General features: G+C 48.0%; 48 protein-coding genes and 4 pseudogenes (1 of these 52 running past the window's edge). 26 read left to right on the forward strand and 26 right to left on the reverse strand.

Annotated elements, in window-relative coordinates; translation table 11 throughout:
• Positions 1-49: 49 nt before the first annotated feature.
• The gene (gene rlmE / locus D791_RS10945; protein ID WP_036511556.1) at positions 50-670 is read right to left on the reverse strand and encodes a 23S rRNA (uridine(2552)-2'-O)-methyltransferase RlmE; all 621 of its coding nucleotides are present in this window, start codon (positions 668-670) and stop codon (positions 50-52) included.
• Positions 671-832: 162 nt separating this feature from the next.
• Here rlmE and D791_RS10950 point away from each other — a divergent pair, with 162 nt between their 5' ends.
• The 4 genes from D791_RS10950 (at position 833) to D791_RS22040 (ending at position 3,671) form a co-directional block, all read left to right on the forward strand.
• Positions 833-2,458: an NAD(P)/FAD-dependent oxidoreductase gene (locus D791_RS10950; protein ID WP_036511559.1), complete on the forward strand. Its 1,626-nt coding sequence runs from the start codon at positions 833-835 to the stop codon at positions 2,456-2,458.
• The gene (locus D791_RS10955; protein ID WP_036511561.1) at positions 2,455-3,183 is read left to right on the forward strand and encodes a TrmH family RNA methyltransferase; all 729 of its coding nucleotides are present in this window, start codon (positions 2,455-2,457) and stop codon (positions 3,181-3,183) included. Before D791_RS10950 ends, D791_RS10955 begins: the two co-directional genes overlap by 4 nt.
• Positions 3,184-3,267: 84 nt before the next feature.
• Positions 3,268-3,561: a metal-dependent hydrolase gene (locus D791_RS10960; RefSeq protein WP_036511564.1), complete on the forward strand. Its 294-nt coding sequence runs from the start codon at positions 3,268-3,270 to the stop codon at positions 3,559-3,561.
• A gap of 8 nt (positions 3,562-3,569) precedes the next feature.
• Positions 3,570-3,671, forward strand: coding sequence for a metal-dependent hydrolase (locus D791_RS22040; RefSeq protein ID WP_157682328.1), 102 nt, complete (start codon positions 3,570-3,572; stop codon positions 3,669-3,671).
• Positions 3,672-3,836: 165 nt separating this feature from the next.
• On the opposite strand, the gene D791_RS10970 is transcribed toward D791_RS22040, so the two are convergent.
• The 7 genes from D791_RS10970 to hydA form a co-directional block, all read right to left on the reverse strand.
• Positions 3,837-5,120 (reverse strand): ribonuclease J, encoded by a 1,284-nt coding sequence (locus D791_RS10970; RefSeq protein ID WP_081763833.1) that lies wholly within the window; start codon positions 5,118-5,120, stop codon positions 3,837-3,839.
• 192 nt (positions 5,121-5,312) lie between these two features.
• Positions 5,313-6,317: an ABC transporter substrate-binding protein gene (locus tag D791_RS10975; protein WP_036511571.1), complete on the reverse strand. Its 1,005-nt coding sequence runs from the start codon at positions 6,315-6,317 to the stop codon at positions 5,313-5,315.
• A 37-nt stretch (positions 6,318-6,354) separates the two neighbouring features.
• The gene (locus tag D791_RS20980; RefSeq protein WP_237748614.1) at positions 6,355-6,948 is read right to left on the reverse strand and encodes an ABC transporter permease; all 594 of its coding nucleotides are present in this window, start codon (positions 6,946-6,948) and stop codon (positions 6,355-6,357) included.
• Positions 6,945-7,310 (reverse strand): hypothetical protein, encoded by a 366-nt coding sequence (locus D791_RS20985; protein ID WP_237748616.1) that lies wholly within the window; start codon positions 7,308-7,310, stop codon positions 6,945-6,947. The genes D791_RS20980 and D791_RS20985 overlap by 4 nt, the downstream gene beginning before the upstream one ends.
• Positions 7,307-8,194 carry an ABC transporter permease gene (locus D791_RS10985; protein WP_036511574.1) on the reverse strand — a complete coding sequence of 296 codons (888 nt, stop codon included), beginning with the start codon at positions 8,192-8,194 and terminating at the stop codon, positions 7,307-7,309. The genes D791_RS20985 and D791_RS10985 overlap by 4 nt, the downstream gene beginning before the upstream one ends.
• A gap of 10 nt (positions 8,195-8,204) precedes the next feature.
• The gene (locus D791_RS10990) at positions 8,205-9,026 is read right to left on the reverse strand and encodes an ABC transporter ATP-binding protein (protein ID WP_202806861.1); all 822 of its coding nucleotides are present in this window, start codon (positions 9,024-9,026) and stop codon (positions 8,205-8,207) included.
• Positions 9,027-9,067: 41 nt separating this feature from the next.
• Entirely contained in the window at positions 9,068-10,507 is a 1,440-nt protein-coding gene (gene hydA / locus D791_RS10995) for a dihydropyrimidinase (RefSeq protein WP_036511577.1), read from the reverse strand.
• Positions 10,508-10,935: 428 nt separating this feature from the next.
• Between hydA and D791_RS11000 the strand changes: the two genes are divergently transcribed.
• Complete coding sequence (locus D791_RS11000; RefSeq protein WP_036511580.1) at positions 10,936-12,171, forward strand: Zn-dependent hydrolase; 1,236 nt, start codon at positions 10,936-10,938, stop codon at positions 12,169-12,171.
• Positions 12,172-12,196: 25 nt separating this feature from the next.
• Here D791_RS11000 and D791_RS11005 read toward each other — a convergent pair whose 3' ends face one another.
• A complete protein-coding gene (locus tag D791_RS11005; RefSeq protein ID WP_051514436.1) occupies positions 12,197-12,859 on the reverse strand; it encodes a TetR/AcrR family transcriptional regulator in 663 nt (220 codons plus the stop codon).
• A gap of 303 nt (positions 12,860-13,162) precedes the next feature.
• Here D791_RS11005 and D791_RS11010 point away from each other — a divergent pair, with 303 nt between their 5' ends.
• Together D791_RS11010 and preA are read left to right on the forward strand one after the other, a co-directional pair.
• Positions 13,163-14,515: an NAD(P)-dependent oxidoreductase gene (locus tag D791_RS11010; RefSeq protein ID WP_051514437.1), complete on the forward strand. Its 1,353-nt coding sequence runs from the start codon at positions 13,163-13,165 to the stop codon at positions 14,513-14,515.
• A gap of 17 nt (positions 14,516-14,532) precedes the next feature.
• A complete protein-coding gene (gene preA / locus D791_RS11015; RefSeq protein WP_036511583.1) occupies positions 14,533-15,810 on the forward strand; it encodes an NAD-dependent dihydropyrimidine dehydrogenase subunit PreA in 1,278 nt (425 codons plus the stop codon).
• 157 nt (positions 15,811-15,967) lie between these two features.
• Here preA and D791_RS11020 read toward each other — a convergent pair whose 3' ends face one another.
• Both D791_RS11020 and D791_RS11025 read right to left on the reverse strand, forming a co-directional pair.
• The gene (locus D791_RS11020; protein ID WP_036511587.1) at positions 15,968-16,822 is read right to left on the reverse strand and encodes a PA4780 family RIO1-like protein kinase; all 855 of its coding nucleotides are present in this window, start codon (positions 16,820-16,822) and stop codon (positions 15,968-15,970) included.
• 101 nt (positions 16,823-16,923) lie between these two features.
• Positions 16,924-17,960, reverse strand: a pseudogene (locus tag D791_RS11025) (NADP(H)-dependent aldo-keto reductase).
• 187 nt (positions 17,961-18,147) lie between these two features.
• On the opposite strand from D791_RS11025, the gene D791_RS11030 reads away from it, so the two are divergent.
• Positions 18,148-21,582 carry a mechanosensitive ion channel domain-containing protein gene (locus tag D791_RS11030; protein WP_051514438.1) on the forward strand — a complete coding sequence of 1,145 codons (3,435 nt, stop codon included), beginning with the start codon at positions 18,148-18,150 and terminating at the stop codon, positions 21,580-21,582.
• Between the two features lie 52 nt (positions 21,583-21,634).
• Here D791_RS11030 and D791_RS11035 read toward each other — a convergent pair whose 3' ends face one another.
• Positions 21,635-23,872: an NADP-dependent isocitrate dehydrogenase gene (locus tag D791_RS11035; RefSeq protein WP_036511590.1), complete on the reverse strand. Its 2,238-nt coding sequence runs from the start codon at positions 23,870-23,872 to the stop codon at positions 21,635-21,637.
• Positions 23,873-24,202: 330 nt separating this feature from the next.
• Here D791_RS11035 and D791_RS20395 point away from each other — a divergent pair, with 330 nt between their 5' ends.
• Genes D791_RS20395 through D791_RS19000 form a run of 4 tightly spaced genes read left to right on the forward strand, consistent with a single transcriptional unit; the run spans position 24,203 to position 26,634 of the window.
• Positions 24,203-25,000 carry a GAF domain-containing protein gene (locus D791_RS20395; RefSeq protein WP_202806862.1) on the forward strand — a complete coding sequence of 266 codons (798 nt, stop codon included), beginning with the start codon at positions 24,203-24,205 and terminating at the stop codon, positions 24,998-25,000.
• Positions 24,997-25,869, forward strand: a complete 873-nt coding sequence (locus D791_RS20400) for an HD-GYP domain-containing protein (RefSeq protein WP_202806863.1) — start codon at positions 24,997-24,999, stop codon at positions 25,867-25,869. Before D791_RS20395 ends, D791_RS20400 begins: the two co-directional genes overlap by 4 nt.
• Positions 25,866-26,237 (forward strand): MBL fold metallo-hydrolase, encoded by a 372-nt coding sequence (locus D791_RS18995; protein WP_051514439.1) that lies wholly within the window; start codon positions 25,866-25,868, stop codon positions 26,235-26,237. The genes D791_RS20400 and D791_RS18995 overlap by 4 nt, the downstream gene beginning before the upstream one ends.
• A complete protein-coding gene (locus tag D791_RS19000) occupies positions 26,227-26,634 on the forward strand; it encodes an MBL fold metallo-hydrolase (protein WP_051514440.1) in 408 nt (135 codons plus the stop codon). Before D791_RS18995 ends, D791_RS19000 begins: the two co-directional genes overlap by 11 nt.
• Here the strand turns inward: D791_RS19000 and D791_RS11050 are convergent.
• Positions 26,590-27,753: a DUF3095 family protein gene (locus D791_RS11050; protein ID WP_157682331.1), complete on the reverse strand. Its 1,164-nt coding sequence runs from the start codon at positions 27,751-27,753 to the stop codon at positions 26,590-26,592. The two genes, D791_RS19000 and D791_RS11050, sit on opposite strands and share 45 nt — an antisense overlap.
• Before the next feature lie 267 nt (positions 27,754-28,020).
• Between D791_RS11050 and D791_RS11055 the strand changes: the two genes are divergently transcribed.
• The 3 genes from D791_RS11055 to D791_RS11065 all read left to right on the forward strand — a co-directional run bounded on the left by D791_RS11055 (position 28,021) and on the right by D791_RS11065 (position 31,872).
• Positions 28,021-29,019, forward strand: coding sequence for an iron ABC transporter substrate-binding protein (locus tag D791_RS11055; protein ID WP_036511593.1), 999 nt, complete (start codon positions 28,021-28,023; stop codon positions 29,017-29,019).
• 151 nt (positions 29,020-29,170) lie between these two features.
• On the forward strand, positions 29,171-30,784 hold the full coding sequence (locus tag D791_RS11060) for an ABC transporter permease (protein WP_202806864.1): 1,614 nt from the start codon (positions 29,171-29,173) through the stop codon (positions 30,782-30,784).
• Complete coding sequence (locus D791_RS11065) at positions 30,781-31,872, forward strand: ABC transporter ATP-binding protein (RefSeq protein WP_081763835.1); 1,092 nt, start codon at positions 30,781-30,783, stop codon at positions 31,870-31,872. Before D791_RS11060 ends, D791_RS11065 begins: the two co-directional genes overlap by 4 nt.
• Positions 31,873-31,939: 67 nt before the next feature.
• Here D791_RS11065 and D791_RS11070 read toward each other — a convergent pair whose 3' ends face one another.
• The 3 genes and pseudogenes from D791_RS11070 to pilB all read right to left on the reverse strand — a co-directional run bounded on the left by D791_RS11070 (position 31,940) and on the right by pilB (position 35,721).
• On the reverse strand, positions 31,940-32,797 hold the full coding sequence (locus D791_RS11070) for a prepilin peptidase (protein WP_036511596.1): 858 nt from the start codon (positions 32,795-32,797) through the stop codon (positions 31,940-31,942).
• Between the two features lie 8 nt (positions 32,798-32,805).
• On the reverse strand, positions 32,806-34,035 hold the full coding sequence (locus D791_RS11075) for a type II secretion system F family protein (protein ID WP_036511599.1): 1,230 nt from the start codon (positions 34,033-34,035) through the stop codon (positions 32,806-32,808).
• A 17-nt stretch (positions 34,036-34,052) separates the two neighbouring features.
• Positions 34,053-35,721, reverse strand: a pseudogene (gene pilB, locus D791_RS11080) (type IV-A pilus assembly ATPase PilB).
• A gap of 185 nt (positions 35,722-35,906) precedes the next feature.
• Between pilB and D791_RS11085 the strand changes: the two are divergent.
• On the forward strand, positions 35,907-37,499 hold the full coding sequence (locus D791_RS11085) for a sensor histidine kinase (RefSeq protein ID WP_051514442.1): 1,593 nt from the start codon (positions 35,907-35,909) through the stop codon (positions 37,497-37,499).
• A 2-nt stretch (positions 37,500-37,501) separates the two neighbouring features.
• On the forward strand, positions 37,502-38,935 hold the full coding sequence (locus D791_RS11090) for a sigma-54-dependent transcriptional regulator (RefSeq protein ID WP_051514443.1): 1,434 nt from the start codon (positions 37,502-37,504) through the stop codon (positions 38,933-38,935).
• Positions 38,936-38,955: 20 nt separating this feature from the next.
• Here D791_RS11090 and ppsR read toward each other — a convergent pair whose 3' ends face one another.
• Entirely contained in the window at positions 38,956-39,777 is an 822-nt protein-coding gene (gene ppsR, locus D791_RS11095; RefSeq protein ID WP_036511602.1) for a posphoenolpyruvate synthetase regulatory kinase/phosphorylase PpsR, read from the reverse strand.
• 255 nt (positions 39,778-40,032) lie between these two features.
• Between ppsR and ppsA the strand changes: the two are divergent.
• From ppsA to D791_RS11110, 3 genes and pseudogenes are all read left to right on the forward strand, one after another.
• Positions 40,033-42,398, forward strand: a pseudogene (gene ppsA / locus D791_RS11100) (phosphoenolpyruvate synthase).
• Positions 42,399-42,505: 107 nt separating this feature from the next.
• A complete protein-coding gene (locus D791_RS11105; RefSeq protein WP_237748617.1) occupies positions 42,506-43,903 on the forward strand; it encodes an AmpG family muropeptide MFS transporter in 1,398 nt (465 codons plus the stop codon).
• Positions 43,893-45,215 (forward strand): flavohemoglobin expression-modulating QEGLA motif protein, encoded by a 1,323-nt coding sequence (locus D791_RS11110; RefSeq protein ID WP_036511605.1) that lies wholly within the window; start codon positions 43,893-43,895, stop codon positions 45,213-45,215. The genes D791_RS11105 and D791_RS11110 overlap by 11 nt, the downstream gene beginning before the upstream one ends.
• A gap of 88 nt (positions 45,216-45,303) precedes the next feature.
• Here the strand turns inward: D791_RS11110 and D791_RS11115 are convergent, their stop codons facing one another.
• The 9 genes from D791_RS11115 to D791_RS11155 all read right to left on the reverse strand — a co-directional run bounded on the left by D791_RS11115 (position 45,304) and on the right by D791_RS11155 (position 51,058).
• Positions 45,304-45,831, reverse strand: a complete 528-nt coding sequence (locus tag D791_RS11115) for a GNAT family N-acetyltransferase (protein ID WP_036511609.1) — start codon at positions 45,829-45,831, stop codon at positions 45,304-45,306.
• Complete coding sequence (locus D791_RS11120; RefSeq protein ID WP_036511613.1) at positions 45,828-46,106, reverse strand: type II toxin-antitoxin system TacA family antitoxin; 279 nt, start codon at positions 46,104-46,106, stop codon at positions 45,828-45,830. The genes D791_RS11115 and D791_RS11120 overlap by 4 nt, the downstream gene beginning before the upstream one ends.
• Positions 46,107-46,224: 118 nt before the next feature.
• The gene (locus tag D791_RS11125; RefSeq protein WP_036511616.1) at positions 46,225-46,917 is read right to left on the reverse strand and encodes an SDR family NAD(P)-dependent oxidoreductase; all 693 of its coding nucleotides are present in this window, start codon (positions 46,915-46,917) and stop codon (positions 46,225-46,227) included.
• Between the two features lie 175 nt (positions 46,918-47,092).
• Positions 47,093-47,497: a type II toxin-antitoxin system VapC family toxin gene (locus D791_RS11130; RefSeq protein ID WP_036511720.1), complete on the reverse strand. Its 405-nt coding sequence runs from the start codon at positions 47,495-47,497 to the stop codon at positions 47,093-47,095.
• 13 nt (positions 47,498-47,510) lie between these two features.
• Positions 47,511-47,744, reverse strand: a complete 234-nt coding sequence (gene vapB / locus D791_RS11135; RefSeq protein WP_036511619.1) for a type II toxin-antitoxin system VapB family antitoxin — start codon at positions 47,742-47,744, stop codon at positions 47,511-47,513.
• Positions 47,745-47,843: 99 nt separating this feature from the next.
• Positions 47,844-48,656: an ABC transporter permease gene (locus D791_RS11140; RefSeq protein WP_337588634.1), complete on the reverse strand. Its 813-nt coding sequence runs from the start codon at positions 48,654-48,656 to the stop codon at positions 47,844-47,846.
• Positions 48,653-49,330, reverse strand: coding sequence for an ABC transporter permease (locus D791_RS11145; protein WP_036511623.1), 678 nt, complete (start codon positions 49,328-49,330; stop codon positions 48,653-48,655). The genes D791_RS11140 and D791_RS11145 overlap by 4 nt, the downstream gene beginning before the upstream one ends.
• Positions 49,331-49,408: 78 nt before the next feature.
• Positions 49,409-50,170, reverse strand: coding sequence for an ABC transporter substrate-binding protein (locus D791_RS11150; RefSeq protein WP_036511626.1), 762 nt, complete (start codon positions 50,168-50,170; stop codon positions 49,409-49,411).
• 84 nt (positions 50,171-50,254) lie between these two features.
• Positions 50,255-51,058: an ABC transporter ATP-binding protein gene (locus tag D791_RS11155; protein WP_051514445.1), complete on the reverse strand. Its 804-nt coding sequence runs from the start codon at positions 51,056-51,058 to the stop codon at positions 50,255-50,257.
• 255 nt (positions 51,059-51,313) lie between these two features.
• On the opposite strand from D791_RS11155, the gene D791_RS11160 reads away from it, so the two are divergent.
• From D791_RS11160 to D791_RS20990, 6 genes and pseudogenes are all read left to right on the forward strand, one after another.
• Complete coding sequence (locus D791_RS11160; RefSeq protein WP_036511629.1) at positions 51,314-52,156, forward strand: CvfB family protein; 843 nt, start codon at positions 51,314-51,316, stop codon at positions 52,154-52,156.
• 205 nt (positions 52,157-52,361) lie between these two features.
• Positions 52,362-53,621, forward strand: a complete 1,260-nt coding sequence (locus D791_RS11165; RefSeq protein ID WP_051514446.1) for a capsule biosynthesis protein — start codon at positions 52,362-52,364, stop codon at positions 53,619-53,621.
• Positions 53,621-54,388 (forward strand): SDR family NAD(P)-dependent oxidoreductase, encoded by a 768-nt coding sequence (locus D791_RS11170; protein WP_036511632.1) that lies wholly within the window; start codon positions 53,621-53,623, stop codon positions 54,386-54,388. The genes D791_RS11165 and D791_RS11170 overlap by 1 nt, the downstream gene beginning before the upstream one ends.
• On the forward strand, positions 54,328-55,197 hold the full coding sequence (locus D791_RS20045; protein ID WP_157682333.1) for a hypothetical protein: 870 nt from the start codon (positions 54,328-54,330) through the stop codon (positions 55,195-55,197). The genes D791_RS11170 and D791_RS20045 overlap by 61 nt, the downstream gene beginning before the upstream one ends.
• A complete protein-coding gene (locus tag D791_RS11180; protein WP_157682335.1) occupies positions 55,116-55,988 on the forward strand; it encodes an LTA synthase family protein in 873 nt (290 codons plus the stop codon). The genes D791_RS20045 and D791_RS11180 overlap by 82 nt, the downstream gene beginning before the upstream one ends.
• Positions 55,989-56,056: 68 nt before the next feature.
• Positions 56,057-57,671, forward strand: a pseudogene (locus D791_RS20990) (type I polyketide synthase) (it continues 1,573 nt past the right edge of the window).

The raw sequence follows: 57,671 nt of genomic DNA on the forward strand, positions 1-57,671 counted from the left end.
AAGGACGCAGCTGCATGGATGCAAAAACACTCTCTATCAAATGTCTCTACTAAGATTTAAATCCCTTCGCAACAACAAATATCTCACGCGAGCGCGCTCTTGAAGCTTCTGGTTTTCGGACGACTACGCTTGTAAATGATTCACGTATGTCTTTGATGAATTCTTCATATCCTTCGCCTTGAAACACCTTGGCAACAAATGCGCCATTCTTCTTCAACACGCTTCGTGCCATATCTAAGGCCAACTCTACAAGATACATTGACGCAGCTTGGTCAGCGGATGCAACGCCACTAATATTGGGTGCCATGTCAGAAATGACGACATCAACAGGTTCTTCACCTATCGCATCCAGTATCTGTTGGAAAACGCTTTCCTCTGTGAAATCCCCTTGAATAAACTCTACGTCAGCTAGCGAATCCATTGGCAAGATGTCCGAGGCAATAACACGTCCGTTCGGTGCAACTAATTTAGATGCAACTTGAGACCAGCCACCAGGAGCAGACCCTAAGTCAACCACCAGCATTCCAGACTTTATGAGCTTATCTTTTTCGTTAATGCCGAGCAGTTTATAACTGGCCCTTGAGCGATACCCATCGACTTGAGCTTGCTTAACATAAGGATCATTGACATGCTCCATTAACCAACGACCACTGCTTTTAGAACGCGCCATAACCGAATAAAACCATCAAATTAAAAAGCGAATTGTACTCTGTCCATCCTTAATGAGCAAAAAGCTAAGGGTCTCGTCCATCGCACAGCCTGACTTTAGATAAAGGGACAGGTATAATCACGCACCTGTTTTGTTGACATTTTTACTTGCTGGAACCCCTTAATGATTCGTCTTATTGAGCTGTCGTTACCTCTTGATCATACTGATTTGGATTTGAAATCTGCCATTCTACGGCGCTTGAATATTTCCGAAGACAAGTTGGTTGATTACACGATTTTTAAACGCAGCTACGATGCACGAAAAAAGAATACAGAAATTCGCTTTGTCTACATTATTGATCTGACCACTGACGACGATGAACGTCTTCTGCAGGATTTTAAAGATGATGTTCATATTACCCGATCGCCCGATACTCACTATTATACTGTTGCGAATGCGCCTGCCAATTTAACGGAACGTCCTATAGTCGTCGGCTTGGGTCCTTGCGGTCTATTTGCAGCCTTATTGTTGGCGCAAATGGGGTTTAAGCCAATCGTTCTGGAGAGAGGTCGTGATGTTCGTCAGCGTACACAAGACACTTGGGCTTTATGGCGTAAAGGTGAACTGACTCCGGAGTCAAATGTTCAGTTTGGAGAAGGTGGGGCTGGGCTTTTTTCTGATGGAAAGCTCTATAGCCAAGTGAAAGATCCAAAGTTTTATGGTCGAAAGGTCATGTCTGAGTTTGTCAAAGCCGGGGCGCCAGACAATATTCTCTATGTTAACAAGCCACACATTGGCACCTTTCGCTTAACGGGTATAGTCGCAAAGATGCGGGAGGAAATCATCGCGCTCGGTGGTGAAATTCATTTCGAAGCGAAAGTAGCCGATGTTATGTTGGAAGACAATAGGGTGCAAGGCGTTCAACTGGCCGATGGTACTCAGTATTTCAGTCGTTATGTCGTATTGGCTTTGGGTCATAGCGCGCGTGATACCTTTCGCATGCTGTATGAAAAGCAAGTGTTTATTGAAGCCAAGCCCTTTGCCATTGGCTTTCGTATCGAGCATCCACAATCACTGATTGATCAGGCCCGCTTAGGTAAGTATGCCGGGCATCCAGAGCTTGGGGCCGCTGATTATAAACTGATTCATCATGCCAAAAATGGACGTGCTGTATACAGCTTTTGCATGTGCCCAGGCGGCACTGTGGTTGCAGCCACATCTGAGGTAGGTCGTGTAGTAACGAATGGCATGAGCCAATATTCTCGTAATGAGCGCAATGCGAACTCAGGTATTGTCGTGGGAATTAGCCCTGAACAGGATTTTCCAGGTCATCCACTTGCCGGTATTGAGTTGCAAGAGCGTTTAGAGTCTGTAGCCTACACTTTAGGTGGCAGTGATTATAAAGCGCCTGCCCAACTAGTGGGTGATTTTCTACAAGGGGTTCCGTCAACGTCGCTTGGCAGTGTAGAGCCATCCTATAAGCCAGGTGTTCATCTGTGTGATCTTGCTGCTGCCCTGCCAGAATACGTAATCGATGCCGTTCGCGAAGCCTTACCTGCTTTTGGCAAGAAGATTCGTGGCTTTGATCGCCATGACGCAGTGTTAACAGGCATTGAGTCTCGTACCTCATCTCCGATTCGAATCACTCGAGACGCAGAATCTTTTGAAAGTTTAAATACCCGTGGTTTATATCCAGCAGGTGAGGGTGCAGGCTATGCTGGTGGAATTCTTTCAGCCGGCATCGATGGCATTAAAGTGGCAGAAGCGGTTGCTTTAAAAATGTTACGAGACATGAGTGAATCTGCATGAAGCTGGACGATATCAAAAAACTCCATCAGAAGAAATATCGTTATGAATTCGGATATTGCCTTGTAGAAGGTGAGCATTTGATACAAGAGTTGCAGGCGGTTCATCAACAGCAGCCAACCTTGTCGTCGACTGAAATTTACGTAACCAGTGCCTACGAAAACTGGGACACGCCTTTTAAAAAGCATCTGATCACTTCAAAGCAAATGTTGGCAATATCCGATACTAAATCCCCACAAGGAATTGTGGCGGTTGTACCCATTTCAGCAATAGAACCGAAAGCTTCAAATGCTGATATCGGTATTTATCTGCACGAAGTGCAAGATCCTGGAAACTTAGGCACGATTTTACGAAGTTTAGCTTGGTTTGGCGGTTTTCGATGTCTATTGGCTCCGGGTAGCGTTGATCCATTTAACCCGAAAGTGATTCGTTCAAGTATGGGGGCTGTTTTTCACGTGCCGATCGAGCAAGACGTTTCAATTGCCGAACTAAGCCAACGTTATCAGACAATTGGTTGTTTAGATTTAAGTGGGAAAGGCTTGGACTCCAAGGAGTTTAAGGAGTGTGATTGTTACCTGTTTGGTAATGAAGCGCGCGGTATCCCAAAAGAAATAATCATGGATCTCAAAACCAACGTCTTCAGTATTCCAGGTAGCGGTATGATTGACTCCCTAAATCTCGCCAGTGCTGTCAATATTTGCATTTACGAACGGCAGCGTCGTTCGTAGGCTATCGTTCGTCAGTCCTGTTGACTGCCCTCCATTTTCTAGGTTATGCATTTAAACCTTCAGCCGTATTAAGGTTTGTTTTTTATGATGGGTTATTCTCACATCGTTGTTGGTGTTACCAGTTGGTGCGTGGTTGGGCATCTATTCTCTATTCCTGTTGATCTTCCAACATTAAGTATGGCGGTTCTGGGTAGCTTGTTGCCCGACATTGATCACCCCAAGAGTATGATCAGTCGTCATTTCAGACCCTTTAAATTAGTCGGTCGGCTGATTCCACATCGAGGTCCAACGCATTCTTTACTGTTTATGCTGGTCTTAACGATTGGTTTGGCGATGGCGTATGAACGCTACGATGCTATTATCAAAATTGGTGGATAGCAATATGGGTGGGGAGTGTTTCGCATCTTGTAGCGGATTGGATGACACGTGGTGGAGTACCGCTTTTTTGGCCGAAAAAACTCGGATCAGCATGCGCTTTGCTTTTTTAACGGGAAGCTGGCAGGAGCGATTGATCGTTGCGTGCTTGATGGCAGGGCTGTTTCTGTTTTATGCGGATGTTCTTCCTGAGCATTTGCTTAGCTCGTTTTAGAAAAAGCGCGTAAACCCTCAAGATGCCCCAAGGATTCTTCCATTGGGGCGTGGAGCTGATAGTCTTAAGCATCAAGCGCTATTCGGCCTGTTGCGACCACTTGCCGACGAATCCCCGGTTGCGGAGCGATTAGGTATAAATCGCCATTTAAGCCAGCCAATTGAATGGGAACACCGTAGCTTTTTGCGAGCTGAGCATGCTTTTTAATGTGTTCTGGTTCACCGTGGACGGGGATAGATATTTTGGGTTTTACCCAGGAATAAAGTGCTTTGAGCTCATCCTGACATGGATGCCCTGATGCATGAATGCAATACTCAGCACTTTCTGCTTGCAGGATTTTAATTCCCCTATGTTTAAACTCTTTTACCAGGCGCTCAATTAACAACTCATTGCCCGGAATAATAATGGAGCTAAAGATCACGGTATCATCGGGTTCAAGCAATAGATCTGGGTGATGTCCCGATGCAAGACGGCTTAAAATAGCTCTAGGTTCGCCTTGGCTTCCTGTCGCGACGGCTAAGACTTCTTCTTTCGGCAAATAGCCCAAATGGCTTGAGTCGATTAAGATCAAATCCTTCGGCCAGTGACCTGTGACTTTTGCTGCGCTCACCATGTTTTGCAATGAGCGTCCTAAAACGGCCATGTAGCGTCCCGTCTGCTGTGCAATCCGCGCTAAGGAAATTAACCTGGCGATATTACTACTGAAGCATCCCACCACCACGCGTCCCTTAGCTTGCTCAACGACTTTTAAAAGACCCTCTGCACACTCTGCTTCGGATGCTGAATGCCCTTCACGAAGAGCATTGGTTGAATCACACACCATCGCCGTAATATCTTGTTGTCCAAGCTCTTCAAATATTTGAGGTGCGAAGGCTTTACCCGTAACAGGCTGCGCATCAATTTTCCAATCTGCCGTGTGAAAAATACGGCCTGCCTGGGTTTTGATAAGCAAACCGTATGGCTCAGGTATTGAATGCGTAATGGCTTTCCATTCAACAGAAAAGACACCTATTTGTTGAGGAGTCTGAGGATTGACTTCAATAATGGGAACCTTGCCCGCAAGCCCTGTTTCGGCCAATTTACGTCGTAGAATCTCAGCCGTAAAACGTGTTGTGTAGACAGGGCATTTAAATCGACGCCATAAATAAGGCAGAGCACCTAAATGATCTTCATGTGCGTGTGTGATGACGATGCCCGCCAGCCGATTAATTTGTTGGGCAATAAACTGCGGGTCGGCACAGACTCGGTCATGTAAGGTTGGATCTGTCTCAGAGAGTGGTGCTTTAAAGGTAAGGCCGCAGTCTACCATTAGCCATTGATGGTCATGACCAAAGAGGTTCAGGTTCATACCAATTTCACCTGTACCACCCAACGGCAGAAACCAAAGATCAGAGGCGTTAGGGACTAAACTATTAATACATAATCTCCTTTTATCGTTTGGCTATATTCTAAACCTCCAGTCGTAATATTTCATCAGATGATTTAACGCACATTGAAAAGGCAAAGAAGGTGTGTGCTGCCTTCTTTGCCCGCTTACGTGTTACAGGGTTTTTGCTTTCTCAAACACGACGTGAGTGTAAGCACCTGTTGGACGCTCGGTAATGACAGGGGTGGAGTCACTGTCTAACAACACATCTACGGTGCGTTCGAAAGCAGCAGGATCAAGATATCCGATGCCCATCTCTTGAGTGCTGAGCAGTTTAGCAACTTCTTGCATCATCCGAACTTGGTGAGCTTCTGTTTGAGCACCTGAGTCATCATTATCAAGTACGATCATCGCGGCCGCTTCAGGGTTTTCTTTTGCCCATTCCCAACCCTTGATAGTGGCACTTAAGAAACGCGCCAGTGCATCAACCTTCGCGTCATCCTCAAGGCTGGATTCCAAGACATACAAGCCATCTTCAAGGGTTGCAACACCTTCGTCTTCATATGGAAATAAAACCAAATGATCGGGTGTGAGCCCGCCGTCTAAGACTTGGCCGTATTCATTGTAGGTCATGGTGGAAATGCAATCCGCTTGGCCATTAAACAGTGGATCAACGTTAAAGCCCTGTCTAAAGACTCGCACACCCTCGGTACTACCGTCGGTTGCATAACCGAGCTTAGACATCCAACTTAAAAAGGGATACTCATTGCCCGAAAACCAGACACCCAGTGTTTTTCCTTTGAAGTCATCAGGGCTGCTGATCTCACTTGATTTAAGGCAGGTGAGCATCATGCCTGAGCGATCAAAAATTTGCCCGATATTGACGAGCGGTAAGCCTCGTTCACGTGTTGCCAGCGCAGACGGTAGCCAATCAACGACAACATCAGCGCCACCACCTGCTAAAACCTGTGCAGGTGCAATATCAGGTCCACCTGACTTGATGGTTAAATCAAGGCCTGCATCCTTATAAAAGCCTTGATCCAATGCGGCGTAGTAACCTGCAAATTGTGATTGCGTTACCCACTTTAACTGTAATGTAAGCTTATCATTGGCTTGAACAGTCAAAGCAGATGCCATAAATGCCAGTCCAACAGCGGTACTCATTAGATTTTTTTTCATGCTCTACACCTCTATAGTTTCTTGATTTACTGACAACTTAAGAACGTTTATCTCGAATAGACGGGTGCCAGAAGGTCACCCATCGTTCCAATAACGCCAACGCGCCATAGCTTAATGAGCCAGCTAGAGCTGCGACAAAAATAGTGGCCCAGACCATATCCATATTCATGCGGCCCACTTCAGCGGATATTCGAAAGCCCATGCCCACAATGGGTGTTCCAAAAAACTCGGCCACGATGGCACCGATTAGCGCCAGTGTAGAGTTGAGTTTTAATGCGTTAAAAATAAAAGGCATGGCTTGGGGGAGTTGGCTTTTAAAAAAGATTTGGCTTTTTCCGGCGGCATAGGTATGCATAAGGTCCGCGTGCAGCGGATCAACAGACTTGAGCCCCGCTAAGGTGTTAATGAGCATTGGGAAAAAGGTCATGATCACGACGACCGCTGCTTTTGACTGCCAGTCAAAGCCAAACCACATCACCATGATGGGCGCAATGCCGATGATCGGAATCGAAGCCATAAAATTACCCAAGGGTAAGAGACCCTTTTGCAAGAAGGGACTGCGCACGACCCATTTAGCCGTGACAAACCCCAACCCACAGCCCATCAGATAGCCGGCAATGACCGCTTTCAAATAGGTTTGCTGAAAATCAGCCCACAGGTTGGCAGATTGTTTAACAGCGTGCTCATAATGCGTGAAGGGGCTGGCATCAACACTAAGGGAACATTAAAACCACGAACAATGGCTTCCCAAAGCATCAAAACCATAAAGCCAAACAGTGCTGGCACAAGCAGTTGAGAGAACTTTGCCCCTGCTGAGCGAGAGGAGGTGATGTTTGCAAGTCGTTGCATTAAGTACACACATGCCATTACCGCTAAGGCTAGGAGTAAAAGCCAGAACCTCTGCTGGTAAAATCCGATAGGAAGTTGAAAGACCAATACCGACTGAAGACATACGCACACAAGTGCGGCAAGGGTAAGTATCCGAGTATTCATAGTACGGCCCCCCGTCTTTTTAAAATCCAGCGTTCAGCGAGACCAACCAGCGTTATTAAAAACCAGCCTAACAGCGCCGACATGATTAAGGCCGCCCAAATTTGTATGGTTTGACCGTAATAAGAGCCACTGAGTAAACGAGCCCCCAATCCTCCCTGAGCACCTGTCGGGAGTTCTGCGACTATTGCACCGACCAAGGCTGCTGAAATCGCAATTTTAAGGCTGGCAAATAGATAGGGTTGTGCCGAAAACCAGCGCAACTTCCAAAACATTTGCTGGGCACTGGCGTTGTAGGTCATCATCAGCTCCATGTGCAGTTTGTCTGCAGAGCGTAGGCCTTTAACCATCCCGATGGTCACAGGAAAAAAGGATAAATACATCGAGATCATGGCTTTAGGCAGTATGCCCGTTATGTTAATGGAGCCAAGCACCACCACTATGATGGGCGCTATGGCTAGAATGGGCACGGTTTGTGAGGCAATTACCCAAGGCATTAAGCTGGCATTGAGTGTTCGGTTATGCACGATGCCAACAGCAATTAAAATGCCAAGTATTGAGCCCATGGCAAACCCGAGAAGGGTAGAGTTCAATGTAATGATCGTGTGATACAGCAAGGATCGCCGCGAAGTAATCGGCTGATTGACAATGCTGTTGTAAAGTTCGATGGCAATTTGATGTGGGACGGGGAGCGGTGGGCGTGCAATACCATAGGCATTACGAGCAATCTCTAGATATGTCCAGGGTTGTTGCGTGCGCTCAAGGGTCATAATCAGTTGCTGACCGTTCATCCATAACGCAGCCAGATACCAGACAATCAATAGCGCCAGTACGACCACGGCCACAGCAAAGCCTGTGTGTTGTGTCAGTGACTTCAATCGCTGCATGACATCCTCCTTAATCCAGTTGATGGTCTTCAGCAAGTGCCTGACGTATTTCGGCGGCTAGCGCGTGAAAGGCATCGGTATCCCTCAAAGAAAGTGTTTTGTGTCGAGGTAGCGGGCTTTCTATGACCTTGACGATCCGCCCAGGTCTTGGCGACATAACCACAATATGCGTTGACAGTAAAACGGCTTCCGGAATGGAGTGGGTGACAAAAACCAGTGTTTTCCCAGTCGCTTCCCAGATTTTCAACAACTCGATGTTTAAATGATCACGTGTGATTTCATCCAATGCCCCAAAAGGTTCATCCATTAATAGCAGCTCAGGTTCAAGGCAAAGTGCTCTTGCAATCGATGCACGTTGTTGCATCCCTCCCGACAGTTGCCAAGGAAACTTATTATGAAAGTCTTGCAGGCCGACCATCTGTAAGTACTTATCAATTTGTGCGTGTTGATGTGTTTTAGACTGCGCTGAAATTTCCATGGGTAGGGCACAATTGCTGCGGATGGTGCGCCAAGGAAACAATGCCGGGGCTTGAAAAACATAGCCGTACATACGATTAAGGCGGGCATCATTTGGTGAAGTTCCCCCGACTTTTATTTCACCACTGGTTGCCTGTTCTAAATCGGCAATCACGCGCAGTAAGGTCGTTTTCCCACAACCGGACGGGCCAATAAACGAGACGAAGTCACCCTTGTGTATCGTGAGATTGATCTCAGACAGGGCATGGACGGGCGCATCATTTGCCTCGAAAATCAGTGAAAGGTTGTTAACCTCCACCATAGATCGACCTGAGGTCGTCGGTCGATTCATAACATCTGGGTGCAATGCATTCATGCTGAAATTTCCTAAACTCGTATCCAAAAAGCACGATTACCTTATCGAGTGACGGCTTTGGGCTGTTTATTGAGATTTTGCTTTTCGACAGCATCAAAAATGACGGGGAAGGCGGGACGTTTGATGTAGCGCCCAGCACCCCGCTCGGCGAACAGCTCACCCAGTTTATAAACAATTTTTCCTTGGCTGATGGTGTGGCTGGGCGCACCGACGACAGTCCGGCCTTCAAAAATGTTGAAATCGATATTTTGATGATGCGTTTTGGCCGATAAGGTATGGTGTTTGTTAGGGTCCCAGACCACGATGTCGGCATCCGAGCCCACTGCTATATGGCCTTTCTGCGGGTAAAGGTTGAAAATCTTGGCCGTGTTCGTCGAGGTCACCGCGACAAACTCGCTTTCGGTTAAGCGCCCTGTATTTACCCCAGAATCCCATAGCACCATGAGTCGATCTTCAATACCGGCTGTTCCATTTGGGATCTTTGAAAAGTCATCTTTACCGGCGGCTTTTTGGGGCTCACAAAAACAACAGTGATCGGTTGCCGTGGTTTGCAAGGTTCCACCCTGAAGGGCTTTCCACAAAACCTCCTGGTGACCTTTGGGTCGAAAGGGTGGGCTCATGACATGAGCTGCTGCAAATGCCCAGTCGGGGTGTTGGTATACACTGTCATCTAGCTCTAAGTGGCCAGCTAAACACTCACCATAGACACGTTGACCCTCGTGGCGAGCACGGGCAATTTCGTCAACCGCTTCTTTGCACGAAACATGTACAAGATACAAAGGTACGCCCAAGGACTGTGCAATCCGAATGGCCCGATTGGCTGCTTCGCCTTCGACTTCAGTGGGTCGAGAGAGTGGGTGTGCTTCTGGCCCTGTTAACCCTGCCGCTAAGAGCTTTTGTTGTAAATGATAGACGAGTTCACCATTCTCAGCATGGACGGTGGGCATGGCGCCGAGTTCTAAGCAACGATTAAAGCTATTCACCATGGTTTCGTCGTTCGCCATAATTGCATTTTTATAGGCCATAAAATGCTTGAAGGAGTTAACGCCTTCTTCCGTCACCAATGTCCCCATGTCTTCGTACACACTGTCATCCCACCAGGTGACCGCCACGTGAAATGAGTAATCAGCGGCAGACTTGGCCGCCCACTCGCGCCAAATATGATAGGCTTCCATCAGCGGTTGTTGCGGACTTGGGATGACAAAGTCGATGATCATCGTCGTACCGCCCGCTAAACCCGCTGCGGTACCTGTGTAAAAGTCTTCGCTAGCGACGGTGCCCATAAATGGCAGTTGCATATGAGTATGAGGATCAATCCCCCCAGGCATCACAAATTGACCCGTAGCATCAATGCACTCAGTTCCTTCCGGTATCGATAAATCCTTCCCTATGGCCAAAATTTTACCGGCCTCACAATACACATCGGCTTCAAAGCGTTGATCAGCGTTAACAACCGTACCGTTTTTAATTAGGACACCCATCGTTTTACTCCACTTCGTCAAACTCTATGCTGTTCGAATACGTCTGTAGCATTGAGGTATGTGTTGGTATGACAAAAGCAATGCAATTAACTGACCAAATGGACAGAAGTTTGATGAATATTTTTTAACTAAATGTTTTTTAGATAGATTTTGAAGGGTGTGCCTAATTATTAAAATGACGATGTTGGATGAGCTGTCTGAAAAACCTGCACAAATATGGGGCTTTCCTCGATAAGTGCGAGCGAAAAAAGTACAGATATGCAGCGTGAAATTCTGTATCAAGCCGTATTTGTATTCAAAATCAATTGATTGCTATGGGTAGAATAGGTGTTGTCCAATTGGTCAGGACTTTGCATGGTAAAAAGACACATTAAGGCAGTCGCCATATTTAGCGGCTATTTCTCCAAGTCAATGCAATAGGTGAGACAATGCAGGCGTATACAATTAACAAAGCGCGTTTATGGCAAAGCTTGATGGACATGGCCAAAATTGGTGCAACGGACAAGGGGGGATGCTGTCGTTTAGCCTTGACGGATCTGGATAAGCAAGCACGTGATCTATACATTCAGTGGGCAAAAGAGGCAGGATGTGACATCAAAATAGACCAAGTGGGCAATATTCGGGCGACCCGCCCTGGGACCGATAGCACGTTGCCGCCTGTCGGTACCGGCAGTCACTTGGATACTCAACCCACGGGGGGCAAGTTTGATGGTGTCTTTGGTGTACTCGCAGGCTTGGAAGTGATTCGGAGTTTGAATGATCACCAAATCAAAACACGGCATCCTATTGAAATATCTGTTTGGACGAATGAAGAAGGGTCAAGATTTGCCCCTGCCATGATGGGGTCGGGTGTCGTGTCTGGACGCTTCACCCTAGAGGAAATTCTCAATAAAACGGATGTAAACGGCGTTCGCCTTGGCGATGAACTGGAACGCATTGGCTATGCTGGCGCTGAGCCCGTCACTGGGCGAGCCTATAAAGCCTTTTTTGAGACTCACATAGAGCAAGGCCCTTATTTAGAAGCCGAAGGAAAAATGATTGGTGTTGTTACAGGCGGACAGGGGCAGCGTTGGTACGATGTCGAATTAACCGGCCAAGAGTCCCATGCGGGAACAACGCCCATGCACTTACGAACAGATGCCTTAACCTGTGCCTCATCACTGATTCTAGCGGTGCAGTCTATCGCAACAGCCAACAAGCCGGGGTGTGGCACGGTCGGCTATATGCAGGTGTTACCCAACTCTCGGAATACAATTCCCGGCAAAATAACCATGAGCATTGATCTGCGCCACCCAGAGGATCGGGCGCTTACGGTAATGGATGAAGCATTGAAAGCCAAGATTGAAGCACTTGAAGCCGAAACAGGAGTCAAGATAGCCCTGACGCCCATCTGGTACTACGCGCCAATTCCATTTGACCCTGACTGCATTGACGCCGTGCGCGAAGCAGCCAAAGCGCTAGACTATTCGCATATGGACATAATTGCTGGGGCTGGACACGATGCTTGTTACGTGTCTGACTTTGCACCCACCAGTATGGTCTTTACGCCCTGTTTAAATGGAATCAGCCACAATGAAATTGAATCAACAACCGCTGAGGAGTGTGAAGCGGGGTGCGCCGTATTGTTTAACGCCATGTTGACCCTGGCCCAAATAGAAGCATAACCCGCCTATATCGATCACCCCAGCGTCACACGGGATTGATGCCACAGCCTTTTAGCACCATCCGGACAAGGAAGTCCGCTCCATCATTAAAGTCTTGATCATCCAGCTCACTTTTACTGAGCAAAATGCAGCTTTGAACCTGAACATCGGCATAGGCTTGCGTGGATGACCACAGCATAAACATCAGATGTTCTGGGTGAACCGGATCCATCCATTTCTTTGCAATCCATTGTCGAAATACATCACAGGTTTTATCAAACTGCTCCTTTAAGTCAGTTTCTAATTGCTTGCGCAAAAAAGGCGCACCGTGCAACACCTCGGCGGCAAAGATTCTGGATGCATGCGGGTATTCTTTGGATTGACGAATTTTTTTAACGATATAATCTCGCAGCGCATCACGCGGGTGCTGCTCGGGTGTCATATCGTTCATGCTCAGCATCCAAATCTTTAGAATGTTGCTTAACACCCCCTGGTAAAGGGCTTCTTTGGTGTGAAAGTAATAGAGAATATTGGCTTTGGGCAAGCATGCTTCTTCAGCGATGGCCATAATCGTCGTGCCACTGTAGCCTCGTTCACTGAATAAACGCTCGGCGACGCGAAGAATGTGTTCGGAGTTGTCTTGTCGAACTTGAGCAAGACTGCGTCGATTGTGTTTGGATTTTGCGGTTGAGTCAGGGCGTTTACTCACAATAATTCACCGATAAAGTGCATGGTAATGGGTGGAGCGGTGTTCTATCTGCTTAAAAAGAGTGCAGAAAAAAAGCATGAGGGGCAAGTCATTCAGAACAAAAAATGCATAAAAAAATATCTTACATGAAATTTAAGATAATTTACTCATTCATTTTCAAGTGCTTATATCTTCCTGCTCTATCTTCTGACCAAATGGTCAGAAGTTGGCATAAGGTCTGCATCTCTTAAGATACAATGATCGTCAACCTACCTTAGGGTAGATATTGACGGAACAAAAAAACTGTCTTGGGAGCGCCTGTCAATGAGCCTGCAACCCCCGTTAATTTCGATTTCCCCAACACGGGAACTCAACGAACTGTTTAGTGATATCCATCCCCCTTTAACGCCACGCCAAGCCGAGCTTGAAAGTGCACGTTGTCTATATTGCTATGATGCACCATGCGTCAAGGCATGCCCTAGCGAAATTGATATACCGAGTTTTATTAATGCCATCCACCATGACAATATCGAGGGTGCTGCACAGACGATTTACTCAAGCAACATACTCGGCGGTACCTGTGCTCGTGTGTGCCCGACAGAAATTTTATGTGAACAGTCCTGTGTTCGTAATAAAGAAGCCGAATGTGCACCGGTTTTGATTGGTTTGCTTCAACGCTATGCGACAGATCATGCCCAATTTGAAGGGCATCCGTTCTCGCGTGAACCTGACACAGGCAAGCGGATTGCCATCGTAGGGGCGGGCCCTGCAGGTTTGAGTTGTGCGCATCGCTTGTCGATGAAAGGGCATCAGGTTGAGATTTTTGAAGCGCATGAGAAGGCCGGCGGGCTAAATGAGTATGGCATAGCACGCTACAAAATGACCCATGATTTTGCCGCCAAAGAGGTGGATTTTATTCTGGGTTTGGGCGGTATTACCCTGCATACAGGAACAGCCTTAGGTCGCGATGTGAGTCTGGTTGATTTGCAGGCTGAGTTTGATGCCGTCTTTTTAGCCATAGGTTTACAAGGGACGCGTCACCTGATGCTCGACAATGAAGACTTAGACTCAGTGCAAAATGCCGTGGACTATATTCGTGAACTGCGACAGGCCTCAGATCTGTGTGAACTGGATGTGCCGAAGCGTGCTGTGGTCATCGGAGCTGGCAACACCGCCATCGATATTGCTTGCCAATTAAAACGCTTAGGCAGTGAAGACGTCACATTGGTGTATCGACGAGGTGCTGAAAGCATGAGTGCGACGGGACATGAACAAGCGATTGCAAAAGCGCACGAAGTTCAAATCAAAACCTGGAGCAAACCCGAACGCTTATTAGTGGATGAAGCGGGCATGTTGATGGGAATGGAGTTTCGCTCTACGACACTGGATCAAGGAGAGTTGATCGATCTCGATACAACCTACTCAATACACTGCGATGCTGTGTTTAAAGCTGTGGGTCAAACACTGGTCCTGCCTGAAAATGAGACAGACCTATTAAGCCAGGTTAAATCAGGAAAGCTGGTCGTTAATTCTGAGTTCCAAACGGCAATACCCAAGGTCTATGCTGGTGGAGACTGTACGGCGATTGGGCAAGATTTAACCGTCGAGGCTGTGCAGCAAGGTAAACGTGCAGCTGAAGCCATCCATTCATCCCTCATATTAGCAGACAAGGCTTAAGCCGCAGGAGACGTACCATGGCGAATTTAAAAACGACATTTGCGGGTATTCAAGCCCCCAATCCTTTTTGGCTAGCCTCTGCGCCGCCAACCGACAAAGCCTATAACGTTGAGCGAGCTTATGAAGCTGGATGGGGAGGGGTGGTTTGGAAGACACTTGGTGAAGATCCTGCCGCGGTGAATGTGTCATCGCGTTACTCTGCGACCTACGACGCGAAGGGACAGGTGGTCGGCTTTAACAATATTGAGTTGATTACCGATCGCTCACTTGAAATCAATCTAAGAGAAATTGAAGCCGTTAAAAAACACTGGCCCGAACAGGCACTGGTTGTCTCTTTGATGGTGCCCTGTGTCGAGGAATCCTGGAAGCGAATTGTTAAGCTGGTCGAAGAAACCGGAGCGGATGGGTTGGAGCTAAACTTTGGCTGCCCACACGGTATGCCAGAGCGCGGTATGGGTGCTGCGGTAGGGCAGGTACCTGACATTGTTGAACAGGTAACGCGTTGGTGCAAGCTTCACAGTCGCTTGCCTGTGATTGTAAAACTTACCCCCAATATTACCGATATTCGCTTTTCAGCACGGGCGGCCAAAGCAGGTGGGGCCGATGCCGTGTCTCTGATCAATACGATTAACTCGATTACGGGTATCGATCTGGATCAGATGGTAGCAAGGCCAATTGTCGATGGTAAAAGTACCCATGGTGGTTATTGTGGACCCGCTGTTAAGCCCATTGCTTTGAATATGGTGTCTGAAATTGCGCGTGACCCTGCAACCTTTGGGCTGCCCATCTCCGGCATAGGGGGGATCAGTAATTGGCGGGACGCTGCCGAGTTTATTGCATTAGGGGCAGGTTCAGTGCAGGTGTGCACCGCTGCGATGATCCATGGATTTAGAATTGTCTCTGAAATGAAAGACGGTTTGAGCCGGTGGATGGACTCGAAAGGGTATGAAAAACTGGAGGACTTTAGAGGTCTGGCTGTGGCCAATACAACCGACTGGAAATACCTCAATATGAATTATAAGGTGGTGGCGAACATCAATGATGACAGCTGTATTGGCTGTGGCCGCTGTTACATTAGTTGTGAAGACACCTCTCACCAAGCCATTGCCAAATTGCCACAGCCAGATGGAAGCAACCGTTACCAAGTGATTGAAGACGAGTGTGTTGGTTGTAATTTATGCGAGATTACCTGCCCAGTGTCGGCGTGCATTACAATGGAGCAACGTGAGGCAGACAAACCTTACTTGAGCTGGATTCACGATGAACGTAACCCTCATCGTGAGGTTGGGCATTAGGCGCTGACGGTTTTCCGCCTTAACGAAGGTTTACGCAGGTGTCAGCAAACTGAAGTTGAGGTATTGCCCCCGAGCTTGTCTCGTGATCAAAGTCGACGATAGCACCTCAAATCGAGGTGCTATCGTCACCTTTAGGGCAGTATGGAAGCTGTTGGAGCTAGTCTTCGTTGGCCGCTCGTAAGCGTTCCAAACGTTCCTGCTCTTCGGTCGTGGCGGCCTCGATGACGCTCATTAATTCATCAACATCCGCCAGATCCTCACGCTCAGCAAATTGACCGGTCAGTTGGGATTCAGGCGTTAATTTTCCAGATTCGTATAAGTCCCACATCTCTTTAGCGTACTGTGTGGTTAGCAGTTCTGGCGCAAATTGACCAAAATATGCCCGCATATTGTTGACGTCACGTGCCAACATACGCTCGGCATTATTGTTTCCAGCAGCGTTCACAGCTTGGGGAAGATCAATGATGACGGGGCCTTCTTCATTTAATAGCACATTAAACTCAGACAAATCGCCGTGCACGAGACCTGCACAAAGCATCCGTACAATTTCTTTAATAATCTGTTCATGCCAGCGCAGTGCATCTTCTCGACTGAGGGTGACGTCATCAAGCCTTGGCGCAACATAACCCTCTGCATCGGTAATCAGCTCCATTAGCAGCACGCCGTCAATAAAACCATAGGGTTTAGGAACGCGAACCCCTGCTGCAGCCAATTGGTAAAGGGCATCCACCTCGGCATTCAGCCATGCGTTTTCTTGCTCTTTTTGACCGTATTGTGTTTTTTTAGACATCGCACGTGCACGGCGGGTGTTGCGCACTTTACGGCCTTCTTGGTATTCAACGGCTTGTTTAAAGCTACGCTGCTTCGCTTCCTTAAACACTTTTGCGCACTGCACGTGATCGTTTGCGCGGACCACAAACACTTGCGCTTCTTTACCACTCATTAACTGACTGATGACTTCATCAATCATTCCATCTTCTACCAGAGGTTGTAATCGTTTTGGGACTTTCATCAATAAAATTCCGATAAAGCAGCCGAATCAAAAGCGTTGAGCGTCGGTGATTGAACACACCCAGCTTAACGCTTATCCGAGTTTAGTCGATTCATCCAAATTTATGGACATGGGTTGGGTTGTTGCAGATGAATCGCTTCAATGTCCCCAAGCACCTCTGTCGACAATACAATATCAGCCGACTCAATATTTGACTTCAATTGCTCAAGCGTAGTGGCACCAATAATATTGGCTGTCACAAAGGGGCGATCATTTACAAATGCCAATGCCATTTGCGCAGGGTCTAGGCCATGGCGTTTTGCGATTGCAACATAGGCACGTGTTGTACTTTCAGCGCGCTCAGATGTGTAACGCTTAAAGCGCTCATAAAGGGTTAAGCGTCCCTTGGCAGGGCGTTGGCCATCGAGATACTTACCACTTAACACACCAAAGGCTAAGGGTGAGTAGCAAGAAGGCCTAGGTTTTCACGTATTGACATCTCGGCCAGCCCCACCTCAAACGAACGATTAAGCAGGTTGTAGGGGTTTTGAATGGACTGAATTCGCGTCAATTCCAGCTGATCACTCAGGCGAAGATACTCATGCATTCCCCATGGGGATTCATTGGAAATACCGATGTGACGAACTTTGCCACTTTTGACGAGCTCATTGCAGGCACTAAGCGTCTCTTCAATCGAAATCGCATCGGGTGATTCTTGATGTTGATAGCCAAGTTGACCGAAAAAGTTGGTGTGACGTTCCGGCCAGTGCAGTTGATAAAGATCGATATAGTCGGTTTGTAAGCGCTGAAGGTTGTCATCCACCGCCGACAAAATATGCTCTCGCGACAATCTAGGCCCGTTGCGCAGATAGTGAAAGGATTCGCCAGGGCCTGTGACTTTAGTGGCTAAGACAATTTTATCTCGAAGGCCGCGTTTTTTTAACCAAGTGCCTAGAAACCTTTCGGTCTGGCCTTGTGTCTCAGGTCTTGGGGGAACGGGGTACATTTCAGCAGCGTCAACAAGATTAATGCCCAGGTCCCAAGCCATGTCCAATTGCTCGTGAGCCTCTGACTCAGTATTTTGCTCACCCCATGTCATGGTGCCCAATGCAATTTTTGAAACGCGGAGATCAGTTTTGCCTAATTGTCTATATTCCATACGGCCCTCGGTAGCGGTTTCCCTAGACGAATATCAATGATTGGCTTGAAAGGTTTGCTTGCTGACCTGTCAACTCATCATAAGCCTGAGTAGAATACCATATCTTGTTCAATCAATAACGAACGAGCCTGAGTCTAACAGACAAAAACAGTTGGTTAAAATGCCCCTAGAAGGTTTAAAGACAAAAATGCAGTCCCCCTTTAAGTACGTATCACGTGTGCTTTGTGCTTTATTAATGTGTGTATTGCTGAGTTATTCACTCACTGCAACCGCTAATCAACCCAGTCATGAGGTGCGTTTAGTTGAATCTCAGCAAGGGTTAACCCAGGCGCTCGAAACGCTGGATGAGCGACTCGCACCGATGCTTTCAGTCATCGACGACACTGAAGCGAAGCAGTGGTTAGCAACGCCTTTGTCAGAGCCACTTGAACAGTTAAAACAAGCCAGCGAGACCACGGAAGAGCAGAAACAAGCGCTTCAGGCAGCAGCAGACATTGAAAAATCATCAACGGAACGCTTGCTAGGGGCATTGGAGCGAGTTGACGTTGCGAAAAATATCAACGAGCGCAGGCGGGTCCTCGAAGAGCGCATCGCTGAGTTTGAGTTACAACTGCGTCAGTTACCGCAAACACAAGAGCAAATGAGTTTATCGGATATCGAATCGCGTATGTCCGAACTTAGGGTCTTGCGTGATCAGCTTGCACAAGATACTGAGCAAAAGCAGCAATCCTTGGGTCGGCTGGAGGAGCAAACACGAACACTTGCTACGCAATTATCGGATCTATCCCGTGAGCTATTAACTCGACACCCCACGGATCTTCCCCTTGAAGGGCTTAGTCCGATCGAGGAGTTGGTTAAACAGGTAGATGATCGTCGGCGACAAGCTCGTCTCTTGAGTTTACGTCTTGATCAGCAAAGCGTAACCCCAAGAATTGAGCTTCTCAAGCTTGAGATCCTCGCACAAGAATACCAAAGTGTATTACTGGCTGAATTGCTTCGTCAGTTGGAAAATGAGTTTAATCTTCGAACGTCGGAAGAAATCAGAGAGCTGAATACCCAGCTGGTGCGTTTAACCGAGCGTGACCCTCAAGTGCTGCTTGATTTTCCTGATGAGATTCAGGACTTACGCAAACGTATTGATCAGATTGCAGTGAACTATGAAGTGACGCGCAGCTTACAGCAGCGACGTGATGAGTACACCCGACTCCATGAGGGCTTACTGCAGACGCTAGCAAGTGTTCAAGAGCGCCTGGAAGTCAGTGGGCTAACCGATGCCTTGGGAGTTCAGTTCTTAGAGGAGCAGCGACGGCTCAATGACTTAAAAGAGCAAAGGGGCGTTGTCCGTGATTTAGAACGGGAGTTAGCTCAATCGCGGCTCAGAAGTATCTCCTTGCGTGACGAGATACGCTTGGCTCCCTCCGTACAGTCAATCTCAGTAGAGGCAACCGCACAGCGGCAGCTGTCGACGTTGCGGCGTGACATCTTAAATGCACAGCTGATGTCTGAGCAGCAGTTGAGTGAGCAGTTACGTCAAAATGAAGAGCGTTTGAAGATTCTAAATACGGTGATTGATCAGTTAGATCAGACCTTAAAAGAAAGTTTGCTCTGGTGGCCTAGTCACTCAGCAATGAGCCTTGAATGGGTTCGGAGTCTGCCGGCGGCACTTGTCCAGCTGCTTGATCCTTCCGTTTGGTCGGGTATTTTCAGTTCACTCTACCTAATGCTGATTTATAACCCGCTGCTCAGTGCGTTAACACTGATTGCTGTCTTGGGCGTTTACCTGTGGGGGCGGCGTGCTAAAGCGGAATTAGAGGCTTTGGCCGAACAAGTATCGCATCGCTATACCGACAACATCATGCTCACGTTAAAAGCCATAGGTTGGAGCTTATTGCGTGTTTTACCCATACCGATGTTGTTGTTTTTAAGTGCATTTAATTTGCGACGTTTGGATGAGGCTGTTTTATCCAATGGCGTTCAAGTTCTGGGCAGCGTTCTGAACAGTACCGCTGCTTGGTGGTTGGCCGGTCATTTATTCCTGTTGTTCACCTCAGAAAAGGGTGTCGGACGTGCTCACTTTAAGTGGGACCCTATTTTATTAATACGTTTGCGCCGTAGTTTGACTTGGTTTTTACCGGTGCAACTGCTGCTGATTATCTTTTTGGCTCTGGCGTTTGGGCATCCGAGTGAGTTGGTTTACGACGTCTTTGGGCGCTTAGGCTTGTTCTTAGTGGTGTTCTTAAACGGTTTGATAGCCTGGCAGGTGTTGGCGCCGACCACACAAACGTTAGAGGGTTTTTTAGCCAGCAAACAACGCAAAGTGCTGCGTTTCGGATTTCTTGCAGGAACCTTAGCCCTGCTGGCACTGACCTTTGCCGGTTACTTATTGACGGTCGGTGAGTTGCTGCCCAAGTTGGTTGATACGCTGATGATGTTAAGCCTTGTGTGGCTTGTGCATTGTATTGCAGCAAGAGCCCTCATACTCAGCGAAACACACCTCAGGCTCAAACGTTTCCGTGAGCAAAAGGCCAAACAAGAGGCAGAAGAACCAAGCAATGTTGTGGGAGAAGGGGCGATAGAGCTGCCAGAGCAGCAGTTGAGCATTGAGCATATTAGTCAACAAACGCGGTCATTGTTAAGAACGTTTACCTTCACGGGCCTAGTGTTTGTGCTGTTTTTGGTATGGGCAGATGTATTGCCGGCACTGACTTGGTTAGATGGTATCACCCTTTGGTCACGCATCACTGTTGTAGGTGAAGCCGAGTTACTTAGTCGAGTGAGTTTGCAGGACTTTATGCTGGCACTATTGCTGGCCGGCGTCTTTACCTTGGCTTCGCGCAATTTGCCGGGCTTAGTCGAAATTCTCTTGGCGCGCAGTCACCTCATGGAAGCCGCCCACAGCTACACCGTGACGACCTTACTGCGTTATGCCATTACGGTGGTGGCTGTTGTCACCATTTTCTCGCTGTTGGGATTGCGATGGAGTGAGTTGCAGTGGATGGTGGCTGCATTAACCCTTGGTTTGGGGTTTGGTCTTCAAGAAGTGGTGGCCAACTTTGTCTCGGGTCTGATTATGCTGTTTGAACGTCCGGTTAGGGTGGGCGATACCATCACAATTGGTGAGTTCAGTGGCACGGTCGCGCGTATTCGGACACGGGCAACAACCATTATCGATTGGGATAACCGCGAAATCGTGGTGCCGAATAAAAACTTCATCACTGAGCGCTTGATTAACTGGACACTATCGGACAATGTGACACGCCTTGTGTTACCCATAGGTGTTTCCTATAGCTCAGATCCAGAACAAGTGATGGAGATTCTATTGAGGATTGCGAATGAGCATCCGTTAACCTTGGAAGATCCCGCGCCCTCCGTGTATTTCACGCGTTTTGGTGATAGCGCTTTGAGCTTTGATCTGCGAGTCTACGTCTGTCAAATGTCAGATCGATTGGTGACGACCAGTAATTTGAATGTGGCGATCCTAAAAGCCTTTCGTGAAGCCAATATTGAGATTGCCTTCCCGCAAATGGATATTCATATTCGAGATGTTCCAAGAGAGATGCAGCCGCCTGTTGAAACACGGAAGCCTTGGCAAAAAGGCATAAAAAAGCCGAATCTAAACTAGATTCGGCTTGAGTGGCTGAGATGCCTGGCGAAAGCTAGGCATCTTGCGAGCATTAAGCGGCTTTGAAATTCGCCAGAATGCTGTTGAGTGTAGCGCTTGGGCACATGACAGCAGATGTCTTCGCAGCATCTGGATGGTAGTATCCACCGATGTCCACTGGGTGTCCTTGAGCGTCGCTCATTTCTTTTAGAATAGTATCCTGATTGTCGGTCAACGCTTTAGCTAAAGGCTCAAAGCGTGCTTTCAACTCAGCGTCTTCATCCTGTGCTGCCAACTCTTGAGCCCAGTACATGCCTAGGAAGAAGTGGCTGCCACGGTTATCCAACTCGCCAGTTTTGCGTGAAGGAGACTTGTTGTTTTCCAGCAGTTTCTCGGTGGCGGCATCCAACGCTTTACCGAGTAGCTGAGCTTTCGGCAGGTTTTCTTTGATGCCTAGCTCTTCTAAAGATACGGCAAGGGCCAAGAACTCACCTAAAGAATCCCAACGCAGGTGGTTTTCTTGAACCAACTGCTGAACGTGCTTAGGCGCAGAGCCGCCTGCACCTGTCTCGTACATTCCACCGCCAGCCAGCATCGGAACGATTGACAGCATTTTTGCAGAAGTGCCGAGTTCCATGATTGGGAAGAGGTCTGTGAGGTAGTCGCGCAATACGTTACCGGTAACAGAGATCGTGTCCATGCCACGAATCAAACGTTCCATGGTGCGGCGAATCGCAGGAATGTAAGACATGATACGAATATCAAGACCGTCGGTATCGTATTCTTTCAGATACTCTTCAACCTTAGCGCGTAGCTCTCTATCGTGAGCACGTTCTTTATCCAACCAGAAAATAGCAGGCGTGTCTGATTGACGTGAACGTGTAACGGCCAATTTAACCCAGTCACGGATCGCTGCATCTTTAGTTTGGCATGCACGCCAAATGTCACCTTTTTCAACCTGATGTTCCATAATCAGTGAGCCATCGGCAGCGTTTACGATTCTCATCGTGCCGTCAGCGGTCATTTCAAAGGTTTTATCGTGCGAGCCGTACTCTTCGGCTTTCATGGCCATCAAGCCAACGTTGGGCACAGTACCCATGGTTGTTGGATCGAAAGCGCCATTGGTTTTGCAGAAGTTGATCATTTCTTGGTAGATACGTGCGTAGGTGCTCTCAGGCATAACCGCTTTTGTATCTTTAGGCTTGCCGTCTTGTCCCCACATTTGACCAGAGTTACGGATCATGGCAGGCATCGACGCATCGACGATAACATCGCTTGGGATGTGAAGGTTAGTGATGCCTTTTACCGAATCAACCATCGCCATTTCAGGACGGCCCGCATAGCATGCGTGGATATCTTCTTCGATTTCTTCTTGCTTAGAGTGTGGCAGCGTTTTGATTTTGTCGTAAACACTGCTTAGACCGTTGTTCGGGTTAACGCCCAGATCTTTGAACAGCTCTGCATGTTTTTCGAACACGTCTTTGTAAAAAACGGTCACAGCGTGGCCGAACACGATCGGGTGAGACACTTTCATCATGGTGGCTTTAACGTGTAAAGACCACATAACGCCTGTTTCTTTGCAGTCGTTCAAGGTGTCTTCAAAGAAATCACGCAGTGCTTTAGCACTCATGAACATTCCATCTAGCACTTCACCTTTCAACAGGTGGAGTTCTTTTTTCACAGTAACGGTGCCGTCTTTAGCAACAAACTCGATGCGCACGTCTGTGTCATCTTGCATGGTTGTTGATTTCTCGCTGGAGTAGAAATCACCGCCTTTCATGTAGGCAGCGTGTGAGCGAGATGCAGGGCTCCATTTACCCATGGAATGTGGGAATTTGCGAGCAAAGGCTTTAACCGCTGGTGGAGCACGACGGTCAGAGTTACCCTGGCGAAGTACAGGGTTAACGGCGCTGCCTAAAATCTTGCTGTAACGATCACGGATTTCACGTTGCTCAGCAGTGGCGGGCTCGTCTGGGAAGTTTGGAATGTCGTAGCCTTGAGACTGAAGTTCAGCAATAGCGGCCTTGAGTTGCGGAATTGAGGCGCTGATGTTCGGTAGCTTTATGATATTTGCTGAAGGGTCTAGCGTTAACTCGCCCAGTTCTGCGAGTGTATCCGTTACACGTTGAGACTCGGTTAATCTTTCGGGGAAAGAGGCAAGGATACGTGCCGCTACGGAGATGTCACTGGTTTCTACACTGATTTCAGCTGCAGCTGTGAAAGTTCTAATAATGGGAAGAAGAGAAAAGGTTGCAAGAGCTGGAGCTTCATCAGTAAGCGTATAAATAATTTTCGGACTTTTTTCTGTCATTTTATTCCCCAAGTTGCATGGCTGAATGGCCTTCGTCTTAATGCGAAGGTGTCTGTTATGATCAAAGTAGCCTGATTTTATTCTTTTTTAGTAAAAAAACTACAAGGATATTGTAACTAACTACAGGTAAATTTTATACGCTAAGAGTATAGACGTTGGACTAAAGTCAGTACAGAAGCGATGAATGGTCCATCCTTATTGGCGGAATGCGCGAGGTTTATGCTCGGAAGTTTAGGTGTTTTTCAAACAATCAAGGTATTTCAGATCACTTTACTAGGATATCTGTGCTATTCTTTCAAACAAATAGGTATGTAAAGCGGGGGCTTGTTGATGTCGAATTCATCTGCCGAGGGTGATGCTTCTTATCAGCAAATAAAACGTCTAAATCAAATTGGCATCGCGCTCTCTTCACAGCGGGATAAGCGCCAGCTTTTGTCCCTCATACTAACGAGCGCTCGTGAGCTTACGGGCGCTGAAGCAGGCACTCTCTATATCCGCGAAACCAGCACGCTGTACATGCGTGAAACGGATGTGCCATCACTCAGATTTGATATCGTTCAAAATGATCGTCTTAATATTAATCTGGGTGGTCGAGATCAATCCCCAGTGGATAATTTCCCCCCGATTCCCTTGTTAACAGAAGACGGCAAACCCAACGACAAAATGGTTGTAGCATGGTCTGTGAATAACAACCGAACGGTGAATATTCCAGACGCCTACGCCCATGAAGGCTTTGACTTTTCGGGGACACGAGCCTTTGATCAGCGCACGGGCTATCGTTCCTGCTCATTTTTAACGGTGCCACTTTCTGACCACGATGGACACGTGATTGCAGCCCTGCAGTTGATTAATAAGCTAAACGACAAGGGCAAGATCTCCGCATTTACACAAAAGGACCAAGAGTTAGCAGAGTCTTTGGCCTCCCAAGCGGCCATGGCTATTATTAACCAGCGTCTGATTAATGAAATGAAAACGCTGTTCGATAGCTTTACACGTGTTATTGCAACCGCTATCGACAGCAAGTCACCGCATACGGGCAATCACTGCCGCCGCGTACCTGACGCAACACTGATGCTGGCCGAGGCCGCTTCGCGTTCAAACCATCCCGCCTTAAGCATTTTAAAATGACCGAGGCTGATTTTTATGAGCTAAAAACGGCGGCGTGGTTGCATGACTGTGGAAAGGTTGTAACCCCCCACCATGTCATGGAAAAGTCACGAAAACTTGAGACAGTCATTGATCGAATCGGCTGGGTAGAGGATCGGCTTGAAATTCTGTTGCGTGATTTACGCATCAATGCTTTAGAACTAAAAATTCAAGTACTAGAGCAGGGGGCGAATGTCTTAGCAGACCTTGAATCCCTCAAGGAAAGAGAACAAACCCTCTTAGAAGATATGGCGTTTTTACATCAGTGCAATATGGGTGCGGAATTTGTAACAGATGAAGATTTGCTGCATCTTGAGCGCATTCGCAATTATGTATGGGCAGATAAAAAAGGCCATGAGCGCACCTTTTTAACCGACGATGAATATCGCAATCTCTGTATACGCCGTGGCACGTTAAATCCCGAAGAGCGTAAAATCATGGAAGGCCATATGACCGCAACCTTGAGCATGCTGGAGCAACTGCCATTTCCTGAACACCTGAAAAATGTTACTGAGTATGCCGTGTGTCACCATGAGCGCATGGACGGTAAGGGCTATCCACGAGGCTTGTCACGCGATCAAATGTCTATACCGGCTCGAATTATGGGCATAGCGGATGTGTTTGAAGCCCTAACAGCACCTGAGCGTCCCTATAAACAGCCAATGAAGCTGTCGCAAGCGCTCGCCATCATGGGACGAATGGTTGAGGATAACCACTTGGACCCTGACTTGTTTCAAGTCTTCGTTGAAGAAAAAGTATACATGACCTATGGAGCTAAGCACATGAAACCTGAGCAAATGGATGAAGTGAATCTTCAGGAGCTTAAGGGACTGAACAGGAGTGTTGTATGAAGGTGCAGGTGCTGGGGTGCAGTGGTGGAATCGGAGTCGGTGAATTTACGACCTGTGTTCGCATCAATGAGGATATTCTCTTGGATGCAGGAACCGGTTTGGGATGTTTAACTCAGGCTGAGTTAACTCAGTTGCGTCATGTGTTTATCACGCATTCGCATTTAGATCATGTGTGCTTGCTTCCCATGCTCATTGATAATCAGTTCGAGTTGTTAACATCCCCTATCCATGTATATGGCGTGTCGCCAGTATTGGAAAGTCTGCATCAACACATTTTCAATTGGAAAATTTGGCCTGACTTTACGCAATTGCCGTCTGCAGATGCACCTGTGATGGCCTTTACGACCTTAACGTCAAATGAGCTTTGAACTGGGTGGGGTGTCCTTTACGCCCTTTGACGTTGAGCATGTGGTGCCAACGACAGGTTATGCGATTGTTTCGGAAGGCGGTCGACTGTTTGTATTTACCAGTGACACCACATTAAATGAAGGATTGATTAAAAGCCTTAATCAGCTGGGCCCCATTCATAGTCTGATGATTGAATGTGCCATGCCCAGTCGGATGCAAGACCTGGCCATCGCTTCAAAACACATGACACCCACCATGTTGAAAGAATTATTACTCTGCTTGGGAACCATGCCTGAACGAATTCTTATTTCTCATATCAAGCCATACTATGTTGATGAAGTGGAAGCTGAGTTAATGTCATTGCACCTCAAGTCAGAGCTGGTGCTTTTGTCGTCGGGCCAGTTTTTTTTCCTTTAGCATAATCGATGCACGCCAGAAACCGAGCTTGTCACCATCAATAAAATGCACATGCTCATCTGCTTGAAAATCTTCAACTAAACAGGTGAGCGAGGTCGCCTCGCTGAAGGCATAGCCGTAAATGATTTCATTGCGGCTTTCGCCTTTGTCGAGCAATGCCAGAAGTTGGCCAATTTCTTCCAAGGAAAGGTCAAAGACCATTCTGGGACCTCCAGCTTGCTTGCGAAAGTCACTGTGCAACACGAGAGTATTCAGATAGCGCTTCGCATTAATCGATAAAAACTGTCCTCCAAGTCGCCATCCAAGCCAGAGTAACGCAGAGCCTAGATAAGCACCTAAAATGCGCATGGCTTTTGGCCGAGTAGAAGGGGTGGATAACTCACGTTTCAGAGATTGAATAGAAGGGTGAGCCGGTGGAGAAAGCGCATCACTATTGCCCAAAGGGGATGCTCTGCGCTCTTGGATTAACACGTGGATTTGATCCATCAACGCGCGTACGTGTTCAATACCCACGTCTCCTTCATGAACAGGGTCGACGATTAATGAAACGATTTTCCCTTGTCGGCTTGGGATGGGGTGCCAGCGGCAGGAGAGATTATCGAGGCCCAACAATTCCCCAGACTTGGGTTGAAGTTGACGTTCGGGTTGTTCTTTAACCCAACGATCGGCCTCTGTGATCCCTCTACCTAAAAATAATCCAAACGCATTGCGTGCGCCGACCTGTTGCAAACTGGCATACACAGGAAAGCCAGACGCCTTAAGCTCTTTGACGGCGACAATCCCAACGCGCAAATGAATGCCAAATGCGTCCTGTGCCCAATACGCGAGCGCGGCCAAAACATCAGACATGCGCTCCTGCAAGTCAATCGGGCAGGCGGCTATGATGCCATCCCCACCAAACTGAACAATCGGCAAGGTTGTGCTTGGTTTTAGCAGATGGCTAACGGCGGCTACCGCACCTGCCGCAATAAAATTAATATCTCGATCGCGTCCCTGGCTGGCCAGATCGGTGCTGGAAACAACATCGGCCACTGCAATGATCCACTGATCATCAAGCTCGTCATACCAGCTAAGGTCCGCTGAGTTGACTTCAAAGTTGACAATTCGCTTTAGGCCCATAGAAATTGGTCGTCCGATTTGTTGTAGATCTATGATCAGCATACAGGTGCTGATGTGTTTTGGATCATTACATACAACTTCCGTCGAATATACAATTGAATAGGGTCTTAAAAGACGGATAATTATTTAAAGTTAAATAACAATCATACTTATTTGTATTGACCTTTTGTAAAGAAATGAGAATAATTGCCTTTAAGGTTATGTCGCTGGTCTAAAATGCCAACCGCTTAACGTCAATTCACTTGAACGCTAAAAAGGTTATCTCTTATGCAAAAGAAACTGCTTACGGGTATCGCACTGCTTGGATCTCTGGTCATTGCTCCATTGGCCTCGGCTGCGAGTTTGACAGTCTATTCTGGCCGTGGTGAAGCGCTGGTTCAGCCGATTATCGATCAGTTTGAAAAGCAAACAGGCAATAAAGTTAACGTGCGTTACGGTGATACGGCTCAATTGGCGGTTCTCATTCAAGAAGAAGGTGATCGCTCACCTGCTGACGTATACTGGGGGCAAGATGCAGGTGCAATGGGCGCATTAGCCAATGCAGGTTTGTTAGCCACTTTGCCAGAAGACATCTACAAAGATTTACCGGGTGTATTTACCAGTAAAACCGGCCAGTGGGTTGCGGCCAGTGGTCGTTCACGTGTGATCGTCTATTCAACTGAGCGTGCATCTGCAGATGATATCCCAGCATCTGTATTTGACCTGACAGACGAAAAATTTAAAGGCCGCTTTGGCCTAGCACCAACAAACGGCGGTTTCCAGTCATTTGTAACAGCTATGCGTGTTAAGCACGGTGATGAAGCAACCTTGGCTTGGTTAAAAGGCATGAAAGCCAATGAGCCAAAAATCTACCGCAACAATACCACTCAAGTACAAGCGGTTGGTGATGGTGAGATAGACTTTGCGTTGGTAAATAATTACTATTTACCCCGTTTTGTTGCAGCGAACAGTGAGTACCCTGCGAAGCAGACGTATTTTGCTGAAGGCGACATCGGAAACTTGATGAACGTTGCGGGTGTTGCAGTCCTGAAGAGCAGCAAAAATCAAGACGCTGCCAATGCATTTGTTCAATACATGCTAACGCCTGCTGCACAACAATACTTCACATCGTTTGTGAATGAGTACCCAGTGGTTGAGGGCATTATCCCGAATGCAGTATTGGGTGATCTTGACGAGATGCTGAAATTGGCGCCTGAAATTGATCTGGATCAGTTAGCTGATTTGGAAGGCACATTAAAGCTTCTGCGTGATGCTGAATTGCTGTAAGTATAGTTCAAATACGAAGCGTTGTTCTTGGTAGCGCTTTGTTTAAGTAGAGTCGAAGCCAGTGTTACTTGTAACATTGGCTTTTGCCATTTTTAAATACCAGTGTTTTCGTAAATAGATACTGTGTCAGATCTAACAATAGTGAGACCTAATGAGTAGTACAGTCGTAAAGTCCGTTGCAGTATCAGAGGTGCTAGCGTCCGTTAAAAGACCGCCACTTTATATTCTGGTTCCGGCTTTATTGGTTGCGCTATGCATGCTGATTCCCCTGGTTTACCTTTTTTTACGAGCAGGGCAGGCGCAGCCTGATCAACTGCTTGAGTTGGTGTTTCGACCGCGAAACGCACAACTGCTACTCAACACACTTTCCCTAACGGGTGGTGTCTTGCTAATTTGTACCTTTCTTGCGTTGCCTTTGGCTTGGCTGGTCACGCGCACAAATATTGCAGCGAAGCGCTTTTTAACGATTTTAGCCGTTGTGCCTTTGGCTGTTCCCGGTTATGTCATGGCCTATGCTCTTCTGGGAGTGGGCGGCAATATGGGCGCTTTAAATCAGCTTTTTGGTATCCGGGTGAATAATATATCGGGCTACTGGGGCGCTGTCTGGGCCTTGTCCCTTTACACCTATCCGTACATTTTTTTGAACGTGCGCGCGGCATTGCTAGGCTTGGATTCAAGCCTCGAAGAAAGCGCGCAAAGTTTAGGCTACTCAAAATCCATGGTCTTTTTAAAAATCATCTTGCCGCATCTTCTGCCTGCGTTATTGGCGGGGTACATGGTGGTTGGGTTATATGTTTTAGGGGATTTTGGTGCTGTTGCGTTAATGCGATACGAAGCATTCAGTTACGCTATTTTTACGCAGTATTCAGGTGCATTTGACCGAATCTATGCAGCTTGGTTGTCCATTATGCTGTTAGCACTGGCGGTTTCATTTTTAGTGGTCGAGGCCTTGATCTTAAAGCGTAAGCGCTTAGCCAGCGTCGGCAGTGGGGTTACGCGTCCGGCGCGTATGTTTGAATTAGGTAAGGCATCACCGATTGCGTGGCTTTATATCCTGGTCGTGTTAGGCACTTCAATTGGGTTGCCAGTGGCCATGTTGTCCTACTGGTTACTCATCGCCCCACCGGATGTGAGTATTTTTTGGCAAGTGCCTTGGACCTTTCTTCGCTCGGCCTCGGCCGCTGCACCTGCGGCGATTCTTGCCGCCGCCTTGGCGCTGCCCGTGTGCTACTTATCGGTTCGTTATCCCTCTCGCTTAACCAGCATGATTGAACGTTCTACGTATATTGGTTACGCGCTACCGCCGTTAACCTTGGCATTGGCCATGGTTTTCTTCTCATTGCAAACGGCGTATTTCTTTTATCAAACGCTTGGGCTTTTGATTGTGACCTGGACCTTGGCGACGCTCGCGCTCGCGATGGGGCCTATTCGCAGTGCCATCATGCAAACGCGCGCCAACACCGAAGAAGCGGCCTATGCGCTTGGATACAGCCCAGCGGCTACGTTTTACCATGTTATGTTTCCTCGCTTAAGACGAGGAATTTTGGCGGCACTTGCCCTTGTGTTTCTATTTTGTATGAAAGAACTGCCGATCACCTTTTTACTTGCACCTACGGGTTATAGCACGTTGGCGGTCACCGTCTTCTCGAGGACGTCGGAAGGGATGATGGCGGAAGCCGCTCCTTTTGCGGCCGCCATTGTGATCTTTTCCAGTTTATCCGTGGGTATGGTTCTTAACCGTGAAAAAATTAAGGGGAGCCGATGAACAGTCGTCAAACAGTTGTTGATGGTATTCAGATAGAAGACCCCAATTTAGATCATCGTCCTGAGCAGATTCAGGTTGATCATCTTTGTAAGCGATATCGGGCCAATGATGCGTTTGCTGTCGAGGATTTGTCTTTCACACTGCATAAAGGTGAAATCTTGGCTCTGCTAGGTCCAAGTGGTTGTGGTAAGACGACGACGCTCAGGATGATTGCTGGCTTTGAGCGGGTGGATTCGGGTCGAATTTTTTTGCATGGGCGTGATGTCACTCACTTGTCGCCCCAGCAGCGAAAAATAGGGATCGTGTTTCAAGACTACGCGCTTTTTCCGCATATGACGATTGAGCAAAATGTGATGTTTGCTATGCGTGAAGTTCCGAAGTCTCAGCGTCCTAAAAAAGCCGAATATTGGCTGGATTTGATGGGCTTGGCGGACTTGAAGGTGCGTTACCCGCATGAACTCTCGGGCGGGCAACAACAGCGTGTTGCGCTGGCGAGGACCTTGGCTGCTGAGCCGGATTTAGTGCTGTTAGATGAGCCTTTTTCCAACCTGGATGCATCCTTACGAGAGTCAACGCGCAATGAAATGCGGGCGCTTTTCAAGCGTGCGGAAACAACCGTTATCTTGGTGACGCATGATCAAGCGGAAGCCTTAACCTTCGCTGACACGGTCGGAGTCATGCAGAAAGGGCGTTTAGCTCAAATTGGAACGCCTCAGCATGTCTATCAAAATCCGGCCAATGCCTTTGTTGCACGTTTTCTTGGGCATACGAACTTGTTGGTAGGAAATGCCGATGGTGGGCGAGTCAAAACACCCTTAGGTGAAGTGTTGATTGCCGATGGGATTGCAACGGGTGAAGTTAAATTATCCTTGCGCCCTGAGGATCTTCACTTGAGCCCCGCACCAAGTTGTGATGCGGCGGCGCGTATTATTGCGCGTGAGTTTAGAGGGCACGATTATTTCTACACGCTAGAACAAGATGGTTATCAATATTGCGTGATTACCCCGAGTCATCATTGTTATGATGTCGGCAGCTGGGTCAATATTAATGTATTGCGCAGTGGCTCAGTGTTACCAGAAGCGGGTTGAGCCCGCTGCTGGTTGAGTCGCAAGGATGGCTTTGGCAACCTTCTTATTTAGCGGCCACAGCACTCTGCTATAAGTACCAAGACAAAATAGGTCCACCCCATAAAATAGCGCACCAGCCAGCGAGGGCTAGATAGGGACCAAATGGCATGGGATTGTTGGCTTGATGCTTGCCCGTTGCCATCATAATGATCGCAAATAGAACTCCCGCAACTGAAGAAAACAAAATGGTCATCGGCAGGGTAAGAACACCTCCCCAAGCACCAATCGCCGCCAGTAGCTTGAAGTCGCCAAACCCCATACCTTCTTTGCCCGTTGCCAGCTTAAAAAGCCAATAAACAGACCATAACGACAAATAGCCCAGCATGGCACCCCAGACGGCATCCTCCAGTGTGGTAATTAACTCAAAACTGTTCAGCAGAAGGCCAAGCCACAGTAAGGGGAGCGTAATGGCATCGGGCAGTAGCTGATGATCAATATCAATAAAAGTCAGGGCTATCAGCGCCCACGTAAAGACCAGCAGTCCTAGTCCAAGGGTTGTAAAGCCAAACTGCCAGCCGATAAAGCCACCGACACAGGCTGAAAACAGCTCAATTAAGGGGTAACGAGTCGAAATAGACGTTCCACATTGGCTGCATTTACCTTTCAGAAGAATCCAGCTGACAACAGGGATGTTTTCAAACCAGCGAATCAGATGTCCGCATTCTTGGCAGCGAGATCGGGGGTGAGCAAGATTAAATGTACTTGTATCCTCAGGTGTAGCGTCTGGCTGATTAGCCGATTGAATGGCCTCTTGCCATTCACGCTCCATCATAACGGGTAGGCGATAAATAATGACATTTAAAAAACTGCCAACCAATAAAGATAAAGCAAAGGCGGCAATGGCCGCCGATGCTGTATATGCGGGAAAGAGTTCGAACAATATCATGCGTTTTTTTAGACCACGTTACCCAACTGGAAGATTGGCAGATACATCGCAATAACCAACCCGCCCACAAGGGTACCCAAAACAACCATGATCAGTGGCTCAAGCAGGCTGGATAGGTTGTCTACGGCGTTATCGACTTCCTCTTCATAAAAAGACGCGATTTTATCCAGCATGGTATCTAGGGAGCCTGCTTCTTCACCGATTGCAATCATTTGCGTCACCATGGGTGGGAAAATACCTGTGATGACCGTTGCGTTTTGCAAGGATTGTCCCGTTGAAACACCGTTGCGAATTTGAATAATGGCATTTCTGAACACGACGTTGCCTGCGGCACCCGCCGCGGAATCCAATGCTGCCACTAAGGGTACACCTGCCGCAAACGTGGTTGATAAGGTTCGAGTAAAACGAGCAATGGCGGCTTTGAACAGTATGGGGCCAAGGATCGGAATCTTTAACACAAACCGATCCACCGCATCAGAGAATTTTTGCGACTTTTCGAGGAGCTTGGTAAACCCAAAGCCAGCAGCCACAAAGCCAATCAGAGCTAAAAACCAGTATTTTTGCGCCAATTCAGATAAGGCAATAACAAACAGCGTAAATGCGGGGAGGTCTGCGCCAAAGCCTCTAAAGATATCTTGGAACTGCGGCACAACTTTGACCAGCAAAATGGCTGATACAACAATCCCGACCGCCACAACCGCTGCAGGGTAGGTCATGGCTTTTTTAATTTTTGCTTTAAGTGATTCAATTTTTTCTTTGTAAGAGGCGATCCGGTCCAACATCGTCTCGAGAGCACCGGACTGTTCACCCGCTTTGACCAAAGAGCAGGTCAGGTCATCAAAAAACTTGGGATGATTAGCGAGTGCGGATGAAAAGTCAGCACCACCATTCACATCGTTGCGAATGGCATAGATCATTTCTTTTAGCTTTACTTTCTCAGAACCGTTCGCAACGATTTCTAGACCTTGCAGTAACGGAACGCCAGATTTCATCATCGTCGCCATTTGGCGAGTGAAAAAAGCGATATCGAGCGGTTTAATGGGCTTGTTTTTGTTGCCGAATAAAGAGACAGAGGCTTGCTTACCCACTTTTTGTGGGTTTATTCCCTGTTTTCGTAAAAGTGCTTTCGCGGCTGCAACGTTTTCAGCATCGATTTTCCCTTTGCTTTTATTGCCACTACGGTCTTTGCCTTCCCAATTGAAGGTAAACTTTTTCTTTTCCTTTGCTGCTTGTGCCATCTGTTTTCAATCCCTTATCAGGTCTTAATTACGCGGTTCATCTCTTCAAGGCTGGTTAAGCCTCTGGCTACTTTGATCAACCCTGATTCTCTCAAGGTGTGGAATCCTTGTTTACGAGCCACCTTCAGTATATCAAGAGAGTTCCCATTCTCCATAATACACTGTGCAATTTCAGTCGACATCGCTAACATTTCATAAACACCTACACGGCCTTTGTATCCACGATTGCATTTTGAGCAGCCATCAGGGTTTGCTTCAAACAGGTGGAGGTCGGGTATTTGTTCTTCAGTGAAGCCTTCTTCACGAAGGGTAGCATGCGGTAACGTTAACGGTTTTTTACAGGATTCGCAAAGCCTTCGTGCAAGTCGTTGTGCAATAATCAAACTGACCGATGTTGCGACGTTGAAGGCCGGAACCCCCATGTTTCTTAAGCGGGTCAGGGTTTCGGGTGCACTGTTGGTGTGCAGTGTTGACAGTACCATGTGACCTGTTTGTGCCGCTTTAATGGCAATTTCGGCGGTTTCAAGGTCACGAATCTCACCCACCATGACCACATCAGGGTCTTGACGCAAGAAAGAGCGCAGGGCTTCGGCAAAGGTTAAGCCGACTTTGGTATTCACGTGAACCTGGTTGATACCATCCAAGTTGATCTCAACTGGGTCCTCGGCCGTGGAAATATTGCGCTCTGATGTATTCAGGATATTTAAGCCGGTATAGAGTGTCACGGTTTTACCCGAACCCGTTGGCCCTGTCACCAGAATCATCCCTTGTGGCTCCTGTAGGGTGCGCAAGTAGAGTTCTTGCTGCAGTGGTTCGAAGCCTAAACCTTCTACCCCTATTTTTGCACTCGATGGATCAAGAATACGCAATACGATTTTTTCTCCCCACAGAGTGTAGAGAGTTAACACGGAAATCGATAGAGCGAGACTTTGATATTTTCATTTTGATGCGCCCGTCCTGAGGAACGCGCTTTTCAGAAATGTCCATTTGCGACATAACTTTAAGACGGGCAGCCAACCGAGTCGATAAATTCAACGGTGGGCGGTGAACTTCTTGTAAAATACCATCAATACGGCAGCGAACTCGATACATCTTTTCATAGGGTTCAAAGTGTATATCCGATGCACCTGTTTTGATTGCATCCATCAGAACTTTGTTAATGAAGCGCACAATCGGTGCTTCACTGGCGGCATCTTCCGCCGAGGGTTCCTCTTCTTTAGAGCTGGCGGTGTCTTGCAAGTCAATATTGTCAAGATCCGCATCGTCAAGATCACCCAGCGTATCCGATTGCTGTTGATCCAGAAACGCATCCAGCGCATTGTTCAATTTGTCCTCTTCGACAATGACCACCTCAGTGGTGATGCCGGTTTGGAACTTGATTTCGTCAACGCCTTGGATGTTGGTAGGATCGGCAACGGCTAGGAACAAACGATTGTCACGTCGCATCAAAGGGAGAACACGGTGTCGGCTCAATAATTTGTCCGAAACCACATCCTTAGGTAGGCTGGCTGTTGGAATCACATCCAGATCGAAAAGTGGCAAGCCAAACTCTTCGGCAGCCGCTGTAGCTGCGCATTGAGCAGTGACTAAACGATTTTTGATGATATAGCTGACAAATGGAAGGTTCTCTTGTCTGGATTTATTCAACGCATCGGTGGCAACCTCTGCCGTAAATACTCCATCCATTACCAATCGTTTTGCCAGTCCGCTGAGCGGCTGAACCACTTGTACCACTCTGTCTCCCACGCTAATCTACTATATATTTGAATTCAGGCAATAAAAGCACAGTTTATCAAACATATCAATTGATAGATTCTGTTCAGCTTCCGCTTTCTTCACTTTTTTCGAATGGATAGGACAAAGATTAGACAATGGATGAGATAAATCGTGCTTGGCGACTTTTACTGCTGCTGACGCTGTACCGCATTTTTTTAGCGGCGGGGTTTGTTGTATTGATGGTGTCGGGTATGCAGCCCATGCCACTCGCGTCATCAAATGCGGATGTGTTTTATTACAGTACATTAGGTTATCTTTGTGTTTCGATTGCATCTTTATATCCTTTACTGCACCGACGACCTCATTATCTGTGGCAGGCCTATGCACTCACGTTGATCGACATCTTAGTCATCATCGTCTGGATGCACTCTAGTGGCGGTGTCAGCAGTGGAGTTGGTATGTTGTTGGTGATCAGTATTGCCAATACCAGCATGATATCGGCTGGAAGAATATCCGGTTTTTTTGCCGCCTTAGCCTCTTTAGCTGTTTTAGCGGAACAAATGTACAGCGTTGCGTTTGGAATGGGAGATCGTGTTAATTTCTCCATGGCTGGGTTGTTGGGGCTAACCTTGTTCGTCACAGCGATATTGGCGAGTGTGTTGGCGAACCGAGCCAGAGAGAATGAGCAGCTGGCTCATCAGCGCGGAATTGATTTAAAAAACATGTCTAAACTCGCCGAGATGGTTATCCAAAAAATGACCACAGGTGTTGTTTTGATCGACAGCCAACGCCAAGTAGTGCTCACGAACTGGGCCGCTCGACAATTATTAGGCGCTCATCATCAGCAAACGCCGATTCATCTTCAGTACTTTAGCCCGGAATTAAATGTACATTTCTTGCGTTTTGAGCGAACCCAGCCCAAAAACACTAAACTATTAATCAAAAATGGCACAGAGTCTTTATTGATGCAGGTGGTTCGGTTGGATGCTTTTCAAGAGGAAGAGGGTCAAAATCACCTGCTGATCTTAGAAGATGCAAATGCATTGGCACAACAGTCGCAGCAAATAAAGCTCGCCGCGCTTGGGCGCTTAACTGCCGGGATTGCGCATGAAGTCCGCAATCCGTTGAGTGCCATCAGTCACGCCAATGCGCTACTGAAAGAATCCCCAGATTTGTCAGCACAGGATGTACGACTGACCGAAATCGTGGAGCAACAAACGCGCCGCATCAACCGAATCGTCGAAGATGTATTGCAACTGGGTAAGCGTGACTCTGTTCAGGCAGAGCATCTGCGTTTACAGGAGTGGCTTCCCCATTTCTTGGCCGAGTTCTACCAAGCCGTGCCGGAGGCCGAATCAAGTTTTACCTTTGAGTCGCCCAAGCAAGAAATTGAAGGATGGTTTGATCCAGCGCATCTGAGGCAAATTTTACATAACCTGTGTCAAAATGCATTTCGTCATGCCTCGCAAGCGCAAGATCCGGCCAGAGTCTTGATTCGCTTTGGCCATATAACTGAGCATCGGGGTTATATTGATGTATATAATAACGGCCCGTCGATCGATCCTGATCATGTTGATCGACTGTTTGAACCTTTTTTTACCACCTCGCCTAAAGGAACGGGGTTAGGGCTGTATATTTCTCGTGAGCTTGCACAAGCCAATCAGGGTGAGCTGCAGTATCGTTCAGATCAAAATAATGGAACCTGTTTCCGAGTCGTGTTCAACACAGCTTTGGTCAAAATGGAGTGAAGATGGAAGACAGAGAAAGCCAGTGTAACGTTTCTCAAACCGTTGAACCTGCACCCTGTGTGCTGATTGTCGACGATGAGCCCGATATTCTCGAATTAATCGACATTACCCTATCCAGAATGGGTGTTCAGTGTTTGTTAGCGGAAACACTGGCGCAGGCGAATCAGATTCTAAAAGAGGAAGCGCACCGTTCATTGCGCTTGTGTTTAACCGACATGCGATTGCCGGATGGAAGTGGTATGGAGCTGATTCGGACAATTCAGGCACATTATCCCAGCTTGCCAGTCGCGATGATTACAGCACATGGAAATATGACGTGTGCGATTGAAGCGCTTAAGGCCGGAGCGTTTGATTTCCTGAACAAGCCCGTCGATATCAAAACGCTGCGTGAATTGGTGACCTCAGCGCTGCGGCTGACGTTAGAAAAGCCTGCAAAAGTCACAACCTTTTCACAGCATCCACTCTTAGGTGTGTCGGAGCCGATCGAGCAGGTTCGGCGCATGATTGATAAGTTGGCCAGAAGCCAAGCACCTGTCTATATCAGTGGGGAGTCGGGGACGGGTAAAGAGTTAGTTGCCCGTTTAATTCATGCGAAAGGCCCTAGGGCAGACAAACCCTTTATTCCTGTCAACTGTGGAGCCATTCCCGCAGACCTAATGGAAAGTGAGCTTTTTGGGCACCGAAAAGGCAGTTTTACTGGGGCAACTTCACACAAGGATGGTTTATTCAAAGCGGCTGAAGGCGGAACGCTCTTTTTGGATGAGGTGGCGGACTTGCCTTTGGATATGCAGGTTAAGTTGCTTCGTGTGATCCAAGAGAAAGCCGTTAGGCCCATAGGGGCTGCACAGGAAGAGCATGTCGATGTGCGGATTCTCAGTGCCACGCACAAGGATTTGGCCAAAAAAGTGGCCGAAGGCGAGTTTCGAGAGGATTTGTTTTACCGTATCAATGTCATCCAACTGCATCTACCTAGTTTACGGGATCGTCGCAGCGACATCGACGTGCTGATTAACCATTTCTTAAAACAATTGGCGTCAGAAATGGAAGTGCCAGTTCCGCGTTTAACAGACTCGGCCCGCGACGCTCTGAATCAGCATGATTTCCCGGGTAATGTCCGTGAGCTTGAGAATATTCTAGAGCGCGCCATGACCCTGTGTGACAGTCAGCAAATCAGCTGTGAAGACTTGTCTTTACGTATGTCAGCACCGTCTGCTAAACCGTCCCAGGCACGAGACACCCAGTCATCATCCGACTGGCGCGATGAATTCACCTACGCGCAGGAAATCGGTTTAGAAGCCTACTTAGAAACCATCGAGCGCGAGATGTTGACGCACGCCCTTAATGAAACCCAGCACAACAAAACAGCGGCGGCTGCCTTGTTGGGGATTTCATTTCGAACGCTTCGCTACCGACTCAAAAAGCTTAACCTTGAATAGTAAGCTCCAGTGCATGAGGGCTAGACGGCGCGCCGGACTAGCCCAGCATTGGCCATAATACGGGTTGCAATCTCTTCAACGGAGAAGTGCGTCGTGTTAATCGAGGGGATACCCAGTTGAATAAAGCGCTTTTCGACTTCACGAACCTCAAATTCGCATTGCTCCAACGACGCATAGCGGCTATTGGGGCGTCGTTCGTTGCGAATCGCGGCTAAATGGAAGGGGTCAATCGTTAAACCGAAGAGTTTTTGCGAATGTGCCATGAGCGCCTCGGGAATGCCAGGCATCTCAAGATCGTCGATCGTGAGAGGGTAGTTGGCGGCGCGAATACCAAACTGAAGTGCCATGTATAGGCAGGTTGGTGTTTTACCGCAGCGAGACACACCAATCAAGATCACATCGGCTTTTCCATATTGTTGGATTCGCCCGCCATCATCATTGTCCAGTGCAAAGTTGACCGACGCGATACGCTCTTTGTAGCGACGACTTTCATTGATGGCGTGAGATTTACCAACCGAATAGGACGAATGCAATTGCAGTTCATGCTCTAAAGGTTTTAAAAACGTTTCAAAGACATCGATTTTATAGCCGTTTGACTTTGAAATAATCTCACGTATTTCTGGATTAACGATGGTATCAAACACAATGGCAGCCGCTCCATCTGCTCGTGTCGCTGCATCAATTTGCTCAGCCACTTTGATGGCTTTTTCAAGCGTGTCTACATAGGGCAGTGTCAGCATTTCAAAATGAATACCATCGAACTGAGTTAATAAACTGTTGCCCAGCGTTTCCGCCGTAATACCCGTGCCGTCCGATATAAAAAAAGCAGAACGTTTATTCAAAAAAGTCTCCAAGAAAGTCTTAAGCCTTTGTGAGTGTTTGTAATTTATTTACAAGTCTGTCCAGGTCGGGATTTTTTAACCTAACTACAGTATCATTTGTTCTCTGAGCAGATTATAAGAATAGTAAAGCAGCCAAGAGTATCACTCTTTGGGTCTGATTCAAGCCCCTATCATGGTCGTGATCATGAGTGAAACTCCATAACAACGAAACATAGCAACTAAGTGTCATACCCTTCAACCACGGGAGATTGGGCCTTGCAGACGTATGTAATTCGCCTTGAACAAACTGGCATGCAAGATGTAGATAAGGTTGGCGGTAAAAATGCCTCCTTGGGAGAAATGATTCATCAACTGACCGATGCAGGTGTACGAGTGCCTGGCGGCTTTGCGACCACGGCTGATGCCTATCGTGATTTTCTTAGCTTTAACCAACTCACCGAAAAAATAGCGAACCTCCTGGATTCACTCGACACCAATGACACGCGCGCTCTAGCTGAAACAGGCCGCACCATACGTCAGTGGATAGTTGATGCGCCGTTTCAACCAGAACTTGAAGAGGCCATCGATACCGCCTACGCCGAAATGATGCAAGAACGTGAATGTGCCGTCGCTGTTCGATCATCGGCCACCGCAGAAGATTTACCCGATGCTTCATTTGCGGGTCAACAAGAAACTTTCCTTAACGTGCGCGGATTGGCGCAGGTTAAACGGTCTATTAAAGAGGTGTTTGCATCTCTCTACAATGACCGCGCGATTTCTTACCGCGTCCATCGTGGCTTTGTTCACAGCGAAGTGGCACTTTCTGCTGGTATACAGCGCATGGTACGCAGTGAAACCGGAGCTTCTGGGGTCATGTTTACCATCGACACTGAATCCGGGTTTCCGCACGTGGTGTTTATTACCGCCGCCTACGGGCTTGGCGAAACAGTGGTGCAGGGGGCTGTGAATCCAGATGAGTTCTACGTCTATAAGCCGACTCTCAAGCTCGGTGCTCCGGCGATTTTAAGGCGAACACTCGGCACGAAAGCCATCAAAATGGTCTACGCCAGTGAAGACGGTGGCAGTGCTGTTGAAACCGTTGATGTCTCCCGAGAGGATCGTAACCAGTTTTGCATTAACGATGCTGACGTTGAGGCGTTGGCAAAAATCGCCGTGATTATCGAAAACCATTACGGTCGTCCAATGGACATCGAATGGGCGAAAGACGGCGACGATGGTCAGCTGTACATTGTACAGGCGCGACCTGAAACCGTTAAAAGTCAGAATTCTCAAGCGGTTATTGAACGCTATCTCCTAAAAGAAAAAGGCAAAGTGCTCATTGAGGGGCGCTCTATTGGGCATCGAATCGGCTCTGGTCAGGTTCGAATCGTGTATCATCTGGATCAAATGCACGAAGTTCAACCGGGCGATGTCCTTGTTACCGATATGACCGACCCCGATTGGGAGCCCGTGATGAAGCGTGCGGCCGCCATCGTGACCAATCGCGGTGGACGAACCTGCCATGCGGCGATCATCGCCCGTGAACTGGGTATTCCAGCCATTGTTGGCTGTGGCGATGCCACCGAGCGCTTGCACAATGATCAGTGGGTGACAGTCTCATGCGCCGAAGGAGACACTGGGCGTGCTTACGAAGGGCGTTTGGCATTCGAACATCAAACCAACAGTGTCGAATCCATGCCAGCCTTGCCTTTTAGCATCATGATGAATGTCGGCAATCCAGATCGTGCCTTTGACTTTCAATCCCTACCCAATGCTGGTGTTGGTCTGGCTCGGTTGGAATTCATCATTAACCGCATGATTGGTGTGCACCCAAAAGCCCTGTTGAATTTTGATCAACAAAGCCGTGACACTCGCCAGATCATATCGCGCCGGATTGCGGGTTATGCATCACCCGTTGACTTCTACGTGGATAAGCTCGTGGAAGGAATTTCCACTCTGGCGGCGGCGTTTTACCCACGCAAAGTCATAGTGCGGATGTCCGATTTTAAATCCAACGAGTACGGGCATCTGATCGGTGGTGATCGTTATGAACCAGCAGAAGAAAACCCCATGCTCGGGTTTCGAGGTGCCGCACGTTATATCTCTGAAAGCTTCCAAGACTGCTTCGAACTTGAATGCCGTGCCTTAAAGCGCGTTCGTGACGAAATGAAGTTAACCAATGTCGAAATCATGGTGCCTTTGTCCGGACTGTGGGCGAAGCGCGTCACGTCGTTGAGCTGTTGGCCGAAAATGGTTTGAAGCGCGGAGAAAATGACCTTCGTGTGATTATGATGTGTGAAATACCATCGAACGCACTGTTAGCCGATCAATTTCTTGAGTACTTTGATGGTTTCTCCATAGGCTCCAACGACCTCACTCAGCTCACACTGGGCTTAGATCGTGACTCGGGCATCGTTGCGCACCTGTTTGATGAGCGCAATGAAGCGGTCAAGATTCTGCTCGAAATGGCCATTAATGCCTGCCACAAAGCCAATAAATACATCGGTATTTGTGGGCAAGGCCCATCGGATCATCCAGATTTAGCCCGTTGGCTGATGGAAAAGGGGATAGACAGTGTCTCGCTCAATCCAGACTCTGTTCTGGATACTTGGTTTTTCTTGGCCAATGAAGAAAAAAGCTAGTCGTTATTGCCAAGCCCGAGGCCGTCGCGCCTCGGGCGTCGCATCGGCATAATGACAGCAGATCAAGACCCGCGCCTATAGAGTTAACGCCTAGAGTCCGTATAATATTGACCGTACGGAAGGCTTCCAAGTTTTCTATCGACACTCACTCAAGGAGCGATACGATTAACCTGATCAACATCCTAACCGCTTGGTTTACCCCTTACCGCGATAAGCGCATGATTACTTTGCTGGCACTTGGTTTTTCAAGTGGCCTGCCAGCTCCGCTTGTCTTTTCGAATTTATCCATTTGGTTGCGCGATGAAGGCGTGAGTCGCTCCGACATAGGCCTGTTTGCACTTGCCGCCACACCCTATGCGATCAACTTTTTATGGGCCCCTTTACTGGATCGCTTGCGGATTCCCTATCTTACCGCACGCTTTGGTCGGCGCCGGAGCTGGGCACTGGTCTCGCAAGTGGGCTTGATGCTGGCCATTTTGTATTTGTCATTGTTTAACCCAGCCGATGGGCTCTTTATGATGGCTGTCGCCGTCTTGGGTGTGACCTTCATGTCGGCCACCCAGGATATTGTGATCGACGCCTATCGTATCGAAATTCTCGACACCCATCAGTACGGTAGTGGTTCGGCAGCGGGCATTTGGGGTTGGCATTTAGGTGGAACGCTGATTGGGGGCGCTGGTGGACTGTATTTAGCGCACAGTCTAGGCTGGAATATTGCTTACCTGCTTCTCGGCTGCATGGTGTTGGTCGGCATTATGGCTGTGTTGCTCAGCCCTGAACCTAAAATCTATGTCACCGATGAAACACGGGCAGAGGAGGCGCGGGCGCTGGCGCATCTGGAGCGTTGGTCTGCGTTGCCGAGGCTGCCGCGCAGAGTGATAGGGTGGCTATACGTGACTTTGTTAGCGCCCTTAATGGAGTTTACGAAGCGAGAAGGCTGGGTGCTGATCCTGGTTTTCATTTTTATCTTCAAGCTGGGTGATGCCTTATTGGGCCGCATGTCCGGTGTTTTTTACCGTGAGCTTGGTTTTACTCTGCCCGAAATCGCAGAAGTTGCCAAGGTGTACGGCCTAACAGCCAACCTGATTGGTATTGTTATTGGCGGGATTCTCGTGGCGCGTATTGGCATACTGCGTGCTTTATTTTTGGCGGGCTTTTCAACAGCCGCCACTAACCTGACCTATTCTTGGTTGGCGGCTTCCGGTCAATCGATGGGTGTGTTTATATTTGCCGTGGCGTCCGATAACTTTACAACAGGGCTGGTCACTGTGGCCTTGGTCGCTTACTTATCCTCCCTGTGCAACAGTGCCTACACTGCGACGCAATATGCGTTGCTGGCATCTTTGGCGAACCTCGCCCGAATTTGGTTCTCGGCATCAAGCGGTATTATGGTCGATGCCTTGGATGGCGATTGGACAGTATTCTTTACGCTCTGTGCGGTGATTGCGCTTCTTGGGCTGCCGTTATTATGGGTGATTATGAGGCGTTATCCGAATGTATCTTGAGCATCTGCGTCAGTTATCCGATCGACTTGTCGCTATTCAAAAACCCATTATGATTCTAGATGCCATAAAATGGCCTGCTCAGGTGCAAACCGAGTTTTTAGAGGGGAAAGGTAAAGCCTTACCCAATATTGATCAGGCCTTTTACGCGCAGCAAGCCCTGCGCTTTGCTCCTGACGTTGTCAGAGAAGAATTAAAAACGCTGAGATCCGATATCTGCCGATTGCTGGGTGGAACGGATGGGCTCGGGCGCATCTTATTGCAAAATATCGAACAGTACCTCTTGGTCATCGACATGCTGGAAGGGCGCGGCACTAAAGCGTTTGGGGTTTGCAGTCAAGCGCTGTATGGTTCTGCGACGGATAAGATGCGTGGTGATAAAAAAACCTTGCTTGAACTAAGCGAACGCCTGTGTCGAACCTTTTCATCGGCTGCAGCCGAGCATCTAAAGCGTCCGTATGGCAATGATATTCCAGCCGAAAAAGCCGTCGAGATGTTGTCGGCGAAATTGAATGCCTACTTTAACGAAGGCGATATTCGTGTTCAGCTGTCCAATGGTATTGTGTCCGATGCCGCGGCAGGTGGAGATGTTATTAAGCTGAATGAGCGTGCGTATTTCTCCGAATTGGATCTGCAAGTGCTGGAAGTTCACGAAGGTTGGGTGCACGTCGGCACGACCCTAAACGGTCGCCGTCAGCCCTATGCCACTTGGCTGGGTGTAGGGTCACCTCGCATTACCGCGCATCAAGAAGGCTTGGCGGTGCTGATGGAAACACTGACCTTTAGTTCTTTTCCGCAACGTGCACGGCGAGTGAGTGACCGAGTCGTGGCCATTAGTCTGGCGGAAGACGGTGCTGATTTTGTCGAAGTGTATCGGCATTTTATTGATAAAGGCTTGTCCGAGCATGACAGCTATCGCGTTACCCAGCGCGTATTTCGGGGTGGGTGCGTCGAGGGGGGATCTGTGTTTACCAAGGATCTTTCGTACATAAAAGGCTTTGTCGAAAACGTTAACTTTATCAAAAGTGCAATAGAGTCGGGTGTGCCTGAAATTCTGCCGATGATGTTTGTTGGCAAAGTCACACTTGATGACTTGCCCATACTCTATGAGCGTTATTTAGAAGGCGTGATCGCGGCACCTGATTATTTACCGCCAATGTTCCGTGACCTTAACGGGCTTTTTGTCTGGTTTGGTTTTTCGAGCGGAATGAGCTTGGTGAATTTAGGTCGAGTGCAGGCCCATTACTCAGACGTGTTTGCAAAACTGCCTCACACAACCCCTGTGTATACGACGCAGATTATGACGGAGTTTTAGTGTTTATCTGTTTGAGAAACCTTGGGTTGAGCAATTCCAAGTGCGATTAGCAAAATCCCGCGTAAACCATCGCCCGGGCGGTGAGCAGTCACAGCTTGCCTGCTACAGCTAATGCAGAATGGATTGTTTTGAACGATAAAAGTAACGACAAAGGAGCGTCCAGTAATGGAACTGCTCCGTAGCTTTCATACCAAGTTGCGACGCGATTATTTTTTGCATCAATCAGCAGAGCAACCCCGCCAGCTTGCATTGCAACCAAGAGGCAACGACGCCCGGCAGCGAGTAGTAACTGTCCACCCAAACCTTGCCCTTGCCACGCTATATCAACAGCAAGACGACCCAGCCTAAATACAGGGACTTCATGACGAGCTAGACCGTATTTAATTACTTCCGGTGTACGCTCATACGCAATAGATGCAGGGCTTAGAGTGTAATACCCAAGAACTGTTTTAGCATCATGATCTGATATTGCGAGATATGTTTTAGCACCACCTTTTTCATGATTTTGTCTTGCATGAAAGCGCAGAAATTGATTTAACTGCTTATCACCACAATCGAATGTTGAACGATTATGAAACTTGCCGACTGGCTCTTCGTGCCAAGCTGGCAAGCTCATGTTCTGTTCGGCAAAGCAAATGCTGCCGCTAATAGCTTTTCATTGGGCGCAGGTGGGTGATCCAATAAATCCAGCACGCGGAGGCTGTCTTTTTCGGACAGAGCCAGTCGTTCATTATCATCAATGACCTTCTGTGCCACAGATATGACATTACGAATTACGAAATCGGTTAAGTTGGTGTGCTGTAATGCAGCTGCGCGCATTAACAATAATTTTTCATCCGATGCGATTCGGAAGGATACGCGGTCATTGGTTCCTATTGGAATTTGAGGCATGGTATGGCCCTCCTACATGTATGTACTGAAATACTACGCTATAAAAGAATTAATTTCAATTTGTACTCATTGAAGGTGTACAGCTTAAGTCAAATCGCTCTACTATCTGACTTGTTCATCACCAACCAATTTCAGACCCATCCCAATGCCAGAAGCGTCCAGATTGCTCAGGAGTGACTTGCTTGTCTAGCACGCTGATTAAACACGCTGCAGCGTCTTGGGGTGTTTTGAGTTGTCCCTCGGGCAGTCGCACCTGAAAGGGTTGAGACAGTCTTGAGTCGGTTGTACCCGGGTGATAGGACGCAATAGCTGACATAGGGTAGCGACGTTGCCATTCAATTGCAGTGGTTTTCACCAACATATTCAGCGCCGCTTTGCTGACGCGATAGGCATACCATCCCCCCAATTTATTATCGCTAATGCTGCCCACTTTAGCGGATATCGTTAACAGCTTTAACGCCGTGTTACGCTTCATTCTTTCGGAAAGGTGCTCTATAACAGCCGCCGTAATCAGTGTATTGGCCGCAAATGCCTCTAAAAAGCGCGACTCGTTCAGATCCTCAAGGCGCTTTTCAGGAGGGTGTTCATCAGTCCAGAGCATGCCGGTGGCAATAATAATCTTGTCGGGCTGTGGAAGGGTCTTTAAGCTGGCTTGGATAGACGCCCAATGCCAGTCAGCCAATTGATACGTGGAAAAATTATCTTCAACAGGGCGACGACTCAATAAATGTACTTCATCACCTTGGTTTGAAAGCGTTTGAGCAACGGCTAACCCAATTCCACCAGAACCTAAAACCCAACTGATCGCCATTATGACCTCAATAGTTTAATGCACATTTGATTTTATATACGAGCAAACAGTCGTGATTGGATTAAAAGTGCCAAAATAGAAACTAATATGTTTCTTTATGATTGATAGCAACATATGAGTTTCACTATGCATTCACTCCTCAAGCAAATTAAACAGCGCCAGAGGGGGGGGGCGCCTAGCTACCAACCCAGTCTTCAACTACAAGCCCAGAAACTCTATTAAATTCTCGAGTATTGTTAGTGACTAGGATGCATTGCGCTGAGATGGCATGTCCGGCAATGGCTGTATCATTATTGCCGATAGGGGTACCTAGGGCGATCAAGGCCTTTTTGACCTCTGTTGTTGCTTCGACAGCGGCTTTATCCCATGGAAGTACGTCGTCAAGGCGTTTTAGAAATTCATTGACAAGAATTGCATGTTTGGGAAGTGCTTTTTTGCCTAACAAACCAAATAGCATCTCTTGATAAGTGATTGCGGAAATAACAATCCTATGTTGATCTGAAGCGATTGCTTGTAATCGTTCAAGAACAGAAATAGGATGCTCTCGCATAATGTATGAGCATATGCAGGTGTCGAGCATGTAAGTAGTGTTATTAATCAAAATTAAAACGGCCTTCGTCTAGTATTATGCTTTCACGCTCGGTTAAAAAGTCTTTATCAGACTTCTCAACATCTTTAAAGGATAACCAGTCTGGACGAGTAGGGCGTAACGTAATAACGTCACCGTACTTGGTTATTTCTAGTTCACTAACTCCTTCAAACTGCATTTCCTTCGGTAAGCGAACTGCCTGATTTTTGCCATTTTTAAAAATAGAAACTGTTTTCATGATCGCCACATTTGTCTTCTATGCCTGATGTTTCGAGTATAGGTGGCAAAAGACATATGTCAAGCATATGTCTGGGTTCGCATTCCTTTGCTCCCTCAATCAACGCACACTGTCTTCTAAATGTTTATCTTTAATTTGCGGATCTAAATTATTGATTTTCATATCCTGAGCGCGTTGATGTGCGTTGAATAGATTCTCGAGAAGTCGGAAAAAGCCAATCAGCACCGCCGTCAAAATCAAATAAATAAAACCCGCCAATAAGAAAAACTCAAGGCTCAGATAGGTCCGAGAAATGGCTCCTCGGGTGGCACCCATTAAATCCAGCAGGGTGATTGTCGATGCCAGTGCGCTGCCTTTTAACATCAGAATCACTTCATTCCCATACGCAGGCAAAATGATGCCAAACGCACGCGGTAGGATGACGTGTTGATACTGTTGGCGCTGGCTCATACCTAATGCCTGAGCGGCCTCCGTTTCGCCTTTAGGAACCGCTTGAATTGCACCTCGGAAGAGTTCCGCGATGTAGGCAGATGTATTCAAGCTAAATGCGATGATCGCACACCAATAGGGTTGGGAGAGCACATCGGTCCATATCCAGCCTAAGTTACGCAGGCTCTCGAATTGAGACAAGCCATAATAGACCAAGAAAATTTGCACCAATAAGGGTGTGCCGCGGAAAAAGAAAATGTAGCAATAGGGGAAGACCCACAGCCAAGGGTTCTTGGAAATGCGCATCAGTGCCAGTGGAACCGCCATCAAAAAGCCAATAACGCCGCTGAGTAGAACCAATTGTAGCGTGATCCATACCCCATCCATTAGACGCGGCAAATAACGCGCATAGGAGTCCCATGGCTCAGCGCCCTGTGTTAATGTCAGTAGCCACTGTGACAGTTGAATTATTAAATCACTCATGAGCGAGCTCCTTGCCATGGGCGGTTGGCACGCTTCTCAAGTAAGCGAATCACTTGCATGCTGATAATGGTCAGCAATAAATAAATCAGTGCAGCCATCAAATAAAAAGTAAAGGGCAGTTTGGTGAAGCCAGCTGCTACATAGGCTTGGCGCATCAAATCATCCAAGCCAATCACCGACACCAGCGCCGTGTCTTTTAACAACACAAGAAACAGGTTGCCAAGACCGGGCAGTGCGACACGCCAAAGCTGTGGCAATAAAATACGGCTAAAGGTTTGCCAGCGTGTCATGCCAATCGCCATGGCAGACTCGCGTTGCCCTTTAGGGATTTCTTGCAGAGCGCTTCTAAATACTTCTGTTGCATAGGCGCCAAATGCGATAGAAAGTGCTGTAACACCTGCAGCAAAAGCACTGATTTCTATGTACTTATCAAACATGCGCAGCAGGATTTCGGTGGTGCCAAAGTAAATGATCAGCACCAATAAAAGCTCAGGAATACCTCGAATCAACGTCGTGTAGGTGGTCGCAATCCAGCGTAAAATTCGAATAGGGGACAGCTTGGCTGCCGCGCCCAGCAGGCCAAGAATTAAACCAAAAAAGAGACTGGTAAATGCCAGTTTTAAAGTGATCCAAGTGCCTGCTAACAGCAGGTGACCAAAACCATGAAGATCCATGCAATACTCACAATGCGGATGGCGAGGGTTGTGATGTCCGTTAAGACATCACAACGAGCTCAAGCCTACGCTGTTCGATCAATAAATAGAGAAAGGAAAATACTTTGCGTTGATTTCGGCATAGGTGCCATTTTCAACAATGGCCTGAATGGCTGCATTAAAACGCTCTTTTAACGCGGTGTCATTTTGGCGAACCGCAATGCCGATTTTATCGTTAATATCGATATCTTCGCCCTTAAACTCAAACGCGCTACCTGCCTCAGACGTTAACCAATCGTAGGCTGGGAATTTGTCCGACACCATTCCATCCAAGCGGCCAGAAGCCAAGTCCAGATAGGCATTGTCTTGGGTATCGTACAAGCGCACATTCACCACGCTGCCAAGCGTGTCTTCTAAATACTGCCCCGCAATCGTTGCGCGCTGAGCACCGAGTGTTTTGCCTTTTAAGCTGTCAGCATCGGTTGGCATTTCAGTGCCTTTAGGGCCAACAAACGCCAATACGTTTGAATAGTAAGGCTCGGTAAAGGCGACTACGCGCTCACGTTCTTCAGTGATCGACATGGAGGCGATGATGGCGTCATAACGGCGTGCTCTCAAGCCCGGAATAATGCCGTCCCAGTCTTGCGTGACGATTTCGCAGGTGGCTTGCATTTGCTCACACAGCGCATTTGCAATCTCAACATCAAAGCCACCGGGTTGGCCGCTGCTGTCTATGAAATTAAAAGGAGCATACGCACCTTCGGTCGCAATTCGAATCGTATCGGCTGTTGCAGCGGTTGCCATCAAGGCAGACGACGCAACGAGTGCCAAGGACATCGCAAAACGTTTCGTTTTTTGCATGGTTTGTTTCCTTCATTTTCAGGTTGAATCTGATCGTCAGATCAATCGTCGTAATTATGCACTAAAGCAGTAAAGCCCAAAGTTTTATAAATGGCTAGACAAAAATGCTTTGCAACGATCCGAATTGGGTTGAGTAAAGACCTGAGAAGGTGGGCCGAACTCTTCAACACGACCTTGGTGTAAAAACATCACCTGGCTTGATACATCCCGAGCAAAGCGCATCTCATGCGTTACAATCAACATGGTGCGGCCCTCTTCAGCCAGAGATTGCATCACGCCGAGCACCTCATTCACCAGTTCAGGGTCGAGTGCCGACGTAGGTTCATCGAACAGCAAAACCTCTGGGTCCATGGCAAGCGTGCGCGCAATGGCAATGCGCTGTTGTTGTCCGCCCGACAAGTGGCCAGGATAGGCCTTGGCTTTGCTGGCCAAACCGACTTTTTCGAGCAGGGCTTCAGCGCGCTGGCGTGCTTCGGCCTTAGGGCGTCCTTTAACGACCACTTGTGCTAAGACGATGTTTTCAAGAATGGTAAGGTGAGGCCATAAATTAAAGTTTTGGAATACAAATCCAATTCGTGCACGCATCGACTCAAGTTGGCGGCGCTTACGTGCTTCCAGCTGTCCGTCCGATGTTTTCACCAGTTCCAGTTGCTCGCCTTTGAGGGCAATGCTTCCTTGGGAGGGGTTTTCGAGAAGGTTTAGGCAGCGCAAAAAAGTGGACTTTCCAGACCCGCTTGAGCCGATGATGGAAATCACATCACCCTCGTTGGCGGTTAAAGAAATGCCTTTAAGGACCTCTAGGGTTCCGTAGCGCTTGTATAGGTCGTTGACTTCAAGGGTGGGTATCTTTGCGCTTGCCGCTTGAGTCAGATCAGTCTTGTTATTCATCTAGTTGCTTAACTTTTGGTTGCAATCCATTGAATATTAAAATATTCCATGCTTTTTGAGCTGGTTAGCCTTACTCACGGTCCAATTTTTTTGTTGAGTCACATGAGCATTAATAAATTTAATAGGATAGTAATGTTTTTTATGAGGTGCTGTAAATTGTAATTTTCACAGTATCTTCATATTTTTGTGCTCGCGCTTCGATTTCCAGTCGCTATACTGATACTCTGTGCGCAATGCAATTCTTGGAGAGACAGTGTGGTTGAGTTAGGGCGGTTTAATAAGTTAACAGTGATACGTCAAGTTGAGTTTGGTGTGTACCTTGAAGGGGGTAAGCTCGGCGGCATACTCTTGCCTCAGCGTGAGGTTCCAAATGGTTGTCAGCTTGGCGACACGCTCAGCGTATTTGTCTATCTTGATAGCGATGATATGCCTGTTGCGACAACCAAGCGGCCACGCGTGCAGGTTGGCGAGTTTGCCAGCTTACAAGTTGCCGAAACAAATAAAGTAGGGGCGTTTTTAGACTGGGGACTGCCCAAGCAATTGTTTCTACCCTTTGCCGAACAGCCAAGACCTGTTGAAAAAGGGCAGCATTGCATTGTTCGCGTCTACATCGATAATTCGGGCCGGATTGCGGCCTCTGCTAAGGTTGAAAAATACCTCAATAAATCTTCGCCTGAGTTTGCAGTGGGTCAAGCGGTGTCCCTGTTGATTTGGCGGCGGACCGAATTGGGTTTACTTGTCATTATTGAGCATGAGGCCCAAGGGATTTTGCACACGCAGGATATTTCACGTGATCTGCGTCCCGGTCTAAAAGTCGAGGGGTTTATTAAGCAGCTGCGCGAAGATGGCAAGATCGATGTGATGTTGGATAAGCCCGGCTATGGTAAGGTTGACCCCATCGCAAAACAGCTCTTAAATTATTTGGAACTAAAAAACGGTTTTTGTGCACTAAGTGATAAGAGTTCACCGGATGATATTAAATCCGTGTTTGGTGTAAGTAAGAAAGCGTTTAAAATGGCAATCGGAAATTTACTAAAGCAAGGTTTGATTCGTCAAGATGAAACGGGCTTGCATCTAGTAAATGCAAGTGTTGAGTAAGGCTTGACATGTGCGTCAAACTCCATCAAGCTTGCGCTAATTAAGTTAGCTACTGTATTAAACTCAGCGAGCCTGGCTGTAAAACGGGCGCAGTGAGACCACAGGGTCTGCGTTGTAAGGATGCGACGCAGGCCACCTCCTCTATGAATTTTGTCTAGCGAATTCCCCTTGTTTTTCGTATCATGTTCCCATCATTAAGTAGTAGATGGCGTACAAGGAATTACTCAGCTTGGGCTCAGTTAAACGTAGTTTTCTTTTTCTACAGGGTGTGTCTACGCCATTTTTTTCAAAGTTGGCCGATTATCTTCAATCTGAAGGTCACACGGTGCATCGCATTAACTTTAATGCCGGTGACTGGGTGTATTGGTTTCCACGTAAAGCAATCAACTTTCGCGGCAAGGCCGAGGAATTATCCAGTTTTATCGAAGACATCTGGTTAACGCACGGGATTACCGACCAAATTTTATTTGGTGACAGTCGCAGAGTGCATCGTGCAGCGGTTGATCGAGCCGAATTGTTTGGTGTTCGTACCCATGTATTCGAAGAGGGGTATTTTCGCCCACATTGGGTGACACTTGAGCGCGACGGTGTTAACGGTCACTCCCGGTTACCGAGAGATCCAGAGTGGTTTCGCGAGGCCTATTTACGATTGCCGCCAGAGCGACCTGCACCCCAAACGTTCTACGCCACTTTTCGTCGAAGAGCTGCCTACGATGTGATTTATCATGCGGCCGGTATGTATAACCCGATTTTTTATCCAGGCTACGAAACACATGCACTGCACCCAGCACCGCAAGAGTACGCAGGGTATTTGTGGCGTTTTGCGCGAGAGCCAGGTTGGAAGAAGAAAGAGGCAGTGTATTTGCGTGAGTTAGTGCAGTCAAAGCGCCCCTTTTTTTTGCTGCCTTTGCAGCTGAATTCGGATGCGCAAATTCGCTGTCATTCACGCTTTCAATGCATGAGCGATGTCATCGATGAGGTCATGTATTCCTTTGCAAAGCATTCTTTGCCTGATCAGCTTTTGTTAATTAAAAACCATCCCCTGGACTACGGTTTTGTGGATTATGAAGGCTTGGTTCGACGTCGCGCGCGTGACTATGGGTTAGAGGGGCGTGTGCACTTTATTCAAACCGGATTTCTGGAATATATTCTTAAATATGCACAGGGACAGGTGGTGGTGAACAGCACATCGGGAATTGTGTCATTGCAAATGGGGTGTCCAACCTTCGCAATGGCCGATCCTGTGTACAACTTGCCGGGGTTGACGCAGTCGGCGCCGCTTGATGATTTTTGGCAAAACCCTCAACCCCCGGATGCTGATTTCTTTCATGCTTTCCGCGAAACGCTCATGTACACCACGCAAATTAATGGTGGATTTTACTCAGCAGAAGGCATTGCGCTCGCCGTAAAAAATGCCGGTAAAGTGTTAAATGCCGATATGTCTCCTTTGGAGCAAGTCTTGTAATGAGTGCTGAAGAACAGTATCGAGTGGTGATTACGGGTGCGACAGGTGCTATAGGTGGTGCCTTAGCCTTGGAGTATGCCGAAAAGGGAGTCCAGCTTATTTTGCAAGGTCGACAGGAGGGGCGTCTTCAATCCTTAGCCGACGAGTGCCGTTTGAAAGGGGCGTGCGTAGAGCTGTGTGTTTTGGATTTATCGGACCGTGCAGCGCTTAAGGTTTGGATTGATCAGCTGGAATCAACGGGTGTGCCTGATCTGTTGATTGCCTGCGCTGGAGTCAATTGCAACACAGGGCCGGATCGTGCAGGTGAGTGCTGGGAGCAAGCGCAAGCTTTGTTGGAGCTCAACATTCTATCGACCTTGATGCTCACTCATCATGTGGCTCAGCTCATGCGTGTGCGTCGGAGTGGGCAAATTGTGTTGATTAGCTCGTTGGCAGCGGGGTTTGGCTTGCCTGTCACGCCGTCGTACAGTGCCAGCAAGGCCGCCGTTAAAGCCTACGGCGAGGCGTTGCGCGGTGGTTTGGCGTCTTCGGGTGTTGGTGTTACGGTCGTGATGCCCGGTTACGTGAGTTCGGATATGTGCGATGCCATGCCTGGGCCTAAGCCGTTTTTATGGGCGCCGGCCAAAGCTGCCAAGGTGATCCGTAAGGGAGTCGAGCGTAATCGTCCTCGAATCAGTTTTCCATTTCCGCTGAACTGGGGTTGTTGGTGGTTAAGTGTGCTGCCAGCCGCTGTGTCGCATCGAATTGTGCGCTGGTTGGGGTATTGAGTATGGTGTTGGCTTGGTTCGGAGTGTTGCTGTTGGCTATGCTGGCAGAAACGCAGATTAAACCCGGTGTTGGCTCTGTCTGGTCGCGCGCCTTCCCGTTACTGCTGGCTCCGCTCGCGATTTGGAGTATTGCTTTTTTTGCATTGCTGCTGATTCTACAGCGTCCGCTGTTTACGCTGGCATTATTGGCGGCGGCGATGCTGTTGTTGGTATTGGTCAATAACGTAAAGTGGAAAAGTCTGCGAGAGCCTTTTGTGCATCAGGACTTTGAATACTTTACCGATGCTATTCTGCATCCACGCCTTTATGTTCCTTTTTTTGGCGTCTGGCGCACACTGATTGCAAGTCTTGCAGGCGTGCTTGCTGTGGTATTGGGGTTGTGGCTAGAACGCTCCCTGACCCAGCAGTCTTCCGGTTATGCTTGGTTTGGGCGTGCATTTTTGGGCTTATTGATCTCCGTTTTGGTGCTGGTATGGCTGAGTCGTCGTCAAACAATTGTTGTGACGTTCGAGCCAGAGCAAGATTTACAGCGATTGGGCTTTTGGGGGTTGTTATGGCTGTATACACTGCAAGCCTTTACGTCGACTGCAACTGCATCAATTGCTAATCCCTATCAAGGTCGTGCGCAGAGGTCTCTATCGAAAGCGTGCAGTCGTGCCGACGGTCTTCAGGAGCGTCGCGGCTCCGAGTCGCAATTTCCAGGTCCAGATCCCACCGACAAGCTGTATTGCCAACACTGGTTGTGGTGCAAAGTGAATCCTTTTTTGATCCGCGTCCCGTGTATCCATTCATTAACCCTGATGTGTTGAGTGCATTCGACCGCCTGCGTGAGCAGTCTTGGCAAACAGGTGCGTTGAACGTGCCCGCCTGGGGGGCCAATACGGTTCGGACGGAAAGCGCCTTCTTAACAGGCTTAACACCAGAGCATCTTGGTGTTCATCGCTTTAATCCCTATCACCGCTTTGCTCGAGAAACGCATATTCCGGGGTTGGTGGCCGAGTTAAAGGCGATGGGGTATCGCTGCGTTTGCATCCACCCGTACCCTGCGGGTTTTTACCGACGCAATGAAGTTTATCCGAAGATGGGGTTTGATGCGTTTTACGATATTCAGCACTTTTCACCCGAGCAAAAGTGCGGACAGTACACGAGTGATGAAGCTGTTGCTGACTTTGCGGTCAAATTGTTGGAAAATACAAACGAACAAATGTTTGTCTACATTATTACAATGGAAAATCACGGTCCTTTGCATTTGGAGTCTCAGCCAGAGGGTCCGCTCAGTCGTCTCTATACTGACATTCCCGACACGAATGCATCAAGCGACCTGAGTGTCTATTTAAATCATTTACAAAATGCGGATCGTATGTTGCAGACCTTGCAGAAGGCCTTAATTCAACTGCCCAGACCTGCTGTGCTGGGTTGGTTTGGCGATCACGTACCCATTATGGAGCAGGTGTATGAGCACTATGGATATCCTTCAGGACAAACGGAATACCTTATTTGGCGAACATTCTCTACAGATACGCCACAACAGGCCGATTTAAATGTAGATGAATTGGGTGTTGCATTGCTGGATGCGTTGGTCTGTCGTATTGGGGAATAATTTCAATTTACCTTTTCTCCCTGATTGTTGATAAAATAGAGTTTTTGCTCTACGTTGGAGTTTTTTTGATGAAAAGACGTGTAGCCATAGTCGGATGTTCACTGCGTATACCCGGCACGTCAGCCAATAGTTTCTGGCAGGATTTGTTGGAGAACAAAGACTTAGTCACAGAAGTAGATTCCGATCGTTGGGGCAAAGACAGTTTCTTGCATCCGGACAAGCGCCACCTCGGCAGCAGCTATACCTTTGCCGCGGGGAGTTTAGGGGATGTGTCCGGCTTCGACGCCGCGTTCTTTGGTTTGTCGCCACGTGAAGTCACACACATGGACCCCCAGCAGCGTTTGCTACTGGAAATGAGCTGGGAGGCCATGGAAAGCGCCGGTATTCCGCCATCTTCAATGCGCGGCAGTCAATGCGGTGTTTTTATAGGGATTGCCAGTGTCGACTATGCCTATCGTTACTCTGACGATATGTCGGCCATTGATGCCAATACTGGTACAGGTACCGCCTCCAGCATTGCTGCTAACCGCATCTCCTATTTATTCGACTTGCACGGTCCAAGTATGTCCATGGACACGGCATGTTCATCGTCTTTGGTTGCGTTTCATCAAGCCTGTCGTGCCATTGTCTCTGGCGAAATAGACATGGCGCTGACCGGCGGGATCAGTTTACACCTGCATCCATTTGGTTTTATGGTGTTCTCAAAAGCGACCATGCTTTCCAAAGCAGGCCGATGCCAAGCCTTTGATGAAGCGGGCGATGGGTATGTCCGCTCCGAAGGTGGCGGTGTGTTCCTGTTGAAAGAGTATGAAGCGGCACTGGCCGATGGTGATCCGATTATTGCTGTGGTCGCAGGCACTGCAGCCAATGCCGATGGCAACAAATCAGGCTTAACCATTCCCAACCCGGCGGCACAAATTGCACTCATGCAAAAGGCCTATCAAGAAGCGGGGATTCGTCCCGATCAAATCACCTACCTAGAGGCACACGGCACCGGTACGTCCGTAGGTGATCCGATCGAAACGAGTGCTATCGGTGAGGCGCTGGGTAAGTCGCGTGCGCAACCGCTGCCCATAGGATCGGTTAAGAGTAATGTCGGCCATTTAGAAACGGCATCGGGCGTTGCGGGTCTGGCCAAGGCGCTTTACTCCATTCATCACCGCATAGTGCCTGCAACCATAAGTGTTAAAAATGCCAACCCCAAAATTCTATTTGATGAATGGAATATTGAAGTCGTTACTGAAAACCGTGCGTTGTCTAAAACAGACCCTATTGTCATTGGGATTAACTCCTTTGGATTTGGAGGCGCCAATGCACATGTGATTTTAACCAGCCCGGAATTCGATGCCTCTGAGCCATCTGTGGATGTGGAAGCGGCGGATGCCGAATGTGACACCCCTTTACCGCTCATGTTGTCCGCACGATCTGATGCCGCCTTAAGCGCCATGACGCGGCAATGGGCGGATCACTTGCTTGAGACGCCAGATTCTCTGTACGACTTGGCTTGGACGGCCGCCTTTCGCCGTGAAAAACATTCGAAAGCGCTTCTTGTGTTAGCCTCTTCCAAGGCGGAGGCTGCTCAAAAGTTAACGCAGTTCAACGACGATGCCAGCACTCAATCTGTGTTTACAGGCGAGTGTTTGGCAAATGCACAAGGCCCCGTGTTTGTGTATTCGGGCAATG

The sequence above is a fragment of the Nitrincola nitratireducens genome (genome assembly GCF_000585235.1).
GTDB lineage: Bacteria > Pseudomonadota > Gammaproteobacteria > Pseudomonadales > Balneatricaceae > Nitrincola > Nitrincola alkalisediminis.

Coding starts and splice junctions, on each gene's coding strand:
- D791_RS10960 (WP_036511564.1), top strand. CDS start 3,268: ATGATGGGTTATTCTCACATCGTTGTTGGTGTTACCAGTTGGTGCGTG.
- D791_RS20400 (WP_202806863.1), top strand. CDS start 24,997: ATGACCGAGGCTGATTTTTATGAGCTAAAAACGGCGGCGTGGTTGCAT.
- D791_RS11165 (WP_051514446.1), top strand. CDS start 52,362: ATGGCGTACAAGGAATTACTCAGCTTGGGCTCAGTTAAACGTAGTTTT.
- D791_RS11010 (WP_051514437.1), top strand. CDS start 13,163: ATGAGCCTGCAACCCCCGTTAATTTCGATTTCCCCAACACGGGAACTC.
- D791_RS11120 (WP_036511613.1), bottom strand. CDS start 46,106: ATGCCTCAAATTCCAATAGGAACCAATGACCGCGTATCCTTCCGAATC.
- D791_RS10975 (WP_036511571.1), bottom strand. CDS start 6,317: ATGAAAAAAAATCTAATGAGTACCGCTGTTGGACTGGCATTTATGGCA.
- D791_RS11140 (WP_337588634.1), bottom strand. CDS start 48,656: ATGAGTGATTTAATAATTCAACTGTCACAGTGGCTACTGACATTAACA.
- D791_RS10985 (WP_036511574.1), bottom strand. CDS start 8,194: ATGCAGCGATTGAAGTCACTGACACAACACACAGGCTTTGCTGTGGCC.
- vapB (WP_036511619.1), bottom strand. CDS start 47,744: ATGAAAACAGTTTCTATTTTTAAAAATGGCAAAAATCAGGCAGTTCGC.
- D791_RS20395 (WP_202806862.1), top strand. CDS start 24,203: ATGTCGAATTCATCTGCCGAGGGTGATGCTTCTTATCAGCAAATAAAA.
- D791_RS18995 (WP_051514439.1), top strand. CDS start 25,866: ATGAAGGTGCAGGTGCTGGGGTGCAGTGGTGGAATCGGAGTCGGTGAA.
- D791_RS11170 (WP_036511632.1), top strand. CDS start 53,621: ATGAGTGCTGAAGAACAGTATCGAGTGGTGATTACGGGTGCGACAGGT.
- D791_RS11050 (WP_157682331.1), bottom strand. CDS start 27,753: ATGGGCCTAAAGCGAATTGTCAACTTTGAAGTCAACTCAGCGGACCTT.
- preA (WP_036511583.1), top strand. CDS start 14,533: ATGGCGAATTTAAAAACGACATTTGCGGGTATTCAAGCCCCCAATCCT.
- D791_RS11075 (WP_036511599.1), bottom strand. CDS start 34,035: ATGGCACAAGCAGCAAAGGAAAAGAAAAAGTTTACCTTCAATTGGGAA.
- D791_RS11000 (WP_036511580.1), top strand. CDS start 10,936: ATGCAGGCGTATACAATTAACAAAGCGCGTTTATGGCAAAGCTTGATG.
- D791_RS11150 (WP_036511626.1), bottom strand. CDS start 50,170: ATGCAAAAAACGAAACGTTTTGCGATGTCCTTGGCACTCGTTGCGTCG.
- D791_RS10950 (WP_036511559.1), top strand. CDS start 833: ATGATTCGTCTTATTGAGCTGTCGTTACCTCTTGATCATACTGATTTG.
- D791_RS11020 (WP_036511587.1), bottom strand. CDS start 16,822: ATGAAAGTCCCAAAACGATTACAACCTCTGGTAGAAGATGGAATGATT.
- D791_RS11090 (WP_051514443.1), top strand. CDS start 37,502: ATGGAAGACAGAGAAAGCCAGTGTAACGTTTCTCAAACCGTTGAACCT.
- D791_RS11145 (WP_036511623.1), bottom strand. CDS start 49,330: ATGGATCTTCATGGTTTTGGTCACCTGCTGTTAGCAGGCACTTGGATC.
- D791_RS11035 (WP_036511590.1), bottom strand. CDS start 23,872: ATGACAGAAAAAAGTCCGAAAATTATTTATACGCTTACTGATGAAGCT.
- D791_RS11125 (WP_036511616.1), bottom strand. CDS start 46,917: ATGGCGATCAGTTGGGTTTTAGGTTCTGGTGGAATTGGGTTAGCCGTT.
- D791_RS10990 (WP_202806861.1), bottom strand. CDS start 9,026: ATGAATGCATTGCACCCAGATGTTATGAATCGACCGACGACCTCAGGT.
- D791_RS11030 (WP_051514438.1), top strand. CDS start 18,148: ATGCAGTCCCCCTTTAAGTACGTATCACGTGTGCTTTGTGCTTTATTA.
- hydA (WP_036511577.1), bottom strand. CDS start 10,507: ATGGGTGTCCTAATTAAAAACGGTACGGTTGTTAACGCTGATCAACGC.
- D791_RS10955 (WP_036511561.1), top strand. CDS start 2,455: ATGAAGCTGGACGATATCAAAAAACTCCATCAGAAGAAATATCGTTAT.
- D791_RS11110 (WP_036511605.1), top strand. CDS start 43,893: ATGTATCTTGAGCATCTGCGTCAGTTATCCGATCGACTTGTCGCTATT.
- D791_RS20985 (WP_237748616.1), bottom strand. CDS start 7,310: ATGAATACTCGGATACTTACCCTTGCCGCACTTGTGTGCGTATGTCTT.
- D791_RS10970 (WP_081763833.1), bottom strand. CDS start 5,120: ATGAACCTGAACCTCTTTGGTCATGACCATCAATGGCTAATGGTAGAC.
- D791_RS11065 (WP_081763835.1), top strand. CDS start 30,781: ATGAACAGTCGTCAAACAGTTGTTGATGGTATTCAGATAGAAGACCCC.
- rlmE (WP_036511556.1), bottom strand. CDS start 670: ATGGCGCGTTCTAAAAGCAGTGGTCGTTGGTTAATGGAGCATGTCAAT.
- D791_RS11085 (WP_051514442.1), top strand. CDS start 35,907: ATGGATGAGATAAATCGTGCTTGGCGACTTTTACTGCTGCTGACGCTG.
- D791_RS11060 (WP_202806864.1), top strand. CDS start 29,171: ATGAGTAGTACAGTCGTAAAGTCCGTTGCAGTATCAGAGGTGCTAGCG.
- D791_RS11130 (WP_036511720.1), bottom strand. CDS start 47,497: ATGCTCGACACCTGCATATGCTCATACATTATGCGAGAGCATCCTATT.
- D791_RS11055 (WP_036511593.1), top strand. CDS start 28,021: ATGCAAAAGAAACTGCTTACGGGTATCGCACTGCTTGGATCTCTGGTC.
- D791_RS19000 (WP_051514440.1), top strand. CDS start 26,227: ATGAGCTTTGAACTGGGTGGGGTGTCCTTTACGCCCTTTGACGTTGAG.
- D791_RS11155 (WP_051514445.1), bottom strand. CDS start 51,058: ATGAATAACAAGACTGATCTGACTCAAGCGGCAAGCGCAAAGATACCC.
- D791_RS11115 (WP_036511609.1), bottom strand. CDS start 45,831: ATGAGCTTGCCAGCTTGGCACGAAGAGCCAGTCGGCAAGTTTCATAAT.
- D791_RS11070 (WP_036511596.1), bottom strand. CDS start 32,797: ATGATATTGTTCGAACTCTTTCCCGCATATACAGCATCGGCGGCCATT.